Here is a 56,630-nt window from a genome sequence, read left to right as displayed (position 1 = left end):
TGGCGCCGCCGTTTGGCGCGGTCAGCACCACACGGGTCTGCACCTGCTTGACCGGCCGGTCGAAGACCGCGCCGGCGGTCGCGGCCCGCCATTCGGTCCAGCCGCTGACCCGCCAGCCTCGGACCTGCACCTCCACCGTCGCACCTGCGGGAACGTCCGCGGTGAGTTCGGCGCGGACGCGGGTGGCCGGGCGGGCGAGGGTGCGCGGGGCGGTCAGCAGCATGCCCTCGGCGACCGCGCTGTGCGGGCTTCGCGGGCTGCGTCCGGTGGATCGTGCCTCGCGCAGCCGCAGACCGGCGGGGGTACGCCGGACGTTGACGTCGTCGCGGTCAACGACCGAGAGGTCGGTGTTCCACCGTTCGCCATCGGGCGCGACCGCGGTGTGGGTGACCACGCCGCCGACGCTCGGGGTGGCGGACGAGAATCCGCTGGTGAGGGGCACGAGGGCGGCCGTGAGTGCGAGGGCGAGGGCGGCGGTGAGGGTCGTGGAGCGGATACGACAATGAGGTCGTCTCATGGGCAATCTCCTCAGATCCCCCCTGACCCTGCCATGTCTGGAGATCATGAGGAACCGAGGTACAAATAGCGATACATGTGAATCTCGTTCGACTGAGGGAGGATGGCAGGGTGCCCGAGGGTGACACCGTCTGGAACACCGCGCGCGTGCTGCACCGCGCGCTGGCTGGCGCGCGTCTCACCGGCAGTGACTTCCGGGTGCCGCAGCTGGCCACCACCGACCTCACCGGCTGGACGGTGCGCGAGTCCGCCAGCCGGGGCAAGCACCTGCTGCTCCGTCTCGCCGCCCCGGACGAGGCGCAGTGGACGCTGCACTCACATCTGCGGATGGACGGCGCGTGGCGGGCGTACGCGCCGGGGGAACGGTGGAGCGGCCGCCCGGCGCACCTGATCCGGGTGGTGCTGCGCAGCCCCGGCGCGGTCGCGGTCGGCTACCACCTGCACGAACTGGCGCTGGTGCCGACGGTCGAGGAGGAGCGCCTGGTCGGCCACCTCGGCCCCGACCTGCTCGGCCCGGACTGGGATGCGGCCGAGGCGGTCCGCCGGCTCACCGCCCACCCTGAGCAGACCATCGGCGAGGCGCTGCTCGACCAGCGGAACCTGGCCGGGGTCGGCAACCTCTACAAGTGCGAGGTGCTCTTCCTGCGGGGCGTGTCACCGTGGACACCTGTCGGCGCGGTGCCCGACCTGCCCGGCATGGCGGCTCTCGCGCAGCGGCTGCTGGCCGCCAACCGGGGCCGCTGGACACAGAGCACCACGGGCTCGCTGCACAGGGGGCAGACCAGCTACGTGTACGGGCGGCGCGCCCAGCCCTGCCGCCGCTGCGGCACCGCCATCCGCAAGCAGGAGCTGGGCGAGCGGGTGACCTACTGGTGCCCGGTCTGCCAGCCGGAGCACGCGCAGCCCGGGTGACGGGCCTCGTCGATCGAGCTCATCCCAGATACGGACGATTGGGTAATTCCTATCTGGCCGCGAACGTCGCATGCTGCGATTGAGTGCTTACCAATCGTCAATGAAGTGCCGAGGTCCGCCACGTCGGGGTGGCGAGTCTCGTGCCCCGTCCCGGGGAGAGCCATGGCGATGTTTCGCAGACTCCGCTCCACGTTCTTCGACCGGCCCGCCCAGGGCAACGGCGACGCCAACGGCCGGGCGGCGCCCGTCCCGGCAGCCCGTACCCCCGAGGAGACGACCCCGGCGGCGAGCCTGGACCCCGCCGCCGCGCCCCGCTGCTTCGGCCCGGTGCCGAACTTCGCCTACAGCCCACGGCCGGCGCGTGACCCGCGCGGTCACCTGGTGCCGGGCACCGGTCTGCGGAAGTTCGTCGACGCGCTGCCGGTGCCGGGCGAGTTGGGTCGCACCGACCTGGGCAGCTACCTGCCGGTGGCGGTGCCCGACACGATCAGCTATCCGGGCTGCGACTACTACGAGATCGGCCTACAGGAGTACGCCCAGCGGCTGCACCGGGACCTGCCGGCCACCCGGCTGCGCGGCTACCGGCAGCTCAACCTGGGCACCGACGTGTCGGGCCACAACACTGTGGTGCCGCCGGAACGTCCCTGGCACCTCGGCCCGATGATCCGCGCCCGGCGGGGTCGGCCGGTGCGGGTGAAGTTCATCAACCAGCTTCCCACCGGCCGGGCCGGCGAGTTGTTCCTGCCTGTCGACGAGACCGTCGAGGGCGCCGGCATCGGCCCGCTGGACGGCCCCGCTCCCTACCCGCAGAACCGGGCGGTGCTGCACCTGGCCGGGGCGCAGACCGGCTGGACAAGCGCCGGCAACCCCGAGCAGTGGATCACCCCTGCCGGGGAGATCACCCCGTACCCGACAGGGGTCAACCTGGCGCACGTGCCGGACATGCCGCTACCCGGTGCCGGCGCCACGACGCTCTACTACCCGAACGAGCAGAGCGGCCGGCTGCTGTGGTGGCACGACAACACCCTCGGCCTGGCCCGGCTCACCGTCTACGGCGGGCAACTCGCCCTCTATCTGCTCACCGACCCGGCCGAGGACCAACTCGTCGCCGACCGGGTGCTGCCTGCCGACCAACTGCCCCTGGTGATCGAGGACAAGACGTTCGTGCCCGACGACACCCAACTGGCCGCCGAGGACCCGACCTGGGACCGGGAACGCTGGGGAGCCCGGGGCAGCCTCTGGCACCCCCACGTCTACCAGCCTCGGCAGAACCCGTACCGGTCCGGCGGGCGCAACCCCACCGGCCGGTGGGACTACGGCCCCTGGTCGCGCAACCCGGCCCCGGACGGCAGCCGGTCCGACGGTTGGCCTGCCAACGACGGGTCCACGGGCGGGCCACCGCTGGTCGGGCCGGGTCCGGTGCCGAACCCGCACCACGACCCGGTGGGCGCGCCGGCCGAGCCACCGCTGCGCCCCGGGGTGCCGCACCCGTCCGCGGTGCCCGAGACGTACGGCGACACGCCCCTGGTGAACGGCGTCGCCTACCCGTACCTGGAGGTGCGGCCCCGCGCGTACCGGTTCCGGATCCTCAACGCCTGCCTGGACCGCTGCCTCAATCTTCAGCTCTACCGGGCCCGCTCCGACGGCCCGATGTGGACCGACGACGGGAGTCTCGCCGACGCGGAGGCGGGCGAGGTGCCGACGGTGCCTGCCGTGCGGGCGGCGGACCAGCCGGCCGGGTGGCCGACCGACGCACGGGACGGCGGTGTGCCGGACCCGCGCGCCGCCGGGCCGGCGTTCATCCAGATCGGCAACGAGGCCGGGCTGCTGCCCGCCCCTGTGGTGCTGCCCAGCCGGCCGATCAGCTACCGCTACGACCGGCTCGACCCGACAGTGCTCAACGTCGACGGGCACACGCTGCTGCTCGCGCCCGGTGAGCGCGCCGACGTGCTCGTCGACTTCTCCGCCGTGCCACCGGGCAGCACTCTCATCCTCTACAACGACGCCCCGGCACCGCTGCCCGGTTTCGATCCGCGCTACGACCAGCACACCGACGCGCCGGACCGGACCGCCGAGGGCGGCCCGCCGCCCACCGAGCCCGGGTACGGTCCGAACACCCGGACCCTGCTGCAATTCCGGGTGTCCGGAGCACCCGGGGAGCCGTACGACCTGGACCGGCTGCGCGAGCGCCTGCCCGTGGCGTACGCGGCCAGCCAGCGCCCGCCGATCGTGCCGCAGCCGGTGTACGACCGGGCGTTCGGCACCCGGACGGCTGGGGTGACCACAGTGCCGGTGCACGCCGCCACTGTGACGTTCACTCCCGCCGGCGCCGCCGTCCCGGTGACCCTGCCGGTCGAGGTCAAGGCCGCGCAGCACGTCTTCGAGCCCGGGCACGGCCGGCTGGCCGGGCGGCTCGGCGTCGGCCACCCGCTGGCCGGGCCGCTCACGTCGGCGACCCTGCCGCTCGGCGCCAGCGACCCGGTCACCGAGGTGCTGTTCGCCGCCGACCCGGCCCTACCTGTGGGGGCGCCTACCGACGGGACGCAGATCTGGCGGATCAGCGGGAACGTCAGGCAGACCGAGCCGCTGCGCTTCGGCGGCTGTGACGTGCAGGTGGTCAACCGGGTCGGCTGGGACGGCACCCTGCGGCCACCGCACGGCGCGGAGCTGGGCTGGAAGGAGATCGTCCGGGTCAACCCCCGGGAGGACGTGGTGGTGGCGCTGCGCCCGGTCGCTCCGGCCCTGCCGTTCAAGCTGGGCGACAGCGTCCGACTGCTCGACCCGGGCCGCCCGCCCGGGGCGCGGACCGGGTCGACTCCGGTCAGCCCGGCCGACGGGCGACCCGCGGTGGTGGTCAACCAACTTGTCAACATGGGTTGGGAGTACCGCTGGCACAGTCAGCTCGCCGGTCACCGCGACCTCGGCATGAACCGGCCCCTGGTGCTGCGGGTGACGCCGAGGGCGCCGACCGGGCTGACCGCCACACCGGTGCCCGGCTCGGCCACCGCGTTGCCGGCCATCGCGCTGACCTGGACCGGCAACGGCGGCCGCCCGTCCGCGACGAGCCACCTGCTGCAACGGGCCACCGACGTGACATTCGCCGGCGACGTCACCACGATCACCGTCGCGGCCGCCGCCACCCGGTACACCGACGCGACAGTCACCCCGGGGGTGACCTACCACTACCGGATCCGGGCGGAGAACGAGGTCAGCTACTCGTCCTGGTCGAACAGCGTGCCCTCCTCGGTGCAGTTGGCCGCCCCGGGTGGCCTGCTCGCGGCGATCCCGCCGGCCGCGCCGCTGCGGGTGGCGCTGCGCTGGACGAACCGGTCGTTCGCCACAGGCATCGACGTGCAGCGCGCCACTAACCCGACATTCACCAGCGGGCCGGGCACCACGGCGATCGGGGTAGGCGACAACCATCTGGACGCCACGATCGCGCCGGACACCACGTACTACTACCGCGTCCGGACCACGTACCTGGGCGCCGCGTCGGCCTGGTCGACTGTGGCGACGGTGAGCACCCCGCCCGCGCCGGCCACCCCGGTCGGGGTGAGCGCCGCCGCCAGCGCGCCGGGGCCGGACACCGCCACTGTCGTCCTGGGCTGGACGGCCAACACACCGGCAGGCCCGGGGGCCGGGTTCATCGTCCAACGGGCGTTGGACCCGGCGTTCGGCCGGGAGGTCGCCACCTTCACGGTGACCGGTCGCGGCTTCACCAACACCGGGCTGGCCAGGGGCGTGACCTACCACTACCGGGTGCGGTCGTTCAACGTCGTGGGCAGCTCGGCGTACACCGGCCCGATTCCGGTCACCACCCCGCCGTGACCGGGCGGCGTCAGCTCAGAGGGTGGGCGCGCGGAGCGGGCGGTCGACGGCGCGCAGCTCGGCCAGTGCGGAGGCCACACCGTGCAGCAGGTCGGTCGCCTCGGTGAGCCGGTCGGCGGCGGGGTGGGTGGGCTCCGGCCGGGCGTCCTCGGCGAGATAGCCGGCGGCGGCGACCACCAGCCGCTCGTAGGCCGCCACGCCGCTCTCCAGTTGGGCGGTGAGCATGCGGTGCGCCTCGGCGAGCGAGGACCGGGCGTCGGTAGGGGCGAGCCGCAGCGCCCGTTCGACGCTTGCCGTCCGCTCGGCGAGTTCGCGAAGCGACCGGTCGGCGGCGGCGGCCTCCAGGACCGCCGGCTCGGCAAGCCCGCTGAGCCGAGGCGCCATCCCGGCCAGGGTCAGCGAGGCCCTGTCGAGTCGCGCCCACTGTTGCCCGGCGGTGGTGCCGCGCAGGGCGACCCGGTTGCGGACCCGGCGGGCCTCGGCCAGCAGGCCCGAGCCGGCCGGCAGTCGCTCGACGGCGGCCACCAGCCGTGCACGGGACCGGGCGGCGGCCTCGGCCGGATCCAGGGCCGGGGGTGCCGGTTGGGCGGCGAGCGCACGCAGGTCGATCCACCGCCAGGCGGCAAGCGCCACCGCGCTGCCCGCGACGCCGGCCCAGGCCGCGTCCGGCAGACCGAGGCCGGCGTACGGAGTCAGCACCGCGGTGGCACCGCCGAGCCCTCCGGCCACCACGCTCCACCGCCGGGCCGAACGGCGCAGCCGATCCAGCCGACGGAAGTATCGCGTCCGCTCGTCCGCCACCGTGACCTCCTCGGACCGGTCGTTCAGCCGGCGGCTGTCGGGTCGCCGGTGCCCCGCTCGCGGGCCATGCTGGCCCGCAGCTCGTCGAGTCGGGCGGCGGCGCCCGGGTCACCGGCCGGGCTCGCCGAACCGGTCGCCTCGGCCTGGGGTACGGCGGGGCGCTGGCCCGCGCCACCGAGCTGCTCCCCCGCCATGCTGGATCGGATCTGCTCCAGCCGGGCCGAGCCCGCCGAGTCGATTGTCGCCTTCTGGATCTCCAGCATCCGGCCCTCGACCGAGTTGCCGGCCAGCTCGGCGCGGCCCATCGCGTTGGCGTACCGCCGTTCGATGCGGTCCCGCACCTCGTCCAGGGAGGGGGTGTTGGCCGGGGCGGCCAGCGACGACATCGACTCCAGCGAGTGGGCGACCGTCTCCTGCATCTTGGCCTGCTCCAGCTGGCTGAGCAGCTTGGTGCGCTCGGCGAGCTTCTGCTGGAGGATCATCGAGTTGTTCTCCACCGCCCGGCGGGCCTGCGCGGCCGCGCCGAGCGCCTGGTCGTGCAGGGTCTTCAGGTCTTCGGTGGCCTGCTCGGCGGAGACCAACTGGCTGGCGAGGGTCTGCGCGGACTGCTCGAACCGCACCGCCTCGGCCTCGTCGCCCTTGGCGCGGGCCTGGTCGGACAGCACGAGGGCCTGCCGGGCGTTGCCCTGCAACCGCTCGACCTCGGACATCTGCCGGGACAGCTTCATCTCCAGCTGACGCTGGTTGCCGATCACGGCGGCTGCCTGCTGGACCAGTGCCTGGTGCTGCCGCTGGGCATCCTCGATGGCCTGCTGGATCTGCACCTTGGGATCGGCGTGCTCGTCGATCTTGGCGCCGAAGAGCGCCATCAGGTACTTCCAACCCTTGACGAACGGGTTAGCCATCTCCGCGGTATCCCCTCAGTAGCGTCGTTCCGCCACGGTCGGGCCGGATGGACCGACCGACCGCGACCCGGCCGATCTCCATCGTCCCAGTCGGACGCCCGGCAAGGCATCCGTACCGGACGGTCGACGGGCACCGGCGGCTCCTGTCGGCCACCCTACGCGGCCGGCGCCACCTCGCCCATGGTCAAACCGACCGAAGGCTCAGGCGGCGCAGACCACGTCCCGGTCGCGCTCGGTGGGGCGCACCCGCGTGCTGCGCAGCGTGGCTCGCAGCGGCGAGTCCTGCCGGACCGACACGGCGACCTTGCCATCGGAGGTGACCTGGCGTACGGCACGGTTGGCGCCCTTGCCGACGGCCGCCGTCGCGCCGACCGGTGTGGCCTCGGCCGGCTTGTCGGCCATCGGGACCAGCACATCGGGCATCTGCTCGGCGAGCGCCACGGTGTCGCTCACCTCACGGAGCAGCTCGGAAAGGCGGGCACCGAGGGCGTGGCAGATCGCGGCGAGCAGCTCGCTGGACGGCTCCTTGTGCCCGCGTTCAATCTCGGAGAGGTAACCCAGGCTGACGTTGGCGGCGGTGGACACTTCGCGCAATGTGCGCTGTTGCCCCTGCCGGCGCGTCCGCAGTGCGTCACCGATCACTCGGCGTAGCAGGACCATCGCACCTCCCCCTGAGGGATACCTCTCGTCCGGCGTCGGGCGGCCGGTTGCGGCGGACCGCGCCGGCCCCGAGCGTCGGAGCCTTCCCGCAACCGTACCCGGTATGGGCCCGGCCGACATCCCGCCCCGCCTGTCGGTTCGCTCGGAACGCCTCAACGGTGCCCCGCCCCGGCGGTTCCCACACCGTCGCGAGCTGCTTCGTCGGCGGCGTGGATCCGCTCGGCGAGCAGCCGCAACGCCGCGACCACGGCACCGGACCGGACGTGGTCCCGACCGCCGTCCAGGTCGAGCTGGCGGACCTCGCCGCCGTTCGGACCGGCGACCGCGACGTAGACCAGGCCGACCGGCTTGCCGTCCTGCGGCTCCGGACCGGCGACGCCGGTCGTGGCGACCCCCCAGTCCGCGCCGCAGCGCCGCCTTCCGCCTTCCGCGAGCGCGGCCGCCACGTCCGGGTCCACCGGGCCGCGCTCGGCCAGCAACTCGCCCGGTACGCCAGCCAGCGTGGCCTTCATCTCGGTGGCGTAGACGACAAGCCCGCCCCGGTAGATCCCGCTGACACCGGCGATCTCCACGATCGAGGCGGCGAGCAGACCACCGGTGAGCGACTCGACAGTGGCGAGGGTTTCATGCCGCTGCGCCAAACTGTGCACCACGCCCGCCGCGGGACTTCCCGCCGGCTGTTCAGACTCAGAATCCCGCGCCATGAACCCGTCCCTTCCCCACCAGTCCCACCCCAACCCTGCTTCAACGATCGGCGGTGGTCAGCGGCGGTGGCGGAGCCGGAGCGCCTGCGCTATGTAGTCGAAGCCGGTGGCGACTGTCACCAGGACGGCGGCGGCCATGATCCAGGGGCCGACGCCGACGAGGGCGTCCGGCATCGGCCAGAGGTACCAGGCGATGGCCAGGATCTGGAGCGCGGTCTTGACCTTGCCACCCCGGCTGGCGGCGATCACGCCGTGCCGGATCACCCAGAACCGCAGGCCCGTGATGCCCACCTCGCGGACGAGGATCAGCGCCGTCACCCACCAGGGCAGCCTGTCGTACCAGGAGAGCAGCAGCAGGGCCGCGCCGGTGAGCGCCTTGTCGGCGATCGGGTCGGCCACCTTGCCGACCGAGGTGACCAGCCCGAACCGGCGGGCGATCCAGCCGTCCACCAGGTCGGTCGCCGAGGCCACCGCGAAGATCAGGCAGGCGGCCATCTGCCAGCCGGAGTGCGTCATCTCGGACGTGATCACCGACGCGGCGAAGACCGGCACCAGCAGGAGCCGCAGCGCGGTAAGCGCGTTGGCCGCGTTGAGCACGGGAACCTGCGGGACCACACGGGCCGGCGTCGACTCCGTCACCCCGGTCACCGCCTCACCCCGCTCGGATCGCCGTGGCGTCTCCGGCATCGCGCCACCTGGCTCCCCCGCTCCGCTCGGCCCCGCCGTCACCGTGCCGCGCCGGGCGCCGCCGAAATCATCTCATCCGGCACCGCGAGCAGATCCACCCCTTCGGTGCCGGTAACCGTGGCCCGGACCAGGTCACCCGGGCGAAGCGCGGCCAGGTCGACGCCGCCGTCGGCAGGGGCGACAAGTGTGGTGGAACCGTCCACCTCCGGCGCCTGGTGCGCCGCCCGGCCCTCCACCACGCCGTCTTCGATCGAGTCGACGAGCACCTCGACGGTCGAGCCGAGCCGATCCTCGGCCCGCTGCGAGCAGAGCTCGTCGGCGAGCGCGCTGAGCCGGTCGTAACGCCGCTTGATCGTGGCGGCGGACACCTTGCCGGGCAGCCCGGCGGCCTCGGTGCCGTCCTCGTCGCTGTAGTCGAACATGCCGATCGCGTCCAGCCGCGCCTCGGTCAGGAAGCGGACCAGCTCGTCGACGTCGGCCCGCGTCTCGCCGGGGAAGCCGACGATGAAGTTGCTCCGCGCGCCCGCCTCCGGTGCCAGCGCCCGGGCACCTGCCAGCAGCTCCAGGAACCGGTCGGTGGAGCCAAAACGACGCATCCGGCGCAGCACGGGCTCGCTGGAGTGCTGGAACGACAGGTCGAAGTACGGTGCCACACCGGGCGTGCCGGCGATCGCCTCGACCAGCCCAGGCCGCGTCTCGGCCGGCTGGAGGTAGCTCACCCGCACCCGCACGATCCCGGAAACGGCGGCGAGCTGCGGCAGCAGCTTCTCCAGAGCCCGGGGGTCGCCCAGATCCTTGCCGTACGAGGTGGAGTTCTCGCTTACCAGCACCAACTCCCGGACGCCGGTCTTGGCCAGCCACTCCGCCTCGGCGAGCAGTTCGTCGGGCGTACGCGAGACGAACGCCCCACGGAACGCGGGAATGGCGCAGAACGCGCAGCGGCGGTCGCACCCACTCGCCAGCTTCAGCGACGCGACAGGGCCGGTGTCCAGCCGGCGGCGCAGCACCTGACGCAGGTGCGCCGGGGTGTGCTCGTCGGTGTCGACGGCCGTCCGGGTCACGGTGCCGTGCCCGGGCAGCGAGACCCCGCTGTCGCGGCGCTTCACCGGGGTCAGCGGCAGCAGCTCGCGGCGGTCCCGGGGGGTGTGCGAGGTGATCTGCTCACCGGCGACGACGGCGTTCAGCCGAGCGGCGATCTCCGGGTAGTCGTCGAAGCTCAGCACCGCCTGCGCCTCGGGCAGGCTGTCGGCCAACTCCCGGCCGTAACGTTCGGCCATGCAGCCGGCGGCCACCACCTTCGCGCCCGTGCCGGCGGCGGCGAGCAGGGTCTGGATGGAGTCCTGCTTGGCCTTCTCGACGAAGCCGCAGGTGTTGACGACCACAACGTCGGCGCCCTCGCCGTCGGTGGTCACCTGCCAGCCGTCGGCGTGCAGCCGGGCGGCCAACTCCTCCGAGTCGACCTCGTTGCGGGCACAGCCCAGGGTGAGCAGGGCTACACGGCGGCCCTCGGCAGCGGAAGGGGAGGTGGCAGACACCATCCGAGGGTACCGGGCCGACCGGAGAACCCCACGCACGCGGGCCGACCGGCGCCCCCTCTGGCACGCGGCTGCCCGCGTACCGCCGTTCAGCGGGTCGCGGCCCCCACCCGGGTCAGCGCGTCCAGCAGGAAGACCTCGGTGCCGGCCAGGCCCGTGGAGCAGAAGACGGAGACCTGGTCCGCCGAGGTCCGGCCGGGGACCGCGCCAGCCAGGATGCCGCCCAGGTCGCGCAACCGATCGGCGTACGGGGGCTCGGCGGCGAGCATCGGCGGCTGGTAGTCCGCGGCCTGGGCCGGTGAGTCGGTGACAAGCAGGTCGGCGGCGTCCAGCAGGTCGGTGCCGAACTCGCTGCGGTTCCGCTGCTTGAAACCGACAGCGCTGACGTGCGTGCCGGGGCTCAGGTCGACGGCGCGCAGCACCGGGGACACGCTTGTGGTGGCGAGCACCACCACATCCCGCCCACGCACCGCCGCGCCGGGGTCGGCTACCGCGCGGGCCGGCACGCCCAGTTCGGCGCGTACCCGGGCGGCGAAGGCGTCCCGCCGGGCGGCCGAGCGGCTGTGCACCACCACCTCGCGCAGCGGGCGGACGGCGGCGGCGGCCCAGACCTGGGTCCACGCCTGCCGGCCGGAGCCGATCACCCCGAGGGTCGTCGCGTCCGTTCGGGCGAGCGCGTCGACAGCGACGCCACCCAACCCACCGGTACGCCGTGAGCCCAACTCCTCGCCGACAGCGACAGCGCGGACGGCGCCGGTGCTGGCGTCGTGCAGCACCACCAACTGCTCGCCCTGCGGGTGGCCGAACGTGTCGTACGAGCGGAAGCCGTACCACTCGCCGACCAGGTGCCCGGCGGTGAGCACCATCCGCCCTCCGCCGAGCGGGGCGGCGGCCCGGGGTGGGGCGACCAGTCGTCCGTCGTACGCGGCCACAAGTGCGGCGCGCATGGCGTCGACGGTGGTGGTGGCGTCCAGGATGTCGGCGACCTCAGCATCGGCGTAGAGCAGGGGCATGATGGCCATACTGCAAGTTGAAGTGAGGTAGAGGTCAAACGGTCGTGGCGGGAGTCACCGACCAGCCGCCGAGTCCGGTGCTAGCGTCGGCGGTGGTGGCCCCCGTGGCCGCTCCGGACGAGTGGTGGGCGTACCCGGTCAGGCCAAGACGCCCCGCGTGACGTGCAAACCCGACTCGTCCCGGCGCGGCAGCCCCGGGCTCTCCGTGAGGTGAACGATGGCCTGGCTCGTACTGGTGATCTCGGGACTGTTGGAGACGGCCTGGGCGATCGCACTGGACCGCAGCGCCGGTTTCAGCCGACCGGTCCCGACAGTGGTGTTCGGGGTGACACTGGTCCTGAGCATGGGCGGGCTGGCGTACGCGCTGCGGGAGATCCCGGTCGGCACCGGGTACGCGGTCTGGGTCGGCATCGGCGCGGTCGGCACCGCGCTGGTCGGGATGGTGGCGCTCGGCGAGTCGGCGAGCCTGCCCCGGGTTCTCTGCCTGCTGCTTGTGGTCGCCGGCGTGATCGGCCTGAAGATCTACCACTGAAGTGCCGCGCAGGCATGCGTGATCGACTGCCGGAGTGGGTAGTGACCGTTTTGTCACTACAGGCTCTCAACCGGAGGCAGACATGGCCGACATGCCCAGCACCGCCCGCCCGCGCAGCAGCGCCGCCCGGATCGTCACCATCGTGGGCTTCGTCTTCGCGGTGCTCGCCCTCTTACTCAACCCGATCATCTTCGGCGTGCTCGGCGTGATCGCGGGCGTCGTCGGCGCCGTGCTCGGCGACAAGCCGTTGGGCTGGTACGCCGCCGTGGCCAGCGTCGTCGCCGCCGTGATCAGCCTGGTGATCATCGGCGCGCTGATCAACAACTGAGCACCCGACTTCTCGCGGGCCCGCCGGCTGCCGGCGGGCCCGTCGTGTCCACTCCGGTCGATCCGCCGTCAGTCCACGTCGCCGCGCAGGCCGGACAGGACGTCGTCCAGCTCGTCCGGCTTGACCAGCACGTCGCGGGCCTTCGAACCCTCGGACGGCCCGACCACGCCCCGGGTCTCCATCAGGTCCATCAGACGGCCCGCCTTCGCGAAGCCCACCCGCAGCTTGCGCTGGAGCATCGAGGTCGAGCCGAACTGGGAGGTGACCACCAGCTCCACCGCCTGCACCAGCAGGTCGAGGTCGTCGCCGATGTCCTCGTCGATCTTCTTCTTGTTCTCCTGGGCCGGGGCCAGCACGTCCTTGCGGAACTCCGGCTCACGCTGGTCCTTGCAGAACTTCACCACGTCGGCGATCTCGCGCTCGGTGACCCAGGCGCCCTGGATCCGGACCGGCTTCGACGCGCCCATCGGCAGGAAGAGCCCGTCGCCCCGGCCGAGCAGCTTCTCCGCGCCCGGCTGGTCCAGGATGACCCGGGAGTCCGCAAGCGACGAGGTCGCGAACGCCAGCCGGGACGGCACGTTCGCCTTGATCAGACCGGTCACCACGTCGACCGAGGGCCGCTGGGTGGCCAGGACCAGGTGGATGCCGGCCGCCCGGGCCAGCTGGGTGATGCGGACGACCGAATCCTCCACGTCGCGCGGCGCGACCATCATCAGGTCGGCCAGCTCGTCGACGATCACCAGCAGGTACGGGTACGGGCGCATCTCCCGTTCGCTGCCCGGCGGGGCCTTGATCTCGCCGTTGCGGACCTTACGGTTGAAGTCGTCGATGTGCCGGACCCCGTTTGCCGCGAGGTCGTCGTAGCGCATGTCCATCTCGCGGACGACCCAGTCCAGCGAGTCGGCCGCCTTCTTGGCGTTCGTCACGATCGGCGTGACCAGGTGCGGGATGCCCTCGTAGCCGGTCATCTCGACCCGCTTCGGGTCGATCAGCAGCAGCCGCACCTCGTCCGGGGTGGCCCGGGTGAGGATCGACACCAGCAGCGTGTTGAGGCATGACGACTTGCCGGCGCCGGTGGCCCCCGCGATCAGGATGTGCGGCATCTTGGCGAGGTTGGCCACCACGTAGCCGCCCTCGATGTCCTTGCCGAGCGCCACCACCATCGGGTGGTGGTCGCTCGTCGCCGCCCGCGACCGCAGCACGTCACCGAGCGCCACGTTCTCCGGGTCGGTGTTCGGGATCTCCACGCCTACCGCGCTCTTGCCCGGGATGGGGCTGAGGATCCGTACGTCCGGCGACTTCACCGCGTACGCGATGTTGCGGGACAACTGGGTGATCCGCTCCACCTTGACGCCGTGCCCCAGCTCCACCTCGTACCGCGTGACCGTCGGCCCCCGGGTGAAGCCGGTGACCGCCGCGTCCACGTCGAACTGGTCGAACACGCCGGTCAGCGCGGCGATCACCTCGTCGTTGGCCTTGCTGCGGGTCTTCGCGGCGGCACCGGCGCTGAGCATGTTCGCCGGCGGCAGTGTGTAGTCGCCGGCCAGGCCGGTCAGCGCCAACTGTTCGGCCCGGGTCGGCGCGGGCGAGTGCTCCGGTGGCTCGGCCGGCTTGCGGCTGGCCGGCACCTTCGCCGGCGCCTTGCGCGGCAGCACCATCGTCTCCTGGAGGTCGGTGCCCTCCAGGTCGTCGAAGTCGTCCGGGTCCAGCGGCGGGGGCATCCGCTTGGCCGGTCGCTTACGCGCCGGCTTGGCGGCCGGCTCGTCCGCCTCCTCGTCGGTCTCCGGTGCGGCGACCAGAGCACCGGCGAGCAGACCCAACCGCTCGGGAATCTTGTTGATCGGCGTGGCGGTCACCACGAGCAGGCCGAAGAGCAGCAGCAGGATCAGCAGCGGCACCGCCACCCAGGCGGTGACCGCGCGCTCCAGCAGACCACCGACGCCCGCGCCGACCAGACCGCCGGCGAAGTCGCGCTGCACCGGGTCGGTCGGAGCCTGGCCGATCTGAAGCAGCGCGGCGGTCGACACCAGCAGCGAGCCCCAACCGATCAACCCGCGGCCCCGGTGCGCCGGGTCGGCCGGCTGGCGCATCAGCCGCCAGGCCCCGATCATCAGCAGCACCGGCACCACGACGGAGATCGCACCCAGGAACAGCCGGACCGTGTCGGCCAGGCGCGCACCAACGGGGCCCGCTCCGGACAACCAGAGCGCCACGGCGCTGAGCAGAGCCAGCCCGAACAGCAGCAGCCCCGCGCCGTCGCGGCGGTGCTCGGGGTCGAGGTCGCGGGCGGAGGCCGCCTGTCGGCCGGCGGCCCGCATCGCCCAACCGACTCCGTGCGCCACGCCCATCCACAGTGCACCGACGGCGCGACCCACATAGACCGCCGGCCCCGGTCGGGTGGGTGTGACCCGCCGCCGCACCGGAGCCCGGGTCTTCTTCGCCGGTTGACGGGCACGACTGTTGGTGCCACCGCGCGGCGACGCGCCGCGTCGGCGGCTCGCCTGAGGGGTACGGCCCGCCATAGAGTCACGGTAACGGTGGGGCCGGGCAGAACGCCGCTTTTCCGGGTCGTGTCCGCGCGTCGCAACACGAGCCCCGCCGCCGGTCGTGATATCCGCCTCAGAAGGGAAGCCCGATGGCGCCGCCCGGATTCGAGGACGATCCGCTGGCCGGGCACCCCGGCGCGTTGCGCCCGCTGACCGGTGACCTGGTCGCCGCAGTGCTCGCCGCGCGGGGCCGGCCGGTCGGTCGAGCCGTCAATGGCGACCTGGTGGGCCGCTTCGACGACAACCTCATCTGGTTTCTGCGCCTCGGCGCGGACGGCGAGTTGTTGCAGGTCCGCACCATGGTCGCGGCCACCTTCGGCATCGAGCAGGTGCCCTCCCTGTACGCCTTCTGCAACTCGTGGAATCACGACCGGCTCTGGCCCAAGGCGTTCGTGCACGTCGACGACGGCGGTCGGGCCCAGATCTGCGGCGAGGTCATCACCGACCTGGAGCGCGGAGTGACCCCGCACCAGCTCGACCAACTGCTCCACTGCGGCATCACTGCCGGTTGCCAGCTCGCCATGGCGGTCGGCCGGCTGCCCGGCGCGGTGACGGCGTGACCGGGCGGGACGAGACCACCGGCAGCCGCACCGAACGGGCCGGCGTGCCGGCCACCGGTGACCGGGCTGCGGCCCGACGCGTTCCGGCGCTTGTGGCCGCGCTCGTCGACGCCCGGGACCTGCCCGACGGCCCGGCCCGGCTGGTCGCCCTGGAACGGGTCGCCGAGCGGGCCGACGCCGCCGGGGACGTCCGGTCCGCGGTGGACGCCCGGATCGCGCTCATCGAGGCGTACCTGCTGCACGGCGAGCGGTGGCGGCTTGTCGAGCCGGTACGGCGCTGCCTGGCCGCCACCGACCACCGGCCCGGGCTGCTCACCGACGCGGAGACGGCGCTGCTGCTGCGCTACCAGCGGTACGCGGTGGAGGCGCTGCTCGGCACCCCGCGGGTCGGGCTGGACCAGACCCGGGCGCTCCTCGACGACCTGGCGCTGCGGGTGGGAGCGGACGGCCCCGACGCGTCCACAGTCGCCGAGCTGCGCTGCCGGATCGCCGACCACCTCGGCGACGAGCCCACCGCCCGGCACTTCTACAGGGGGTGGGCCGGCACCCGCCCCGGGCCGGCCGGCGGCTGCGCGGGCTGCGCCCTGGCCCGGCGCGCCGAGTTGCTCACCGGCTGGGGTGAGTGGCACGCGGCGCTTGCCGAGCTGCGCCAGCCCACCGACGGCTCGGACGGCTGCACCGACCAGCCCGAGCGGTCGCTTGTCGCCGGGCTGCTGCCCGAGCTCCGGGCCGGCGATCCGATGCGGGCCGCGGCGGCGCACGTGCGGGCGTACCGGAGGCACCGGCGCGAACGCGCCGCGTTCCCGCACCTCGCCACTCACCTACGGTTCTGCGCGCTCGGCGGCCACCTCGAACGCGGCCTGGCCATCCTGGCCGAGCAACTGCCCCGGCTGGACCAACCCACCGACGACCACGCGGCGATGGAGTTCGCCGCCGCCGGAGCGCTGCTCTGCGGGCTGGCCGAGGCCGCCGGCCTCGGTGGACGGACGTTGCACCGCCCGGCGTACGGCGACCGCCCGGCCGCCGAGCTGGACGTGAACGCCCTCGGCGCGCTGCTGCTCGGCAAGGCCGGCGAGCTGGCGGGCAGCTTCGACGCCCGCAACGGCACCGGTCACCACTCCGGACGGATGGCTGCCTGGCTGGCCGAACGCCCGGCCACCACGTCGACGCCACTGCCCGTCGAGAACCACAACGACGAGGACGACACCGACGACGGAATCGACGACACCGGCACCGATCTGCCCGCCGACGAGCCCGAGCGCGACGCGCACCCCGAGCGGGAGCTGATGGCGTTCACCCTCGACATGATCACCGCGGCGCTTGACGAGCGCGGCGACCGCTACCTGGTGGACGAGAACGGCACCGTTGTCGGGCGGTGGGGTGCGGCGATGATCCAGTTCCGCCGGGCCGGCGAACGCGGCGAGGTGCTGCACACCCGGGCGATGGCCGCCCGCCAACTACCGGCCTCGCGGCGCGCCGAGGCGTACGCCTTCTGCAACGCCTGGAACCACGACCGCCTGCTGCCCAAGGCATACGCGCACGACCTCGGCGAGGAGATCGTGCTGGCCGGGGACGTGGCCACCGACCTGACGCACGGGGTGGCCCCGGCGCAGATCCAAGTCCTTGTGGACGCCGCCATCGCCACCGGTGTGGCGTACGCCGAGGCCGTCGCCGCGCTGCCCTGACGCGCGAGTGGGCCCGACGGTTGCGGGCACGGCGTGAGAAACACGCCGACCACGTCCGCCCCGAGCGCGCCGGAACTGGCCCGCACCGGGGCGTCTGGCAGCACGTACGGCCTGGTCGGCGCGGTCCTGCTGGCCCTCGGGTTCAGGCTCGTGGTGCTCCAGCGTCGACTGTTCCGGGGCTGATCCCCATCGCGCGCCCGCACAGGATCCGGGCCGGTCACCGACGCCACGGGGGCGCCGGTGACCGGCCCGGTCAGACGTTCGTCAGACCTCGACGACTGTGGGCACGATCATCGGGCGACGACGGTACTTGTCGTTGACCCACCGCCCCACGGTCCGCCGGACGATCTGCTGAAGCTGGTGCGGGTCGGTGATGCCGTCCGCCGCGGCCCGGTTGAGCGCCTCGGTGACAAGCGGAACCACCGGGTTGAACGCCTCCGGGTCCTCGGAGAAGCCCTTCGCTGACAGCGTCGGGCCGGCGACCACCTTGCCGGTGACCGAGTCGACGACCACTGTCGTGGCGATGAAGCCGCCGTCACCGAGGATCCGCCGTTCGGTGAGCAGCGACTCGCTGACGTCGCCGACGGCGAGCCCGTCGACGTAGACGTACCGGCTCTTCACGTGCCCCACCAGGCTGGCGCGGCCCTCGACCAGGTCGACCACGTCGCCGTCCTCGCAGATCACCACCCGGTCGGCGGCGACCCCGGATTCGATGCCGAGCCGGGCGTGGGCGCGCAGGTGACGCCACTCGCCGTGCACAGGCATCAGGTTGCTGGGGCGAACCACGTTGAGCAGGTAGAGCAGCTCGCCCGCCGGGGCGTGCCCGGAGACGTGCACCTTCGCCACGTCCTTGTGCACGACCACCGCACCGGCCCGGGCCAGCCGGTTGATCACCCGGTAGACCGAGGTTTCGTTACCCGGCACCAGCGACGAGGCCAGCACGACTGTGTCGCCTGGCGCGATGGTGATGTGCCGGTGGTCGCCGCTGGCCATCCGGCCCAGGGCGCTCATCGGCTCACCCTGGGAGCCGGTGGACATCAGCACGATCTGGTCCGGCGGCAGCGTGGTCGCCTCGTCGATGCTGATGACCAGGCCGGCCGGGATGTTGAGCAGGCCCAGGTCCCGGGCGATGCCCATGTTGCGAACCATGGACCGGCCGATCAGCGCGACCTTGCGGCCGTGCTCCGCGGCCGAGTCGAAGACCTGCTGCACGCGGTGCACGTGCGAGGCGAACGACGCCACGATGATCCGGCCCTTGGCCTTCGCGAAGATCGAGTCGAGCACCGGCCCGATCTCCCGCTCCGGGGTGACGAAGCCGGGGATCTCCGCGTTGGTGGAGTCGGACAGCAGCAGGTCGACGCCCTCGGCGCCGAGCCGCGCGAAGCCCGCCAGGTCGGTGATCCGGCCGTCCAGCGGAAGCTGGTCCATCTTGAAGTCGCCGGTGTGCAGCACCAGGCCCGCCGGGGTACGGATGGCCACGGCGAGCGCGTCGGGAATCGAGTGGTTGACCGCGAAGAACTCGCACTCGAACGGGCCGAGCCGCTCCCGGCCGCCCTCCCGCACGGTGAGCGTGTAGGGCTGGATGCGCCGCTCGGCCAGCTTCGCCTCGACAAGTGCGAGGGTGAACTGCGAGCCGACCAGCGGGATGTCGGGCTTGTGGGCGAGCAGGTACGGCACCGCGCCGATGTGGTCCTCGTGACCGTGGGTCAGCACGATCGCCTGGACGTCGGCCAGCCGGTCCAGGATCGGCCCGAAGTCCGGCAGGATCAGGTCCACGCCGGGCTGCTCGACGTCGGGGAAGAGCACCCCGCAGTCGACGATCAGCAGTTTGCCGTCGAACTCGAAGACGGTCATGTTCCGACCGATGGCGCCGAGCCCGCCGAGCGGGATGATCCGCAGGCCCCCTTCCGGCAGCGGCGGGGGCAGTTCCGCCTCGATGTGCGCCTCGGTCACGCGTCCACCTCAATCTGCGACGCCAGCACGCGGCGCCCATCGTGTCGTTCGATCATTCGGGCAGCTCCAGGCCCGCTGCCGCGAAGTCCGCGCGCAGCTGGGCGATCTCGTCGTCGGTGGCGTCCACCAGTGGGGGCCGCACCGGGCCGGCCGGCAGACCCAGCGACGCCAGGCCCGCCTTCACCAGGATGGTGCCCTGGGTACGGAAGATGCCGGTGAACAGCGGCAGCAGCCGCCGGTGCAGGGCAAGCGCGGCAGGCATGTCCCCCGCGTCGTACGCCTCGATCATCTGTGCGGTCAGCGCCCCGGTGAAGTGCGTCGAGGTGCCGACCAGGCCCACGCTGCCGACGGCAAGCGCCGGCAGGGTGAGTGCGTCCTCGCCGCTGTAGAACGCGAGGGCGGTCCGGCTGGTCACCCAGCTGGTGGCGGTCAGGTCGCCCTTGGCGTCCTTGACCGCGACGATCCGGCCGTGCTCGGCGAGCCGGACCAGCGTCTCGGTGTCGATGGGTACGCCGGAGCGGTGCGGGATGTCGTACAGCATCACCGGCAGGCCTGTGGCGTCGGCCACTGCGGTGAAGTGCCGCAGCAGCCCGCTCTGCGGCGGCTTGTTGTAGTACGGCGTGACCACCAGCAGGCCGTGCGCGCCGGCTTTCTCGGCGGCGGCGGCCAGCTCGATGGTGTGCCGGGTGTCGTTGGTGCCGACCCCGGCGACCACTTTGGCGCGGTCGCCGACGGCCTCCACGACGGCCCGGATCAGACGTTCCTTCTCCGCGTCGGTGGTGGTCGGCGACTCGCCGGTGGTGCCGTTGATGACAAGCGCGTCGTTGCCCTGCTCGTCGACAAGGTGCGTCGCCAGCCGGGCGGCGCCGTCGAGGTCGAGCGAGCCGTCGGGGGTGAACGGGCTCACCATGGCCGTGAGCAACCGCCCGAAGGGGCGGGACACCGCACGGGCGACGGTGTCGGGGTGGTCGTGCGTCATACCTTCCAACCTAGCGGACGACCGACCGGGGCCAGCCGGGGAAGGCCTCAGGACGCCTCGTGCGGGCTGGCCGCGACCTCGGTGCCGTCCGGCAACGTGGAGATCACGAAGTCGGCGAAGACGTTCGGGGCGACCCCCTGCAACTGGCGCAGGCACTCCACGGCCAGCTCGCGGATCTCCACGTCGGCGTGCTCGGTGGCCCGCATCGCGACGAAGTGTCGCCACGCCCGGTAGTTGCCGGTGACCACGATCCGGGTCTCGGTGGCGTTGGGCAGCACCGCGCGGGCCGCCTGCCGGGCCTGCTTGCGGCGCAGCGTCGGGTTCGGCTCGTCGGAGAACCGCTTCTCCAGGCCCTCCAACAGCTCGGTGTACGCCCGCACGCTCGCCTCGGCGGCCTCGGTGAACTTCTTGTGCAGCTCCGGGTCGTCGGCGATCACCGCCGGCTCGACCATTGCCGCGTCCCGCTCCGGGACGTAGCGCTGGGACAGCTGGGAGTACGAGAAGTGCCGGTGCCGGATCAGCTCGTGGGTGAAGGAGCGGGACACCCCTGTGAAGTAGAAGGTCACCGAGCCGTGCTCCAGCACACTCAGGTGCCCGACGTCGAGGATGTGCGCGAGGTAGCCGGCGTTGGTGGCGGTCGCCGGGTTCGGCTTCTTCCAGGACTGGTAACACGCCCGACCGGCGAACTCGGCGAGCGCCTGACCGCCCTCCGCGTCCGTCGACCACGGCACGTCGTCCGGGGCCGCGAACTGGGTCCACGCGATCAACTTGACCTGGGGCTGCACCATCTCCGGCATTCCTGGCACTGTAGTGGCGCAGCGCCTCCCGGCCCAACTCAGCCGCGCCCCCTGCAATGTCGATCACTTCTCCGATTGACGTAGGCGGTGGTGGTCGAGGAACGCACGCGGTCGCGGTCGAGGACGACGGGGTTGCGGTCGAGGAAGGCATGCGGCGGCCGCCGAGGATCATGCTGTCGTGGTCGAAGAGCGCACGCGGTCGCGGAGCGTGGCGTCGCGGTCGAGGAGCATGCGGTCGCGGGGCACTGCCCGCCGTGTCCTTTGGAGCTGAATCGTTTGCGACATCAGCCGCCCGCCAGCCGGAGAACGAGCAGGAAGCAGGGAAGCAGAGGCCAGAGCCAGGCGCCGGGCCGACAATTGGGCAACGGCAGGCGGCGGCACGTGGGGGACGGCAGAGCGTGCGTCAAGGCCGTCGGAGCAGCTCCCAGGCGACCGGAACCTTTCGGTTCGCTCCGTGCCGCCGGGGGCGGCGCCAAACAGGTCCGAGCCCACCCGAGCAGTCCCGAACCCGACAGAGCTGTCCCACCCACCAGAGCGGTCCCCTTACTCACCAGAAGGGCCTATACCAGAGCTGCGGCGTGTGACCGCCAGAGCGGCATGTGACCGCCAGAGCGGTTCGAAGCTGCCGGTATGGGCTCGGCCTCCACGGCGTTGAGAGCCGACCGAGACACGGGTGATGTCGTAAACGAGTCAGCTCCAAAGGGCCTGAGCAGCAGGTGCCAGCCGTGCCGCAGGCCACCGCGCCGCAAGCCGCCGGACCGCCCGCGCCGCAAGCCGCCGGACCGCCGCGTCGCAGGCCGCCGCTGACGTGGTCGGCTCAGACGTGGTCGGCTCAGACGTAGAACGAGGTGAACGGCGCCCAGGGCAGGTTGCGCAGCACCGAGAAGGCGAGCCACGCGGCCAGGAAACCACCGATGACCTTGGAGCTGATCCGCAGCTCGGGCAGCCGCCAGCCGAAGGCCTGGTTGCCCGCCCAGGCGACGAAGAGGTACGCCAGGAACGGAACCGCGAAGACGAACAGGAAGTGGTGGCGGGCGGCCGCCGGCACGTCGCCGTGCAGCAGGTACCAGAGTGCGCGGGTGCCGCCGCAGCCCGGACAGTCGAGCCCGGTGGTCAATTTGAGGAGGCAGGTCGGCGCGGCATCCGGATCGGCGTGGGTCGGGTTGCTCAGCAGCGCGTAACCCATCCCGGCGGCGACGCAGCCGACCGCGGCCAACGGCACTGCCCAGCGTGGCGAACGCTCGTAGAGCCGCAACACGAACCGGGTCAGCCGGTCCGGCTCGGGTGCCGGGTAGCCGTAGCCGGGCGGCGGACTCTCCGGCCACCCAGCAGGACCAGCGGCACCATCGGGGCCAAGGCCAGCGGCAGGACCAGCAGCGGCAACGCCAGAGCCGTCGGGGCCAGCGGCAGCGCCGGCAGCGTCAGCCGGCACCGTGTGGACCGCCCCGGGGGCGGGCTGCGGCTTGTCGACCGGTCCGGGAGCGCTCGTCACGCGCTCACGGTACACCGGACACGCCTGCCAACGCGGCGGTGAGCGGGCCGGCCAGGTCACCGGCCACGGGAGGCGCCACCGCGCTCAGCCCCAGCCAGCCGGCGAGCCGGTACAGCTCGGCCGCGAGGGCGACAGCGGTCTCCCCCGGGTCGGCGCCGGCCTCGACCCAGGCGGCCGGCACCAGCAGCACCCCGGCCTTGCGGTCGGCCTTCAGGTCGACCCGGGCGGTGAACCTGTCGCCCTGCAGGAACGGCAGCACGTAGTAGCCGTAGACCCGCTGCGGGGCCGGCACGTAGATCTCGATGCGGTAGGTGAAGCCGAACAGCCGTTCGGTGCGGGCCCGCTCCCAGATCAGCGGGTCGAACGGGCTGACGAGCGTGTTGCCCCGCACCCAGCGAGGCAGTCGGGCGGACGCGTGCAGCCAGGCCGGCTGACGCCAGCCCGCCACGCTTACCGGCACCAGCTCACCGGCCTCGACCAACTCCGCGATGGCCTGGCGGGCACCGGCCAGCGGCAGTCTGAAGTAGTCGCGCAGCTCAGGCTCCGCGGCCACCCCGAGCGACCGCGCGGCGAGGGACACCAGGCTGCGGTACGCCTCGGCGTCGGTAGGCGTGGGCGCGGCCAGCGCGGCCGGCGGGAGCACCCGCTCGGGCAGGTCGTAGCGGCGGGCGAAGGAGGTGCTGCGCTCGGCAGCCGTCACCTCGCCGGCCCAGAACAGGAACTCCAGTGCCCGCTTCACCGCAGACCAGTTCCACCCCCAGTTGCCGGTCTCCCGGGGCGCGTCGTGCTCGATCTCGGCAGCCGTGAGGGGACCACGGGCGGCCACCTCGTCGCGGACCCAGGCGACAAGCTCCGGCTGCTCCTCGGCGATGCGCCGCATGCCTCCCCAGGATTCGCTGTGCGCGCGGGCCATCCGCCAGCGCAGCAGCGGGTGCAGCCCGACCGGGACCAGCGACGCCTCGTGGCCCCAGTATTCGAACAGCTCGCGGGGGCGGCGGTAGGCGGCCTGGTCGAGCAGCGTGGTCGGGTACGGACCGAGCCTGCTGTAGAGCGGCAGGTAGTGCGCGCGTTGCAGCACGTTCACCGAGTCCATCTGGATCAACCCGACCCGGTCGAGGACGCGGCGCAGGTGCCGGCGGGTGGGCACGCCGGCCGGCGCCGGGTCGGCGAAGCCCTGGGCGGCGAGCGCCACCCGCCGGGCCTGTGCGAGCGAGAGTGATTCCGGTGCGGCCATCGTCGGCGACACTAAATCATGGGTACGACGCCGGTGCGGGAAGCTGGACTCCACCGTCACGGGGGCATAGAACGGTGCAATGCTGACCATCCGTCGGGAGGAGCCGGACGACGCCGACGCGGTCGCCCGGGTGCACGTGCACGGCTGGCAGGCGGGTTACGCCGGCCTCATGCCGGACGAGGTGCTGGGACGGCTCAACGTGGCGGCCTGGGCACAGCGCCGCCGTGACGTGGGCACCGCCGATCCGGAGCACCCGTTCACCACGCTGCTCGGCGAGGTGGACGGCCTGGTCGTCGGCTTCACCACGTTCGGGCCGTACCGCCGCAACCAGGACCGGGACGACCTGGACCCGGCCGTCGGCGAGGTGCTGGCGCTCTACGTCGAGCCGGCGTTCTGGGGCGACGGGACGGCCGCCGCGCTGTTCGCCGCAGCCCGGGCCGGGCTCGGCGAGCGGGGCTGGACGGGTTACCGGCTGTGGGTGCTGGCCGACAACGTACGAGCACGCCGGTTCTACGAGCGGGCCGGACTGTTACCGGACGGTGAGCAGGCGACCTATCAGGTGCCGCTCGCCGGTGGGCGCGGGCCGGTCGGGCTTGTCGAGCTGCGGTACGCCGGACGCGTCGACTGCTGACCCGGGCGGGGTCAGCCACCGGCGGATCGGCAGGAAGGCCAGCAGCGCGAGGCTGATCCATACGTACGCGTTGCTGCCCAGGAAACCGTCGACACCTGTGAAGTCCTTCTCCCAGAACCACACGGTGCGGCTGATCAGCAGCGCGTACCCGATGGTCGCGGCAGCAAGCAGGACCCGCCTGCGGCGGCCGGCGGGCGCGGCCATCGCGTTGTCGACGAGCAGGATCAGCGCGGGCAGCAGCCAGACCAGGTGGTGCACCCAGGTGACGGGGCTGACCAGGCACATCACCGCGCCGGTAAGCGCCAGCCCGGTCGCCTCGTCACCCGCCGCGACGGCGGCCCGGGAACGCCAGGCCCAGAGCGCCAGGGTGGCGAGCACCAGCAGCAGCCACAGCAGGGTGCTCGGGTGCTGCGGGTCGAGTCGGGCCACCACCCCGCGCAGCGACTGGTTGGAGACGAAGGCGAGTTCGCCCACCCGGCCGGTGTTCCACAGCGCTTCGGTCCAGAACTCCCTCGACGCGTTCGGAAAGAGCGCCCCGGCCAGCAGTGTGACACCGGCCGCGGTGCCGCTGGCGGTCAGCGCCGCGCGCCACCGCCCGGTGACCAGCAGGTAGACGATGAAGATGCCCGGGGTCAGTTTGATCGCCGTGGCCAGGCCGATGCCCACACCCGCCCACCGGGTCGGCAGCAGCCGCAGCAGGTCCACCGCCACCAGAAAGAGCAGCAGTGTGTTGACCTGGCCGAAGTTGACCGTCTCCCGCATCGGTTCGAAGGCTGCGGCCAGGCAGAGCGCCACGGCCAGGGCGAACCAGCGGGTCCAGCCGGCCCGCCGGGCGATCGGGTCGACAAGCCACCAGATCAGCACGGTGGTGGTGGCCACGCTGGCCAGCACGCTCACCACGATCGCGGCGTTCCACGGCAGGTACGCCATCGGCAGCATGACAAGCGCGGCGAACGGCGGATAGGTGAAGCCGTACTGGGTGCCGGGGTTGAGGTAGTCGTAGATCTCCCCGCCGTCGTGCACCCACCAGTTCAACGCCCCGTAGTAGACCTTGAGGTCGAAGAAGCCGTGCCGGACGGCCGCGACGGCGAGGAACGCGGTGACCGCCGCGGCGAGCACCACCACGCCCACGACCTGCGCGGTCGTCCTGTTGGCACCCTGCGCCACCGTCGCCTCCCTGGCCCTGCGTAGGCTTCCGTCCCATGGCTCTCGGGTACGTCCGCCCGGCGCGTCCCGAAGACGCCGGCGAAATCGCACGCATCCAACTCGCGACCTGGCGGGTCGCGTACCGTCGGATCCTTCCTCGGCACGTCCTCGACAACTTGGACGAGGCGTTCCTCGCCCGGCGGTGGAGCGCCGCGGTGCTGGAGCCGCCGTCGGCCGCGCATCGGGTGCTGGTCGCCGTCGAACAAGCCGAGCAATCGTATCTGGTGGGGTTCGCCGCCTCCGGTCCGGCCGACGCCGAGGCGCTGGCTCCGGGTGAGCCGGCCGAGGCGCTCGGCCCGGACGTGGCGGCGGTGACCGACCTGCTTGTCGAGCCGCGCTGGGGTCGGCGTGGACACGGCAGCCGGCTGCTCTCCGCGGCTGTCGACCTGTGGCGCGAGGACGGCCTGAGCCGGGCGGTGGCCTGGGCGTTCGAGGGTGACGAGGCGACCCGGAAGTTCCTGACAAGCACCGGCTGGGAGGCCGACGGCGCGGCCCGCGCGCTGGACGTCGAGGACATGCTGGTGCCGCAGGTACGCCTGCACGTGGGCGTCCCGACCGAGAAGGTGCCGGCCGACGACTGACCCGGCGCGCCTGGCGGGGCTACCTCCTGATGTCGGACCGTTCGCCTACGGTCGAGGTCAGGGGGCAGCGACCGCGCCCCCGGCGAGGAGGGCATCGTGTTCACAGACACCAGAGCGATCAGCGGCTTCTCGGTGGATGACGTCGACGAGGCCCAACGGTTCTACGGCGACACTCTCGGCCTGCGCGTCACCCGTGACGACGCGATGGGCGGGGTGTTGACCCTGCACATCGCCGGGGACCGGCCCATCCTGGTCTACCCGAAGCGTGACCACACGCCGGCGACCTACACGGTGCTCAACTTCCCCGTCGACGATGTGGACCGGGCGGTCGACGAGCTGACCGCACGCGGGGTGCGCTTCGCCCGCTACGAAGGAATGCCGCAGGACGACAAGGGGATCATGCGCGGGCACGGGCCGACGATCGCCTGGTTCACCGACCCGGCCGGCAACGTCCTCTCCGTCCTGGAGCAGTAACCCAAGCCGCGAGGCGCGGTCAGTCGAGCAGGGAGTCCAGGCCGACGGTGAGACCCGGGTGGTTGCGCACCGCGCGGACGGCCAGCAGCACACCGGGCATGAACGACACCCGGTCGTACGAGTCGTGCCGGATCGTCAGCGTCTCCCCTGTGGTGCCGAAGAGCACCTCCTGGTGGGCGACGAGGCCTGTGGCGCGGACGGCGTGCACGCGTACCCCGTCGATGTCGGCGCCCCGCGCGCCCGGCACCTCGTCGCTCGTGGCGTCGGGCACGGGGCCGAGGCCGGCCTCGGCGCGGGCCTTCGCGATCTGCCGGGCGGTGTGCGTGGCGGTGCCGCTCGGCGCGTCCAGCTTGCGCGGGTGGTGCTGCTCGATGATCTCGACGGACTCGAAGTAACGGGCGGCCCGCGCCGCGAACTGCATCATCAGCACCGCGCCGATGCCGAAGTTGGGCGCGATCACGGCGTTGACGCCGGGCTTGCCGGCCAGCCAGCCGCGCACCTGCTCCAGCCGCTGCTCGGTGAAGCCGGTGGTGCCGACCACCGCGTGGACGCCCTGCTCGACGCACCACCGCAGGTTGTCCATGACGACGTCAGGCGTGGTGAAGTCGACGACCACCTCGGCACCGGCTGCGGAGACCGCAGAGAGGTCGTCACCCTGGTCGACAGCTGCCACCAGCTCAAGATCGTCGGCGGTGTCGACCGCCTTGCAGACCTCGATGCCCATCCGCCCCCGGGCACCGAGCACACCGACCCGCAGCGGCTCGCCCGGGTTTCTCTCCTGCGTGTCCGTCACGGGCCACAACCTACCAATCGGGACGTGAGCGTCCCGCCGGACGGGGTCCACACCCACCATCCGGGAGACCGCCGCAGTGATCGACGCCGACGCGGCGGCGACGGCGGTCAGGCGGAGAAGTCGCTCTTGCCAAACGGCCCGACCACGGCCAGCGACATCGGCCGGCTCAGCAGTTCCGCGGCGAGCGCGTTGACGTCCGCCACGGTCACCTCGTCGACCCGGCGGAGCAGCTCGTCCACGGGCATCAGGTCGCCGTAGAGCAGCTCACCCTTGGCCAGGCGGCTCATCCGGGAACCGGTGTCCTCCAGGCCGAGCACGAACGAGCCCTTGCTCATCCCCTTGCCCCGGGCCACCTCGGCCTCGGTCAACCCGTCGGCGGCGACCCGGGCCAGCTCGGCGCGGGTCAGGGCCAGCACCTCGTCCACCTTGCCCGGCGCGCAGCCGGCGTAGACGGCGAACAGGCCACTGTCGGCGTACTGGCTGGCGTAGGAGTAGACCGAGTACGCCAGGCCGCGCTGCTCGCGGATCTCCTGGAACAGGCGGCTGGACATGCCGCCGCCGAGCACGTTGTTGAGCACACCGAGGGCGAAGCGCCGGTCGTCGATGCGGTCGATGCCGGGGCAGCCGAGGATGACGTGCGCCTGCTCGGTCTCCTTCGGCTCGACAAGCGTGGTGGCCGGCTTGGTGCGTACCGGCGGGGTGGCCGCGCGGTGCGGCGCGGGGACCGCCGGATCGCTGTCCAGCGGAGTCCCGCGTACCGCCTGGCGGACCATCTTGACCACAGTGGCGTGGTCGAGGTTGCCGGCAGCGGCGATGACGATCTGCGGAGCCGTGTAGCGATTCCGGTAGAAGCTCTGGATCTGCCGACGGGTCATCGGCGTGACGGTCGCCTCGGTGCCGGAGATCAGCCGGCCCAGCGGGTGGTCGCCGTAGACGGCTCGGGCAAAGAGGTCGTGCACCTCGTCACCGGGCTCGTCGTCGTGCATGGCGATCTCCTCAAGGATCACGCCACGCTCGGTCTCCACGTCTGCCGGCTCCAGCAGCGAGTCGGCGACCAGATCGCACATCACGTCGATCGCCAGCGGCAGGTCCTCGTCCAGCACGCGGGCGTAGTAGCAGGTGTATTCCTTCGTGGTGAAGGCGTTGGTCTCGCCACCCACCGCCTCGATCTGCGACGAGATCTCCAGCGCGGTGCGCTTGTGGGTGCCCTTGAAGAGCAGGTGCTCCAGGAAGTGCGCGGCACCGGCCTGGGGACGGGTCTCGTCCCGCGAGCCCACCGCCACCCAGACGCCGAAGGAGACGCTGCGCATCGTGGGAATCGCCTCGGTGAGCACACGAAGGCCGCTGGGCAGCACGGTACGACGTACCGTGCCGCCCAGCGGGTCGTCGCTGAGCGTCCGGGTCACCGCCCGGGCGGTGCCGCCGGAGCGGCCCGCCTCGGCGGCCCGGGCACGACTCGGCTGGCTGGCCTGCCGAGACGGGGCCACCCCCCGTCGATCCGGTGGAAACGGCGCACTGAAGGCCCGACTCACGTGTTGCTCCCGGTTCGACGAGGGGTGGGTGATGCTATGTGCGGAGGTCAGCTGTGCCGGGTCCGGCGGCGCGGACGCTCGCCGCCCTCGCCACCCTCGCCGCCGCCGCCGTTACCGCCGCCCTCGCCACGGTCACCGCGCTCCGGGCCACGCCCGCCCCGGTCGCCGCCGCGCTCGCGGTCGCCCCGGTCACGCGGGCCACGGTCGCCCCGGTCACGGCTGGCCGGCCGGTCGCCACCGGCGGCCTCGCCAGCGGCCGGCGCCTCGGCGCCCTCCGGGCGAACCTTGTCCAGGTAGATCTTGCCGCGGGCGTCGATGTCCGCGATCTCGACCTCGACCCGGTCGCCGACGTTGAGGAAGTCCTCGACGCGCTCGACCCGCTTGCCGTCGCCCACCTTGGAGATGTGCAGCAGGCCGTCACGGCCCGGCAGCAGCGAGATGAACGCACCGAACGCGGCGGTCTTGACCACCGTGCCGAGGAAGCGCTCGCCCTGCTTCGGAAGCGTCGGGTTGGCGATCCCGTTGATCCGGTCGACGGCCGCCTGGGCCGACGGGCCGTTGGTGGCGCCGACGTAGATCGTGCCGTCGTCCTCGATGGAGATCTCGGCGCCGGTCTCGTCCTGGATCGCGTTGATGGTCTGCCCCTTCGGGCCGATCACCATGCCGATCTTGTCGACCGGGATCTTGACGGTGGTGACCCGCGGCGCGTAGTCGGACATCTCGGCCGGAGCCTCGATCGCCGCCTTCATCACGCCGAGGATGACCTGCCGGGCCTCGTTGGCCTGCTGAAGCGCGGCGGCCAGCACGTCCGACGGGATGCCGTTGAGCTTGGTGTCGAGCTGGAGCGCGGTGACGAACTCCGGCGTGCCGGCGACCTTGAAGTCCATGTCACCGAACGCGTCCTCGGCACCGAGGATGTCGGTAAGCGTCACGTACTGGGTCTTGCCGTCCACCTCATCGGAGATGAGCCCCATCGCGATGCCGGCGACCGGCGCCTTCAGCGGCACACCCGCGGAGAGCAGGCCCAGCGTCGACGCGCAGACCGAGCCCATCGAGGTGGAGCCGTTGGAGCCGAGCGCCTCGGAGACCTGCCGGATGGCGTACGGGAACTCCTCGCGCGACGGCAGCACAGGGATCAGTGCCCGCTCGGCGAGCGCGCCGTGGCCGATCTCGCGCCGCTTCGGCGAGCCGACCCGGCCGGTCTCACCGGTCGAGTACGGCGGGAAGTTGTAGTTGTGCATGTAGCGCTTGCGGTTCTCGGGGGACAGCGTGTCCACCATCTGCTCCATGCGGAGCATGTTCAGCGTGGTGACGCCCAGGATCTGGGTCTCGCCCCGCTCGAACAGCGCCGAACCGTGCACCCGGGGGAGCACGCCGACCTCGGCGGTAAGCGCCCGGATGTCGCGCGGGCCACGCCCGTCCATGCGGACCTGCTCGCGCAGCACGCGGTTGCGCACCTCGGACTTGGTGAGCGACCGGAAGGCAGCGCTGAGCTCCTTCTCCCGACCCTCGAACCGAGCGCCAAGCTCCTCGGCGACCCGGGCCTTGACCCGGTCCAGGGCCTCCTCGCGGTCCGCCTTGCCGGCGATGGTGATGGCCTCGGCCACGTCACCGCGGGCCAGCTCGGCCACGGCGGCGTACACGTCGTCCTGGTAGTCCAGGAAGACCGGGAATTCGGTGACCGGCTTGGCGGCGACCTCGGCCAGCTCGCTCTGCGCGCGGCACAGCTCACGGATCGCCGGCTTCGCGGCCTCCAGGCCGCTCGCGACGACCTCTTCGGTCGGGGCGGTGGCGCCGGCCGAGATCAGGGCGACGGCGTTCGGCGTGGCCTCCGCCTCGACCATCATGATCGCGACATCGCCGTCTTCGAGCGTGCGACCGGCCACGACCATGTCGAAGGTGGCGCGAGCCAGCTCCTCCAGGGTCGGGAAGGCAACCCACTGGCCGTCGATGTGCGCGACCCGGGTGGCACCGATCGGGCCGGAGAACGGCAGGCCGGAGAGCTTCGTCGACATCGAGGCGGCGTTGATCGCCACGACGTCGTACGGGTGCTGCGGGTCGAGCGCGAGGATGGTCTCGACGACCTGGACCTCGTTGCGCAGGCCCTTGACGAACGACGGGCGCAGCGGCCGGTCGATCAGCCGGCAGGTGAGGATCGCGTCCTCGCTGGGCCGGCCCTCACGGCGGAAGAACGAGCCGGGGATGCGACCCGCGGCGTACATCCGCTCCTCGACGTCGACGGTCAGCGGGAAGAAGTCGAACTGCTCCTTCGGGTGCTTACCGGCGGTCGTGGCGGAGAGAACCACCGTCTCGCCCAGCTGGGCGATGACGGAGCCGGCGGCCTGGCGAGCCAGCCGGCCGGTGGAGAAGGTGATCTCACGGGTGCCGAAGGACCCGTTGTCGATCACGGCGGTGCGAGATTCGGTGCCGAGTTTGGTCTCGGTCATGTGCTGTAGTGCTCCTTCGCGTCGTGGGCCCCACGACACGGGGAAACTGCTCAGCCGGCCGGTCTTCGATCGAAGCGCCCGGGTGGCCGGCATGATGCCGGGATTCCCGGGGGCCACTACCGGAGACCGGTACGCTGACCGGCTCCCTGTCGGGTGGTCGCGCGGCCCGTGTTTGTTCAGATGGGACGCGGTACGGGGGAGCGGCCGGTCGGCCACTCCCCCGTCACGTCACCGGCGCAGGCCGAGCCGCTCGATGAGCGACCGGTAGCGGGCAATGTCCTTCTTCTGGACGTAGTTGAGCAGCCGACGGCGACGGCCGACCAGCAGCAGCAGCCCACGGCGGCTGTGGTGGTCGTGCTTGTGCACCTTCAGGTGCTCGGTCAGCTCGGCGATCCGCTTGGTGAGGACCGCGACCTGGACCTCCGGCGAACCGGTGTCGCCCTCGGCGGTCGCGTACTCCGCGCGGATGCTGGCCTTTGCTTCCTGGTCGAGCGCCATGTTCTCCCTGTTTCGATGGGTTGATCAAGTGGGTGTCCGTCGTCCAGGTGGACCGAGAACGGACCGGTACCTCGCACCCGCGGCGTCGAGCAGGCACGCGAGGCCCCACGCCGGTCACCCGACGTCGGGGCAAGACTACCAGCAACCAGCCGAAGCGCCCGGTGAAGGGCTCGGCGGGAGCGGCGCGATCCTCGGCGACGATCAGCTCAGAGCGCGCCGAGTGCGTGCGACGTCCTCTTCGATCTGGGCGATCAACGGCTCGACCGAGTCGTACCGGACCTGACCGCGCAGGTGTGCCACGAAGTCCAGCGCCAGCCGCTCCCCGTAGAGGTCGCCGTCGAAGTCCAGCACGTACCCCTCCACCCGCCGCTCCCGGCCGGAGAAGGTCGGGTTGGTGCCCACCGACACCGCAGCCATCAGCGGCTCGTGCTGCCCTCGGCGGATCATCCGGGCGGCGTACACCCCGTCGGCGGGCACCGCCGCGTACCTGTGGCAGAGCAGGTTCGCCGTGGGGAAGCCCAGCACCCGGCCGCGCTGGTCGCCGCGGACCACCACGCCCTCGACCCGGTGCGGGCGGCCCAGCGCCGCCGCCGCGGCACCCACGTCACCCGCGTCGACGCAGGAGCGGATGTACGTGGAGGAGAAGACCGTGCCGTCCTGGGCGACGAGCGGGCCGCCCTCCACCCCGAAACCGAAGGTCTGCCCCAGCCGCTCCAGCAGCGCCACGTCGCCTGCGGCCCGGTGCCCGAAGCGGAAGTTGCTGCCCACCACCACGAGCGCCGCGTGCAGGTGCTCGACGAGGATGTCGTGCACGAACTGCTCGGCCGGCAGCCGGGAGAACTCCGCGGTGAACGGCACCACGCAGAGGACGTCCACGCCGAGCGCCTCGATCAACTCTGCCTTGCGGGCCTGCTCGGTGAGCACCGCCGGGTGGGAGCCGGGCCGGACCACCTCGGCCGGGTGCGGGTCGAACGTGACCACCACCGACTGCACACCCAACTCCCGGGCCCGCGCCACGGCGTGGCCGATGGTCGCCTGGTGCCCCTTGTGCACGCCGTCGAAGACACCGATGGTGACGACCGAGCGCCCCCACCCACCGGGCGCCGCGTCGTACCCCCGCCACCGCTGCATGCCGCTCCTCCCTGCAAGGAAGGGCACCTTCTTAACGCCTGGTGTGTAGGAAGGGCCCCTTGTTAACAACTGGCCAGCGTCACGCCGGGGCGAGCACGATCTCCGCGCGGGCCCGCCCGTCCCGCTCGCTGACGATAGCGATCAGGCCGCCGGCCGGGCCGAAGACGGCGTACGGACCGATGAGGCCGGCCGGGTCCAGCGGCCCACCGTGGGCGAGCACCCGCGCCTCGTCGGGGGTCGCCTCCCGGCGCGGGAAGAACCGCTCGGCCGCCGCGTCCAGCGGCAGGTTCACCACGGCCGGGGCGCGCTGCTCCAGCTCGTCGAGGGTCGCCGCCTCCGCGAGGGTGAAGCCACCGACGGCGGTGCGGCGCAGCGCGGTGAGATGCCCACCGACGGAGAGCGCCAGGCCCGCGTCCCGGGCGATGGCCCGGATGTACGTCCCCGACGAGCAGGTGACATCCACGTCCACGTCAACGACGTCCGGCGTGGTGCGGCGGATCGCCAGGACCTCCAGTCGGGAGATGGTGACCCGCCGGGCCGGCAGTTCGACGTTCTCCCCGTCGCGGACCCGCTTGTACGCCCGCTGCCCGTCGATCTTGATGGCGCTGACGGCGCTCGGCACCTGGTCGACCTCGCCGCTCAGCGCGCCAAGCGCGGCGCGGATCGCGTCGTCGGTGACGTGGCCGGCGGCTGTGGTGGCGATCACGTCGCCCTCGGCGTCGTCGGTGACTGTGGCCTGGCCGAGCCGGATGGTGCCGGTGTAGCTCTTGCCGGCGCCGATCACGTAGGTCAGCAGCCGGGTGGCCCGGCCGACGCCGATGATCAGCACGCCGGTGGCCATCGGGTCGAGGGTGCCGCCGTGCCCGACCCTCCGGGTCTTCGCCAGGCGACGGATCCGCGCCACCACGTCGTGCGACGTCATGCCGCCGGGCTTGTCGACCACGATCAGACCATCGGTGCTCACGTCGGCCAAGCCTGCCAGATGGACGGCACCCGGCGGTGTGTGGGCGGGCCCGGCGTGACCCGAACCTCCGCCCGGCGGGCTGAGCGGCTTGTCGGGACGAGGCGACAATCGGACGGTTTGTCCGGCAGGGGCAGCCGGCCGACTGGGCGGGTGCGAAGATCACCTGCCCGCTGACACCGACCCGAGATCAGGACCACCGATGACCCCCGACCGCCGTCCGGCGCATCAGCACCGCGCCCGGGTCGACCTGCCGCAGTGGATGCGGCAGCCGGCGCCGAAGCGACGGACCCCGGCGCGCTACGTCGACGACCTGCTCGAGAGGTGGCCGGCGCTGCGGACCGCCCGCCGGGTGGTGTGGCACTGGCGCGACCGGACCCGGTGGAGCGAATCGCACCCGAACCTCGTCGCCGTGCTGTCGTTCGTCGTGGCCGCCGTCCTCGGGACCGCGTTGGTGACCGGCGCCTACTACCTGCTCGCGCTGGCCACCAGCGGCGAATACTGACAGAGGAGCCATGCCGCACACACCTGGCGACGAGCCCACGCCGACCGACCCCGTCGACCCTTCGCCACCTGCTGTCGCACAGGTCAACCCGACGCAGCTACCTGACTGGATGCGGTCGTCGCAGACGGAGCACCAACCCGCCGGATGGGATCGCGTCCGCTTCTTCTCGGCCCGGCACAACGGAGCACTACTTGTCGGCCTCGGGCTGGTGCTGGCACTGCTGATGGTCGGCGGCGGCGTGGTGCTGGTCGCCCGGATCGCCGATGGTGGCGGCGAGTCCGCCTCGGCGAGCCCGACGCCTCCGCTGAGCAGGGTCGGCGAGCCACGGGACCTGTTCGCCGGGTCGCCCGCGGCCACCTTCGCGCCAGCCGAGGAGGCCGTGCGGATGCCGGCGGCCACGAGGACGGGGCCGTTCACCGAGACCCAGGTGCGGACCGCGCTGGAGTCGGTGCGCAAGGCGCTTGTCGAGAGCCGGATCGACACGTCGATGTTCATGGGCGACCCGGAGCCGTTCCTCGCGCTGCTCGCCCCGGACTTGCGCGAGCAACTCCGGTCGGACTTCTCCAACAACAGCTTCCTGCGGTACGCGACACGGATGGCATCGCCGTCGGACTGGGAGCCCGGTGCCCGTGCCGACGGCCGAATCAGTTACCGGGCCACCACGGCGAACGGCATCCGGGCGCTTGAGGTCTCCACGGAGTTCGTCTGGGTGTACCCGTTCGACGTGGACCTGCGGGCGCCCGCCGGCGCCGGCGTGGTGGCGCTGCGCGACCGGGTGGTGTGGCAGGTGCCACACCCGGACGACGTGCCGGCCCCCGCCGGAGGTCTCTGGATCACCTCGGCGAACGTCGTGACCTGGAACGCGGACTGTGACGCGCTGCGGGACGGTTGGGTACGCGAGCAGTTCTGGGTGGCCGACGTGCACCGGGACCGGATTCCCGGGGGTGACCCGGGCACATTCTTCGACCTCGACGCGCCCGCGCCGACGACCCTGCGCTGCTGACGGCGGGCCAGCGACCCGGTCAGCGGACCGCGCCGGTGACCGCCCACCTGCCGTTGCGCAGGCGCAGCAGCAGGGCGACCAGGCGGATCACCACGAACAGGGTGAGCCCGGCCCAGATGCCGCCCAGCCCCAGGTCGAGCCCGTAGGCCAGCCAGATGGCCGGCAGGAAACCGCCGAGCGCCGCCACGATGGTGAGGTTGCGCAGGTAGGCGACGTCGCCGGCGCCGATCAGCACGCCGTCGAGGGCGAACACCACCCCGGCCAGCGGCAGCATGACGACGAACCACGGCCAGGCCACCATGGCCTGCTCGCGTACCTGCGGGTCGGCGGTGAACCACGACGGTACGACGCCGGCGCCGGCGGCGACGAGCAGCGCGAACGCGACGCCGCAGATGCCGCCGAGCAGCCCGATGCGGCGGGCCAGCGCCCGCGCGCCCGCGTCGTCGCCGCCGCCGAGTGCGGCGCCCACCAGGGACTGCGCGGCGATGGCAAGCGCGTCGAGCACCAGCGCGGTGAAGAACCAGAGTTGCAGGGCGATCTGGTGCGCGCCGACGGCGGCGGCGCCGAAGCGGGCGGCGACGGCGGTCGCCGAGAGGAAGCTGGCCTGGAATGCCACGCCGCGGATCAGCAGGTCCCGGCTGAGCACCAACTGCTGGCGGATCACTCGGGGCCGGGGGCGTAGCGATACCCGCTCGGAGACCAGTGCCACCGCAAAGAGCACCCCGCAGAGCGTCTGCGCGATGACGTTGGCGATCGCCGATCCGATCAGGCCCAGCCCAACGGGATAGACAAGCAGCGGGCAGAGCACCGCGGAGAGCAGGTTGGGCCCGAGCACGAAATACAGCGGGCGGCGAGTGTCCTGCACGCCGCGCAGCCAGCCGTTGCCGGCGGCGGCGAGCAACAGGCCGGGGGCGCCCAGGGCCGCGATCCGCAGCCAGTGCGCGGCGGCGTCGGCAACCTCACCACCACCGCCGGCGAGGGTACGCGCGAGTGCGCCGCCGCCGAACTGCATGCCGACCGCGATCAGCAGCCCGACGCCGAGCGCCAGCCAGGACGACTGGACGCCCTCGGCCACGGCCGCCCCTCGGTCGCCGGCGCCGAAGCGGCGGGCCGAACGGCCTGTGGTGCCGTAGGCGACCACGGTGCCGACCCAGGCGGTGAGCGTCATCACTGTGCCGCCGACGGCGAGCGCGGCGAGTGGCACCCGGCCGAGGTGCCCGACGACTGCCGTGTCGACGAGCACGTAGAGCGGCTCGGCGGCGAGCACGACGAGGGCCGGTAGGGCGAGTGCGGCGATCCGGCGCGGCGAGGCTGTTCCGTTGGGGGCCGTCGCGACGCCGGTGGAGGCTTGTTGGCTCATCGGCGCCGATCCTGGCACGACCCCTGTAAGGAGCGCAAGAGCAATGGACGCTTACGGATCTCTCACTTGATGGGAACAACGAGGCGGGCCAAGCTGTCGGGGCCGACTGTCTGGGGACCCCACTTGCGCCGGTCACTACCCTGATCGGGACTCCCACGCACGTGGTTCACATTTTTAGACACCGATAGGGCTTACATTGAGCAACGGTTACCCCCCGTACGAAGGGCAGCAACCAGACCCCAACGTCACACCCTGGAGCGGGCCGCCAGCCCCGCAACAGGGCGGTGGCTACCCCCCCTACGAGCAGCCACCGGCGGCGCCGCAGTACGGCGCCCCGGCGCCGCAGTATGGAGCCCCGGCGCCGCCATATGGGCCCTCGGCGCCCCAGTACGGCGTCCCTGTTCCGCCGCCGAAGAAGTCGAACAAGGGCCTGATCATCGGGCTGGTCGCCGGCGCGGTGGTCCTCGTACTCGCCATCTGCGGCGCCGGAATCGGCCTCGTGATCGCCTATGGCGACGACGAGGAGCCCGGGACGACTGTCGCATCCGGCAGCCCCGCCCCCGGCACCGACGCCAGTCCGGACGCGGCGGCCTCCCCCACGCCCGCCGAGTCGGGCCCGCCGGCCGACAACAACTCGATGACGGCCCGCTACTCCAGCGACCTGTCGAACGTCTGCGAGGGCAGCCAGATCCTGAACGCGGCCCCCTACAGCGGACCGTCCGGCGCCAAGGCGTACACGTTCTCGAACAACCCTGACCGGCCGACGTTCTGGTCGTCGAAGTACGTCGCCTCGAGCAAGCCCTACTACGCCAAGAGCGACGAGTACGAGAAGGTCTCGGTCGTCGGCTGCCTGAAGTTCGAGGAAGGCAGCCAGGGCACGCCCAGGAAGTGTCAGTACAAGGACAGCGCCCAGAAGCAGGTCACCGTCGACTACATCTCGTCGCGCTACACCCTGACCTTCTACGCGGCCAAGACCGCCGAGAAGATCGGCGACGGCGGCACCGTGACCGCCCCGGCGAGCCGGTGCCCGAGCGTCATCTCGTACGACAAGAGCACCATGAAGGCATACGCGGCGCCGGACTCCGGAACCATCGAGGCCGCCCTGGACAAGTTCCTGTCCTGAGCGACTTCTGCGGGGCGGCCGGGGAGGACGGGACACCGGCCGCCCCGGCCGTCTTTTCGGCTGGTCGTCGAGCGGATCAGAGCTGTCGAGCAGCTCAGAGCTTCTGGGCCGAGGGTGCGGTCACCTCGGCGGAGCTGCTGGGGATGGCGCCGATCATGGGCGGCCACCGGGGTTGGGACATCACGCAGGACAGGCGGTGACGACGTCGACGTGTCACGTCGACGTCGTCACCGCCTGTCGCATCGGGTCACTGACGGGTGTCCATAGAGGTCTGGAGTGCGCGGCGAGCCTGCTCGCGGGCGTCGTCGGTGGTCTCCGGCTTGGGCTTGTTCGGCATGGTGGCGCTCCTTCCAGGGTGCGAGCCGCGACAACGGCGGCCCTCACGGGCGGTCGTACTGCGCCCCCACGACGGTCCGGGGTTACCGGAGCAGCCGGCTGGCAGCGTGAGCCCGGGTCGGTCCGACCCTGGAGGGAGGCAGCGCGAGGTGTGGCACCACAGCCCATGACCTGCACCGCAGCGCGCTGCCGGTCGCCTCCCAAGTTATCGTTCAGGTCCACATGCTGCTTACGGTTCCCACCATATGGGCACCCGCCGACCCGGCTCAACGGGCCAGGAAGTGCCACCCTAGCCACCACCAGAACCCGAACAGACCGATACGGCCCACCGGCACCGGGCCGACCTCATAGCGCATCACATATGCGCAGACCTCGCCCAGAGTGGGGATCCGGGAACCCTCCCGCCGAGCCAGCCACTCGACCACGGCGAAGAGCACCAGCGAGGTGAGGAAACCGCCGATCGCCAACGCCCGCATCATCGCCGCACCAGCCCCCAGAACGCGGCCAGCCAGGCGAACCAGGCCGCCGACCGGGTCAGATTGTCCTCCAGCAGCGGATCGGCCAGCCGGGAGAACGTGGGAAAGTCGTCACCGACGGCAAGCACGAAGGTGGCGCCCTCGAAGACGCCGAAGATCACCACCGGCAACGCCCACCAGGCCGCTCCCGCACCCAGCCGGCGCGGCGCCGGCCGGCGCGGCACACGGTTGCTCAGACCGAGCCAGATCAGCACCCCGCCGGTGCCGAGCGTGTAAAGATTGGCCTCGGTCGAGAACGACGCGAACCGCCCACCGACGAGCGACAGGCAGACGAGAACCGGGACGGAGACGGCAGGCCGGTCCCAGACTCGGGGGGCCTCCATGGTGAGGTCGTGCGGCTGGTCCATCCCGCAATTCTTCCCGGTCATACGGAGTGTCGAAAGACCAACACCCCCCGGAACTGACCCTGATCTTCGCAGTCAGGCGGCGGTGTCGATCAACGCCGCGCCCAGTTCGCCACGGATCGCCTCGACCACCTGCTCGACGGTGCCCCGACCGGTGAACCCGGCCGCGAGGCGGTGCCCTCCCCCACCCAGCGCGACCGCCACCCGGCTGACGTCGACAGCGCCCTTGCTGCGCATCGACACGGCCCAGTCGCCGGTCGAGGTCTCCTTCAGCACGCAGCTCACGTCCGACTCAGCGGTGCAGCGCACCGAGTCGATGAGCGCCTCCAGCACGTACGGCCGCTGCTCGTGGCGGGCCAGGTCGTCCAGGGTGGCGAAGGTCCACACCAGCCCACGCCCATCGGCCGCCGCCGGCTCCAACCGAGCCCTGCCGAGCACCTCGCCGAAGAGCCGGACCGCCCCGAAGGGCCGGGTGTCGAAGACCCGCCGGGAGATATCCCCGGGTGAGATGCCGGTGGCCAGCAGGCGGGCGGCCAACTGGTGCACCGCCGGGGTCGTCGCCTCGAACCGGAACGAGCCGGTGTCGGTTGTCAGCGCCACGTACAGGCACTCGGCGACGGCCCGGTCCAGCGGCACGCCGAGCCGGGTCAACAACTGCTCGGCGACCACGGACGTCGCCGCGGCCTTCGCGTCGACCAGGTTGACGGTGCCGAAGCCGGGGTTGGAGGCGTGATGGTCGAGCACAAGCGACGAGCCCGCCGCCGTCAGGCGACCGGCCAACTCGCCGAGGCGCGACTCGCTCGCCGCGTCGAAGCAAATCACCAGATCCGGATCAGGGTCCGCTGCACTCGCCGGGACCAGCAGATCCTGGCCGGGCAGACCCCGCAGCGGCTCGGGCACCTCCGGCGGCCCGGGAAAGGTCGCCTGCAACAGGTGTACGCCGAACCGGCGCAGACCCAGACCGAAGCCGAGCATGCTGCCCAGCGCGTCGCCGTCCGGGTTGATGTGACAGATCAGCAGCACCCGGCCGGTCGGCGGGAGGCCACGGATCAGCGCCTCGGCCGCAGCCCAGTCCGCCTCGGCGGGGCCGGCGCCGATCGCGGTGGCGAGTTGGGTGCCGGCGGCGCCGGTCACCGCGCTTCCCCACCCCGAGGGGTGTCCGGGACCTCGTCGGCCTCGTCGGCCTCGTTGTCGTCGTCCTCGTCGTCGACCCGGTACGGCTGCGGCTCGCCCGCGTACTTCGCCTGGGCGGCGAGGCGCTGCACCTCGGCGTCGGCGTTGCGGGCCGCCGCGAGCAGGTCGTCGATGTGCTTGACCTGGTCCTGCACGTCGTCCAGGACGAAGGTGAGCGTCGGCGAGTGCCGCAGCCCCAGCGCCTTGCCGACCGTGCTGCGCAGCAGCCCCTTGGCGCTCTCCAGCGCCGCCGCGGTGTCCGCCTGGGCCACCGCGTCACCGAGCACCGTGTAGAAGACCGTCGCCTCGCGCAGGTCAGCGGTGATCCGGGCGTCGGTGATCGTGATCATGCCGAGCCGCGGGTCCTTGATCTGGCTCCGCACCACCGACGCGACCAGCTCACGCACCCGTTCAGCGTGCCGGCGTACCTTGGCCGGATCAGACATCTCGCCACCTCCACGGCGTCCTGCTCCCGGACGGCACGGCGGCCTGGAGCCGCCGGCCGACCGGCCAACATCTCGAACATTACCTTCGTGGCCCGCACCGGTCGCCCGGCACCGTCGGCACCCTTGTCAGTCGTCGTCCACGCCGTACAGCCGGCGTCGGACCGACAGCAGGTCGATCTCGGGGCGAGCGGCCACCAGATGCTCGCAGGAGTCGAGCACCTCGCGGACGTGCGCCGCCTCGGCGGCCACCACGGCCACCGCTATCTGCGCCCGACCGTGCAGGTCGAGCGCACCCACCTCGGCGGCCGAAACCTCGAAGCGGCGCAGTGCCGCCACGATCGGCCGTACATATGATCTCTTGGCTTTGAGCGACCGGGAGTCGCCCGGCAGCAGCAGGTCGAAGACCGCGGTTCCGGTGAACATCGCCCCGGACGATACCCGTAATCCACCCCGCATGATCAAGGGGTTTACGCCTGTCAGGCGTAAACCCCTTGATCAGCGTGTCACTGCCGGATCAGGCGCGAGCCTTCTCCCGCATCTCGAAGGTCTCGATGACGTCGCCGACCTGGACGTTGTTGTAACCACCCAGGGTCAGACCACACTCGAAGCCCTCGCGGACCTCGGTGGCGTCGTCCTTGAACCGCTTGAGCGAGGTGATCGTGAGGTTGTCCGCCACGACCGCCCCGTCCCGAAGCAGCCGAGCCTTCGCGTTGCGTCGGATGATGCCCGACCGGACGATACAACCGGAGATGTTGCCGATCTTGGACGAGCGGAAGACGTCGCGGATCTCCGCGCTGCCCAGCTCGACCTCCTCGTACTCCGGCTTGAGCAGGCCCTTGAGCGCTGCCTCGATCTCCTCGATGGCCTGGTAGATGACGGTGTAGTACCGGATCTCCACGCCCTCGCGGTCGGCCATCTCACGGACCTTGTTGGAGGCCCGCACGTTGAAGCCGATGATCGTGACCGGCTCGGACGAGGCACTCGCGAGCATGACGTTGCTCTCGGTGATCGCGCCCACGCCTCGGTCGAGGACCTTGAGCTGGACCTCCTCGGGGATGTCCAGGTTGAACAGCGCGTCCTCCAAGGCCTCCACCGAACCGGAGACATCGCCCTTGAGGATGAGGTTGAGCGAGGTCTTCTCGCCCTCCTTGAGCTGCTCCATGAGCGTCTCAAGGGTGGCCCGACCACGGGAGTTGGCGAAGGACGCCGCCCGCCGCCGTGCCTGCCGCTGCTCGGCGATCTGCCGCACCGTGCGGTCGTCCGCCGCAGCGAGGAACGTGTCACCCGCGCCGGGCGGCGCGGTCAGACCCAACACCATGACCGGACGCGCCGGCCCAGCCTCGGTGAGCTGGTTGCCGTTCTCGTCGAGCATGGCCCGGACCCGGCCGTGCGCCCCACCGGCGACGATCGAGTCGCCTGCCCGCAGGGTGCCCTTCTGCACCAGCACCGTCGCCACCGCACCGCGGCCCTTGTCCAGGTGCGCCTCGATGGCCACACCCTGCGCCGGCCCGTCGATCGGAGCGGTCAGCTCCAACGACGCGTCGGCGGTCAGCAGGACAGCCTCGAGCAGCTCCTCGATGCCGATGCCCGGCTTGGCTGCCACGTTGACGAACATGGTCTCGCCGCCGTACTCCTCGGCGACCAGGCCGTACTCGGTCAGCTGCTGGCGAACCTTGTCCGGGTTGGCATCCGGCTTGTCGACCTTGTTGACCGCGACCACGATCGGCACGTCGGCCGCCTTGGCGTGGTTCAACGCCTCGATCGTCTGCGGCATCACACCGTCGTCGGCCGCGACGACCAGGATCACAATGTCCGTGACCTGGGCACCACGAGCACGCATGGCGGTGAACGCCTCGTGACCCGGGGTGTCGATGAAGGTGACCGCCCGGTCCTCGCCCTCGTGCGGGACGTGGACCTGGTACGCACCGATGTGCTGGGTGATGCCACCCGCCTCACCGGCCACGACGTTCGCCTTACGGATCGCGTCGAGCAGCTTGGTCTTACCGTGGTCGACGTGACCCATGACGGTCACCACCGGCGCACGGCTGACCAGACGCTCCTCGGCCACCTCCGCGTCGAGGTCGATGTTGAACTGCGCGAGCAGCTCGCGGTCCTCGTCCTCCGGGCTGACGATCTGGATGTCGAAGCCCAGGTGCTCACCCAGCAGGTGCAGGGTGTCGTCAGAACAGGACTGGGTCGCGGTGACCATCTCGCCCAGGTTGAACATCTCCTGGACCAGCGAACCCGGGTTGGCGTTGATCTTGTCGGCGAAGTCGGACAGCGAGGCGCCACGGGAGAGCCTGACGACCTGACCCTGACCCCGGGGAGCACCCGAGCTCATGGTCGGAGCCGACAGGTTGTCGAACTCCTGTCTGCGCTGCTTCTTGGACTTGCGACCGCGCGTCGGCCGACCACCCGGACGCCCGAAGGCACCCGCGGCGCCGCCGCCACGGCCACGACCACCCGCACCCGGGCGACCGCCACCACCGGAGGGAGCACCCGGACGGAAACCGCCACCGGGAGCACCGCCACCGCCGCCGGGACCGCCACGGTAGCCACCGCCACCGCCGGCACCCGCACCGCCACCGGGGCCGCCGCGGTAACCACCGCCGCCACCACCGGCACCGCCGCCGGGACCACCACGGAAGCCACCGCCACCGCCACCGGGACGACCCGCGCCGCCACCGGGGCGACCAGCGCCACCGGGGCCGGGGCGACCGGCAGCCGGACGCTGACTCGGCATGGACGCCGGGCTGGGCCGCGGCGGCATGGAGTTCGGGCTCGGCCGCGGCGGCATGCCCGCCGGGCTGTTCGGCCGAGGGCCACCCGCACCGGCGGCCGGGGGCCGCTGCTGCTGGCCACCCTGGATGCCGAACGGGTTGTTACCGGCACCGCGCGCCGGCGGACGACCGCCCGGCCGGGCACCCGGACCGGGAGCCGGGGTGCTCGGACGAGCAGCCGGCGAACCGGGACGGGGCGGCATCGCCGCGGGACCCGGCCGAGGACCGGGCCGGTTGCCGTCGGCCGGAGGCTCCCGGCGGACGTTGTCCCGCTGCTGCTGACGGGCGGCCTGCGCGGCCTTGACCGCGGCCTCCTGCTCAGCCTTCAACGCGGCGGCACGCGCCTCCGCGGCCGCCACCTCGATGTCGTGGGCACTCGCCGGCTTGGCGACCGGAGCCGCCGACTGCGGCGCACCGGGCACCGGACCCTTGGGCTTCGGACCGGGTGCCGGCGCGGCCGGCCGCCGAGGCGGCATCGGCTTGGCCGAGACCCGGGGCGCGCCCGGGGTCGGGGACGGCGTGGGACTCGGGGTCGATGCCGGCGCCGACGCAGGCGCCGACGAGGCGGCCGGCGCCGGGGCACCGGCGGACGCGACGAATGCGTTACGCAGCCGACGGGCGACGGGCGCCTCGACGGTGCTGGACGCGGACTTCACGAACTCGCCCATTTCCTTCAACTTGGCGAGAACGGTCTTACTCTCGACCCCGAGCTCTTTTGCAAGCTCGTGAACGCGGGCCTTGCCTGCCACTGCACTCCTCACTCCGAGGTCGTGCGGGCAGCACCCGCAGCGACCTCACTCGTGCACTTGAAGCCTGGTCATTTCAGGGACTTCATCGTGTGCTCATGTCGGTCGTCCTACCCTGCTAGCGACCCTCGCCCGATCGGGATGACCGGACGTAGTGGTTGGCGCATCGACGTGCTCTGCCAGCACACCGTGGTCGAGGACCTCGGTGATGCGCAGCGCTCGCCCGAAGGCGCGGCGCCGCACCGCCAGCGCGAAGCAGGCCGGATCCGGGTGCATGTTCGCTCCCCGACCCGGCAGCCTGCGGAGCGGATCAGGCCGGAGGCTGTAACCAGCCTCGTCTCCGATCGCGACAACCCGCAGCAATTCGCTGGCCGGCGCACGTTTCCGGCAACCCACACAGGTGCGCTCCGGTTGCGCGCGTCGTACCACTGGAGGAAGTCTACCCCTAGCTGCCCGAGATCGCGCCGCCCGGCTCCGGTACCTGATCAGCTCCGCCACGCGCGGCCGGCGCGGCCTGCTCCGCGTCGGAGCGGATGTCGATCCGCCAACCGGTCAAACGGGCAGCAAGGCGGGCGTTCTGCCCCTCCCGGCCGATGGCGAGGGAGAGTTGGAAATCCGGAACGGTCACCCGGGCGGCCCTGTTGGCCAGATCCACCACCTCGACCCGCAGCGCCTTGGCCGGCGACAAGGCGTTGCCGACGAAGGTGGCCGGGTCGTCCGACCAGTCGATGATGTCGATCTTCTCGCCGTGCAGCTCACTCATCACGGCACGCACCCGCTGACCCATCGGGCCGATGCAGGCGCCCTTGGGGTTCACACCGGCGGTGGTGGAGCGTACGGCGATCTTCGTACGGTGACCTGCCTCACGGGCGATCGCGCCGATCTCCACAGTCCCGTCGGCGATCTCCGGGACCTCCAACGCGAACAGCTTCTTGACAAGCGCCGGATGCGACCGGGACAGGGTGATCTGCGGCCCGCGCATGCCCTTGGCCACGTGCACCACCACGCAGCGGATCCGCTCGCCGTGCGCGTACCGCTCGCCGGGCACCTGCTCGGACTGCGGCAGCACGCCCTCCAACTTGCCCAGGTCGACGCTGACGATGCCCTTCTCGATCCGGGTCTCGTGCGCCTGCACCACACCGGTGACGAGGTCACCCTCGCGGCCCACGTACTCGCCGAAGTGCACCTCGTCGGTGGCCTCCCGCAGTCGCTGGAGGATCACCTGCTTCGCGGTCATGGCGGCGATCCGCCCGAAGTCGTGCGGGGTGTCGTCCCACTCCCGCACCAGGCTGCCGTCGGCGTCCATCTCCTGCGCGTACACCAGGGCGGCGCCCGACTTACGGTCGATCTCCACCCGGGCATGCGGCTCGGCGCCGTCGGTGTGCCGGTAGGCGGTAAGCAACGCGGTCTCGATCGCCGCGAGAATCGTGTCGAACGGGATCTCCCGCTCGCGCTCGAGTGCGCGCAGCGCCGCGAGGTCGATGTTCACCTCTCCTCGTCCTCCACATCATCTTCGTCGTCGATGTCGTCTGAATCGTCGATCTCGTCCGAGTCGTCCACGTCGTCGATCTCGTCGTCGTCCGGCTCGCCCAACTCGGCGAGGCGGGTGAACTCGACCTGCACCCGGCCCGGCCCCAACTGGGCGTACGCCCAGGAGTCCCGGCCGGCGTCGGTCTCCAGCTGCACGGTCTCGTCGTCGGCCCCGACCACCCGGCCGGTCAGCTGGCGGTCCCCGGAGGGCTGCTCACCGCGCTGGCCGGGCAGCGCGGCCGCGCCCCGGACGGTGACCTTGACGAGCCGGCCCACGTTGCGCCGCCAGTGCCGGGGCAGTGTGAGCGGCCGGTCCACACCCGGCGAGCTGACCTCAAGCTGATATTCCCCGGCGAGGATGTCGCCGCTGGCCTCCTCGGCCGCGTCCAGGGCGGCCGAGATCGCGCGGGAGACGACGGCTACGGCGTCCAGGTCGATCCCGCCGTCGGTGTCCACGATCACCCGCACCACGTGCCGGCGACCGGCCCGGGAGACCGACAGGTCCTCCAGGTCGTAGCCCGCGTCGTTGACCACCGGCTCAATCACGGCCCGCAGCCGGGTGCGTCGCGCGGCGAGATCACCGCCGCCGCGCGGGCCGGCGGTGTCGCGCGGGCCACGGGAGCCCGCGGTGTCGCGGGGTCGACCCGTCGACCTGGTGGCACGGCCACGCTGTGTCATCTCCGCACCCTTTCACTGGTCGACTGGGACGCTTGTCCCGCCATGCCGGCACGCCACCGGAGCGGACGCACCGGCGGCTGCGCAGAGCGTAACGCGCCCGCCGGTCGCCGGGCCGGGCGGCGCACCGACGCCGGTGACCCCCGGAGCGGCGCGGATGGTGTTGACTTGCCCGGTGGGGAACGGCAGAGCGACGCAGCGCGACCATTCATCCGGACATTCCCGGCGAAACCTCCTGCGCGCAGGAGCACTTGTGGCATTCGGCGCCGGCACGGCCCCGCTGGCCGGCTGTGATCTTTTCGATCGCGACGACGAGCCGACGCCGGCACCGGACCCGCTGCGACCGATCGTCGACGAGTCACTCGGCCTGGCCGCGGCGTACCGGGAGAGCGCCGTGACCCACCCGGACCTCGCCGGCCGCCTCGACCCGATCGCCGAGACGCACACCGCGCACGCCACCGAGCTCGCCCGGGTCATCGGCGTCCCGCTCCCCTCCGCGCCCGCCGTCGCACCGAGCACCACCCCGGCGACCGACGCGGCCGGCACGCTTGCCGCCCTCCGCGCGCTGGAGAAGACCGCCCAGCAGTCCGCCACCGCCGCCTGCGCGTCCGCCCCAGCGGAACGCGCCGCGCTGCTCGGCTCCATCGCCGCCGCGCGGGCAACGCACCAGGAGGCACTGAAGTGAAGCAGCCGACCGCCGCGGAGGCACTCGCCACCGCTCTCTCCGCCGAGTACGCGGCCATCTACGCCTACGGGCGCATCGGCGTCCGGCTCACCGGGGCGGCCCGCGACGCCGCACGCCAGGCCGAGGCCGCGCACCGACGCCGGCGCGACGCGCTCGTGGTGCAGCTCAGCACCACCGGCGGCACCGTGCCGCCGGACCGGGCCGGGTACGCGCTGCCGTTCGCCGTCACCGACCGGGCGAGCGCGCTGCGACTGGCCGTCGACGTGGAGGAGCGGACCGCGGCGCACTGGCGGGCCGCGCTGGCCTCCACCACCGGCGCCGACCGCGACCAGGCGCTGGCCGCCCTCGTCGAGTACGCCGTACGCGCCACACGGTGGCGCAAGACCGCCGGTGTCACCCCGCAGACTGTCGCTTTTCCCGGTCGCCCGAGCTGAGCCGGATCCGCTCCGGTTGCGGTATGGGATACCAGGTATGCATACTCCGTTGCCATGTCCATCCGTCACGGGCTGCTCGCCCTCCTCGAACGCGGCCAGATGTACGGCTACCAGCTGCGCGCCGCATTCGAGGAGTCGACGGGCTCGACGTGGCCGCTGAACATCGGGCAGGTCTACACCACGCTGTCCCGGCTGGAACGGGACGGTCTGGTGCGCCCGCTGCCGGAGAGCGAGGCCGGGCAGCGCCCGTACGAGATCACCGACGCCGGCCGGGCTGACCTGGCGCTGTGGTTCGCCACCCCGATCAGCCGTACCGACCGCCCCCGCGACGAGCTGGCGATCAAGCTGGCGCTGGCGCTCACCACCCCCGGGGTGGACGTCCGCTCGGTGGTGCAGGCCCAGCGCAGCGCGACGATGCGCGCCCTGCAGGAGTTGACCCGGTTGAAGTACGGCAGCGACCGGCCGGAGGACCTGCCCTGGCGGTTGGTGCTGGACTCGATGGTGTTCCAGGCCGAGGCGGAGGTGCGCTGGTTGGACCACTGCGAGAGCAGCCTTGTCCGCCACCGGCCGAGCGTCCCGCCGGCCGCGCCGCCGGGGCCGGGCGCCAGCGGGGTGTCCGACCCCGCGTGGTGGGCCGACGAGGGGGCGCGACGGTGAGCGACCCGGACGACGCGGTGCTGGAGCTACGCGCCGTCCACCGCACCCACGGGACCGGCCCGGCTGCGGTGCACGCGCTGCGCGGGGTCAGCATTGTCGTCCGGCCGGGTGAGCTGGTCGCCGTGATGGGCCCGTCCGGCTCCGGCAAGTCGACGCTGCTGGCCCTCGCCGGTGGCCTGGACCGCCCGACCCGCGGTGACGTACGGGTCGAGGGGCAGCGGCTCGGGGCGCTGGACCCCCGAGGGCTGGCCCAGCTGCGCCGCCGCCGCATCGGCTACATCTTCCAGCAGCTCAATCTGTTGGGCAGCCTGAGCGCGCTGGAGAACGTCGCGCTCCCGCTGGAGCTCGACGGCGTCGGCGGACGGAAGGCCCGCACGGCGGCCCTGGCGGCGCTTGCCGAGGTGGGCCTGCCGGCGCTCGCCGACCGCTTCCCCGACCAGCTCTCCGGCGGCCAACAGCAGCGGGTGGCCATCGCCCGCGCGTTGGTCGGCGAGCGGCGGCTGGTGCTCGCCGACGAACCGACAGGGGCGCTGGACTCGCAGACCGGCGAGGCGGTGCTGCACCTGCTGCGCCGCCGGGTCGACGCGGGCGCCGCCGGCATCCTCGTCACCCACGAGGCACGGCACGCCGGCTGGGCGGACCGTGTGGTGTTCCTGCGCGACGGGGTGCTTGTCGACACGACGGCCCCGCTGGGCAGCGTCGAGCAACTGCTGTCCGGCAGCGACCGTTGACCCTCCGCCGGTTGCCACGGGCACCCGACCCGGACGCCGGCACCGACGCCGACGCGCCGGGGTCACCTCCCGCTCCCCCGGGACGGCGGCGCTTCGCCGAGCTGACCGGTTCGTGGCGGGCGGCGCTGCGGATCGCCCGGCGGGAGTCGCGCCGGGCCCGCCGACGTACCGCCCTGGTGCTCGCGATGATCGCTCTGCCGGTGCTGGTGCTGTCCTTCCTCGCGGTGAGCTACGACATGGCCGAGCTGACCCCGCAGGAACGGATCGACAGGCGCCTCGGTGTCGCCGACGCGGAACTGCGATGGTTCGCCGACACCCCTATCGACCAGGACGAAGGGGGTGAGAGCTGGTATCCCCGCAACGGCGACCCGGCGCCGTTCACCCATCAGGCCACCGCCGCCGAGGTGGCGGCGTTGCTCGGCCCGGACAGCCGGTTCACCGAACTGCGCGGCCAGATCCCCCTGAGCGTGCAGGGCCCGGAGGGCGACGAGACCATCCAGGGGCGGGTGCTCGACCTCACCGACCCGCTGGCCCGAGGGCTTGTGCGGTTCCGGTCCGGGCGGGCACCGCAACAGCCCGGCGAGGTGGCGGTGAGCCCGGCCGCGCTGCGCCGACTCGACCTACGCCTCGGTTCGGCAATGGCCACCGCCGACGGGACGAGGGCGTACACAGTGGTGGGGGTGGTCGAGTTCCCCGACGACCTCGGCGCGGTGGTGGCGCTGCACCCGTCGGCCGTCCCCCGGACCGATCCGCAGGCCGTCAGCAGTTGGCTGGTGGACGTGCCCGGCACCGCCGACGCCGCGCTGGTGGCCCGGCTCAACGACCGCGGTGTGGCGGTCGCGACGCACGACCCGCACGGCACGGGGACACCGACCCGCAGATGGTTCGGATCCGTCGGGCAGAGGGACGCCAACGACCTGAGCACCGGGGTGCTCATCGCCGGCCTCGGGTTGCTGGAGGTGGTGCTGCTGGTCGGGCCGGCCTTCGCTGTCGGCGTCCGCCGCCGCCGCCGCGACCTGGCGCTTGTCGCGGTGGCCGGTGGGGACGCCGCCCAACTGCGGCGGGTCGTGCTCGCCGACGGCGTGGTGCTGGGTGTGCTGGGCGCCGCCGTCGGGCTGCTGCTCGGGGTCAGCGCGGCGTTCGCCGGTCGTCCACTCATGGAGCAGTACGTCTTCGGCGCCCGATTCGGCGGGTACCGCTGCTGGCCGGCGGCGCTGATGGTGCTCGGCGCGGTAGCGGTGCTGGCAGGTGTCCTCGCCGCGCTCGCGCCCGCCTGGACGGCCGCCCGGCAGGATGTCAGCGCCGGGCTCGCCGGACGGCGTACCCCGCCCTCGTCCCAGACCAGGTGGCTGGTTTTGGGGCTGACGCTTGCCGGCGGCGGGGCGGCGCTCGCCGCGTACGGCGCCACTCGGACGTCGACGGCGGTGATCCTCACCGGCCTGATCCTCGGGGAGCTCGGCCTGGTGTGCTGCACGCCCACGCTTATCGGCGCGCTGGCACGGCTCGGCCGACTGCTACCGCTCGCACCTCGGATCGCCCTGCGCGACGCCAGCCGCAACCGGGCCGCCGCCGCGCCGGCCATCTGCGCCGTGATGGCCGCCGTGGCGGGCAGCGTCGCACTCGGCGGATACCTGGCCAGCGACCACGTCCGGGAAGCGAGCACCTACCAGCCGCTGTTGCCGACGGGCCACGTGCTGGTCAACGCGACAAGCTCGGCCCGGCAGCCCACACTGGCCCAGGTCACCGCCGCTGCCCGGGAGCATCTGGGCACCGACGCGGTCGCCCCGTTGCAGGGGATAGCCTGCGCCACGACGGGCAACGGCCACTGCGACGTCATCCCGCAGCTCCCGCCGGAGCAGATCTGCCCCTGGCAGCCCGGAGACAACCTCTCTGCTGCGCACCGCCGGCAGGCACGGGCCGACCCGCGCTGCCAGCTCGACGAGGAACTCTTCTACGGCTCCTCGATACAGCCAGTTGTCGACGACGGGACGGCACTACCGCTTCTCACCGGCGCGGACGCGGCGTCGACTGCCACCGCCGCGAACGTGCTGCGGGCCGGCGGCGTCGTGGTGACCGACAGCCGCTACCTGCACGACGGCCGGGTGACGGTACGACTGAACCAGGTGGACGCCGAGGTGGAGCTGCCACCCGTCACCACCGACCTCCCCGGGTACGCGCTGCCCGCGTCCGTCGGCGTGTCCCGCCTGCTGCTGTCCACGTCCTCGGCCCGCAGCCTCGGCCTGGGACTGTCCCCTGTCGGTTGGGTGATCGGCACCACCACGCCGCCGGACGAGGACCAGCGGGAACGGTTCGCCGCGGCTCTGCGGCCCTTCGGGTCGGTCGCGCTGAGCGTCGAGTACGGCGCCGCCCCCAGCGACATCTCACCGCTGCTGCTCCTGCTCGCCGCGGCGGCCGGGCTGATCACAGTGGGGGCCGCCGGAATCGCCACGGCGCTCGCCGCCGCCGAGGGTCGGGCGGAGCTGTCCACCCTCGCGGCGGTCGGCGCGGCACCTGCGGTACGCCGCCTGCTGGCGATCTGCCAGGCCGGGGTCATCGCCGGCCTCGGCTCGGTGCTCGGCATCGTGGCCGGGCTGGGCACCGCCGCGATCGTGCTGTTCTCGGTGAACCGCCAGTACGCGGCGGCCTGGCCGGCACCGGCGCCGTACCCGTACCTGGTGCCGTGGACGGTGCTCGGCGTCCTCGTGCTGGTGCCCCTGGTGGCGATGCTCGGCGCGGGCCTGTTCACCCGCGCCCGGCTGCCGATCGAACGTCGATTGGACTGAGCTGGCGCGGCACCGACCCGGACGAGATTCGACGAACCCGAAACCCGCTGCCGTCCGGGGGTGCCGCCGGGGCGCGGCACCCGGCAGACTGATCCGCGTGTCAGCGCTCGGAACCCTCACCCGTCGGGTCGGCCACCACCGTTGGTTCGGCGCCGCCGCCCGCCTGCTGGTGCCCGCCGACCGCATCGTCGGCCGGCTCACCCGGGGCCGGGTGGTCGCTCTCGGCCTGATCCCGTCCCTCGTCATCACCACCACCGGCCGCCGCTCCGGGAAACCGCGCAGCAACCCGCTGCTCTACGTGCCCGACGGCGACGCGTACGTGGTGATCGGCTCCAACTGGGGGCAGACCCAGCAGCCGAGCTGGGCCTTGAACCTGCTCGCCGAGCCGACCGCCCAGGTGGACGTGCGGGGTCGACGGATCCCCGTGCGGGCCGACCTGGCCACCGGCGCGGAGCGGGACCGGTTGTGGGAACTTCTCGTCACCGAGTGGCCGGCGTACCGCACCTATGTCGAGCGGGCCGGCGACCGCGAGATCCGGGTGTTCCGGCTGGTGCCGATCGGGCCCGACGCGCCGGCAGCCGACTAGCCGCAGGCGTGGGTGGCGGCGGGCGTCACAGCCCACCCTGCACACCGATAAGCGAGCCGATGAGATAGGTGGCCCCGGCCGCCGCGCCACCCAGCAGCAGTTGCCGCAGCCCGCTTGTCCACCAGGGCCGGCGGGTGAAGGTTGCCACGACAGCGCCGGCGGCGAACAGGCCGAGCCCGCCGACCGCGAGCGCCAGCCAGAGTTCGGTGGCGCCGAGCAGGTACGGCAGCAGCGGGATCAACGCGCCCACCGAGAAGAACACGAACGAGGAGAACGCCGCCGCCCACGGGCTCGGCTGGTCGTCGGGGTCGACGCCCAACTCCTCCCGGACGTGCACCCGCAGCGCCTCCTCCGGGTCACGCCGCACCGCCTCCGCGACCTGGGTGGCGAGGTCCCGGGGCAGGCCACGGGCCACCCACGCGTCGGCCAACTCCCGGGCCTCCGCCTCGGGGTGCCGTTCCAGTTCGCGTCGCTCCTTGGCGACCTCGGCGGCGACCTGCTCGTTTGCCGACCGCACGCTCGTGTACTCGCCGAGCCCCATCGAGATCGCGCCGGCGACCAGGCCGGCGGAGCCGGTCAGCACGATGCTGCGCGGCGACACCCCACCGCCGCCGACCCCGGCGATGAGGGCGATGTTGGTGACCAGCCCGTCCATCGCGCCGAAGACGGCAGGCCGCAGCCAGCCGCCGGACACGTCCGCGTGGTGGGCCTCGCGTAGCGCGGCGGGGGTGTCGGTCACGGCAGGGTCAGGATCTCGTGGCCGCTGTCGGTCACCACGAGCGTGTGCTCGAACTGGGCCGTCCACTTGCGGTCCTTGGTGACCACCGTCCACCCGTCGTCCCACATGTCGTACTGATAGGTGCCCAGCGTGATCATCGGCTCGATGGTGAAGGTCATCCCCGGCTCCATGATGTCCGTGGGGCGAGGACTGTCGTAGTGCGGCACGTAGAGCCCACTGTGGAAGGACTCGCCGATGCCGTGGCCTGTGAAGTCACGGACGACGCCGTAGCCGAACCGCTTGGCGTACGACTCGATGACCCGACCCACCACGTTGATCTGCCGACCGGGGGCGACCGCGCGGATGCCGCGCATCATCGCCTCGTGGGTCCGCTCGACAAGCAGCCGGGCCTCCTCGCTGACCTCCCCGACGCAGAAGGTGGCATCGGTGTCGCCGTGCACCCCACCGATGTACGCGGTCACGTCGACGTTGATGATGTCGCCGTCCTGGAGGACCGTGGAGTCCGGGATGCCGTGGCAGATGACCTCGTTGATGCTTGTGCAACAGGACTTGGGGAAGCCCCGGTAGCCGAGTGTCGACGGGTACGCGTCGTGGTCACAGAGGAACTCGTGCACCACCCGGTCGATCTCGTCGGTGGTCACACCGGGCTTGCAGGCCTCCCCGGCGAGCTGCGTCGCCTGGGCGGCGAGCCGGCTGGCGACCCGCATCTTCTCGATGGTCTCCGGTGTCTGCACATGCGAGCCGCGCCACTCCTGCGGGTGCTTCTTACCCACGTACTCCGGGCGGGGAATGTGGGCGGGCACCGATCGCCACGGGGAGAGTGTGCCGGGGGTCAGCGGCGGACGGACGGTCATGCCACAAGCCTATCGCCGGACCCGCCGGTGACCGGCGCCACGGCGGGCCCGTCCCGGTTGTTGCCCTGTCAGGTCGGCTGTGCCATGGTGTCTGCGTGGATCAAGGGGGAGCACCGCCCGTCTTCTCCGCCAGCGCGGAGATCGACGGCGACCACCTCCACGTGGTGGTGACCGGCGAGGTCGACATGGCGACCGCCGACACCATGCTCCAGACCGCGCTGCGCGAGCCCGCCCAGCGGATCACGCTCGACCTGCGCGCCGTCACCTTCTTCGACTCGGCCGCCATCCACGCGCTGGTCCGGCTCGCCCAGCAGTTCGCCGGCACGCTGTCCGTGTTGCCGTCCCGGCAGGTCCGCCGCGTGCTGGAGATCTCCGGCCTGGGCGACCAGGGCTGGCTCGAACCAGCCTGACCCGCCCCGCCGTCAGGCCCGCAACTGTCGGCGCAGCGTCACCTCGGTGCCGTCATCGGTACGCCGCACCGTCAGGTCACCCAGGGCGCTGATCAGGGACAGCCCGCGCCCCCGGAACCCGGAGCCGGTCGACTCACGCCACTGCCCGCTGTCCCGCACCGTGGCGACGACCGTCCGGTCCTCGATCGCCACCTCCACGCTGATCACCGGCTCGGCGGGGTGGACGGGGTGCTCGATGGCATTGGCGGCGGCCTCCGACACCGCAACGGTCAGGTCGAACAGGTCGGTCTCGTCGACGTCGTGCGCGACAAGGAAGTCCTCCAGGCGCTTGCGCAGCACACTCAACCGGGTCGGGTCCGCCGGCAGCCGCAACGCGAACCGGTTCAGCTCGGCCGCCTCCAGGGCGAGCACCGCCACGTCGTCGCGGCGCGGCCGACCGGCGACCCGGTCGACCACCGTGTCGATCAGGTCCACCACGTGCTCGCCCGGGGTGGCCGCGTCGACGCGCAGTTGGGCCAGCGCGGCGTCGATGCCGACCTGCCGGTCCTCGATCAACCCGTCGGTGTAGAGCAGCAGCCGACCGCCGGCGCTCAGCTCCCCCTCGACCGTCCGGTAGGTCGCGCCCGGAATCGCGCCGACGGGTGGGCCGAGCGCACGGTCGTGCAGGAACGCCACGTCGTCTCCTCGGATCAGCAGGGGGGACGGGTGACCGGCGCTGGCGTACCGCAGCCGGCCGGTGCGCGGATTGAACACCAGGCAGACCACTGTCGCGATGGACCGCCCCTCGGTGGACCCGACCAGCCGGTTGAGCCGGGTCAGCGACTCACCCGGGTCGAAGCCCTCCAGCAGGTACGCCCGCAGCGCGTTGCGCAGCTGCCCCATCGCCGCGGCGGCCTGCACGCCCTTGCCGACGACGTCGCCGATGACAAGTACCAACTCGTCGCTCTCCAGCGCGATCGCGTCGTACCAGTCGCCGCCGACCTCGACGTCGGCGGTGCCCGGCAGGTAGCGACTCGCCACCACCGCGCCCGGCATCTGCGGCAGCGTCCTCGGCAGCAGGCTGTGCTGCAACGTGGTGGCGATGCGGTGCTCGGCCTCGTAGAGCTGGGCGTTCTCCAGCCGCACCCCGACCAGCCGGGCCAGTTGTGTGAGCGCGGCCTCGTCGGCCTGTGACTCGTCGCCGGCCGCCTGCCACACCCGCAACTCGCCTAGTTGCTCACCGATCGTTCCGGTCAGCTCGGCCACGAAGGACGGGTCCGTGGCCGTCGTGCCGCCGGCGTCGGCCTCGAACCGGGCGTCGGCCGAGGTGACCACCACCCGGGCCGCCTCGGCGAGACTGAGCGCGTGCCGTGCGGCGACCTCGAGGACGTCGCCCGTGGAGCGGGCCGTATTCACCGCCACCGCCGCGTCGGCAAGTGCCCGCAGGCGGCGGATGATCTGCCTGCGCAGCTGGCCCAGCTCGACGTTCGCCCGGACCCGGGCGATCAACTCCTGCCCCGAGAACGGCTTGGTCAGATAGTCGTCGGCGCCGACGGAGAGGCCCGCCACCGCCTCCGCGGAACCGGCCCGGGCGGAGAGCAGAACGATCGGCACATCACGGGTACGCGTGTCCCCGCGCAACGCGCCGACCAGACCGAACCCGTCCAGCCGGGGCATCATCACGTCGGTGAGCACCAGGTCGAAACCGCCCTCGCGGGCCAGCTCCAGAGCTTGCAGACCGTCGCTCGCGGTGACGACCTCCCAGGTCGGCGAGAGCAACCGGGTGACGTGCTCCCGCAGGTCGACGTTGTCGTCGACGACCAGGATCCGGCCGGCGGGGGTGCCCGAGGACGGTTGGCTGCCGTACTCCGGGCCCGCGTCGGCGCCGGACCACAGCGCGGTCTCCGCCACGTAGAGCCGGGCCTGCTCGGGCTCGCCGGCCGGCAGGGGGGCGAATCCGACCACCCGGTCGGCGGGCAGGTGCGCCGACCCGAACGGGATGGTGACAGTGAAGGTGCTGCCCTTGTCGACCTGGCTTGTCACCCCGACCGTGCCGCCGTGCATCTCGACCAGCTCGCGGACCAGCGCGAGACCGATCCCGGTGCCCTCGTGGGTGCGGGCGCGGACTCCGGGCACCCGGTGGAACCGCTCGAAGACGTGCGGCAACTCGGCCGGCACCATGCCCACGCCGGTGTCGCTGACGTCGAGTCGGGCCGCGCCGTCGACCGCACCGACCCGCACCCGGATCTCGCCGTCGAAGGTGAACTTCAGGGCGTTCGACACCAGGTTGAGGA

At 72.3% G+C, this 56,630-nt stretch carries 54 protein-coding genes and 1 riboswitch (2 of these 55 only partly in view); of the genes, 20 read left to right on the top strand and 34 right to left on the bottom strand.

Features of this window, described 5'->3' with window-relative positions:
* Positions 1-517, bottom strand: the beginning of a protein-coding gene (locus ACFY2Q_RS14200; protein ID WP_387130155.1) for a hypothetical protein. The gene continues 752 nt to the left of window position 1, outside the view; 517 of the gene's 1,269 nt are visible here — the first part of the coding sequence; its start codon is at positions 515-517; the stop codon falls past the left edge of the window.
* Between the two features lie 110 nt (positions 518-627).
* Here ACFY2Q_RS14200 and ACFY2Q_RS14195 point away from each other — a divergent pair, with 110 nt between their 5' ends.
* On the top strand, positions 628-1,428 hold the full coding sequence (locus ACFY2Q_RS14195) for a DNA-formamidopyrimidine glycosylase family protein (RefSeq protein ID WP_387130154.1): 801 nt from the start codon (positions 628-630) through the stop codon (positions 1,426-1,428).
* 162 nt (positions 1,429-1,590) lie between these two features.
* On the top strand, positions 1,591-5,256 hold the full coding sequence (locus ACFY2Q_RS14190) for a hypothetical protein (protein WP_387130152.1): 3,666 nt from the start codon (positions 1,591-1,593) through the stop codon (positions 5,254-5,256).
* Between the two features lie 15 nt (positions 5,257-5,271).
* On the opposite strand, the gene ACFY2Q_RS14185 is transcribed toward ACFY2Q_RS14190, so the two are convergent.
* From ACFY2Q_RS14185 to ACFY2Q_RS14155, 7 genes are all read right to left on the bottom strand, one after another.
* On the bottom strand, positions 5,272-6,057 hold the full coding sequence (locus ACFY2Q_RS14185; RefSeq protein WP_387130151.1) for a hypothetical protein: 786 nt from the start codon (positions 6,055-6,057) through the stop codon (positions 5,272-5,274).
* A 23-nt stretch (positions 6,058-6,080) separates the two neighbouring features.
* Complete coding sequence (locus tag ACFY2Q_RS14180) at positions 6,081-6,962, bottom strand: PspA/IM30 family protein (RefSeq protein WP_387130149.1); 882 nt, start codon at positions 6,960-6,962, stop codon at positions 6,081-6,083.
* Positions 6,963-7,163: 201 nt separating this feature from the next.
* Positions 7,164-7,622, bottom strand: coding sequence for a helix-turn-helix domain-containing protein (locus ACFY2Q_RS14175; RefSeq protein WP_387130148.1), 459 nt, complete (start codon positions 7,620-7,622; stop codon positions 7,164-7,166).
* 152 nt (positions 7,623-7,774) lie between these two features.
* Positions 7,775-8,326: a CinA family protein gene (locus ACFY2Q_RS14170; RefSeq protein WP_387130147.1), complete on the bottom strand. Its 552-nt coding sequence runs from the start codon at positions 8,324-8,326 to the stop codon at positions 7,775-7,777.
* A 57-nt stretch (positions 8,327-8,383) separates the two neighbouring features.
* Entirely contained in the window at positions 8,384-8,974 is a 591-nt protein-coding gene (pgsA, locus tag ACFY2Q_RS14165) for a CDP-diacylglycerol--glycerol-3-phosphate 3-phosphatidyltransferase (RefSeq protein WP_387130369.1), read from the bottom strand.
* Between the two features lie 77 nt (positions 8,975-9,051).
* Entirely contained in the window at positions 9,052-10,551 is a 1,500-nt protein-coding gene (gene rimO / locus ACFY2Q_RS14160; RefSeq protein ID WP_387130145.1) for a 30S ribosomal protein S12 methylthiotransferase RimO, read from the bottom strand.
* An 86-nt stretch (positions 10,552-10,637) separates the two neighbouring features.
* Positions 10,638-11,561, bottom strand: a complete 924-nt coding sequence (locus ACFY2Q_RS14155; RefSeq protein ID WP_387130366.1) for an ornithine cyclodeaminase family protein — start codon at positions 11,559-11,561, stop codon at positions 10,638-10,640.
* A gap of 91 nt (positions 11,562-11,652) precedes the next feature.
* A riboswitch (guanidine-III (ykkC-III) riboswitch) is annotated at positions 11,653-11,719 on the top strand.
* A gap of 59 nt (positions 11,720-11,778) precedes the next feature.
* On the opposite strand from ACFY2Q_RS14155, the gene ACFY2Q_RS14150 reads away from it, so the two are divergent.
* The gene (locus ACFY2Q_RS14150; RefSeq protein ID WP_387130144.1) at positions 11,779-12,093 is read left to right on the top strand and encodes a DMT family transporter; all 315 of its coding nucleotides are present in this window, start codon (positions 11,779-11,781) and stop codon (positions 12,091-12,093) included.
* Positions 12,094-12,175: 82 nt separating this feature from the next.
* Positions 12,176-12,421 (top strand): hypothetical protein, encoded by a 246-nt coding sequence (locus ACFY2Q_RS14145; RefSeq protein ID WP_387130142.1) that lies wholly within the window; start codon positions 12,176-12,178, stop codon positions 12,419-12,421.
* Positions 12,422-12,489: 68 nt separating this feature from the next.
* Here the strand turns inward: ACFY2Q_RS14145 and ACFY2Q_RS14140 are convergent, their stop codons facing one another.
* Complete coding sequence (locus tag ACFY2Q_RS14140) at positions 12,490-14,943, bottom strand: DNA translocase FtsK (RefSeq protein WP_387130141.1); 2,454 nt, start codon at positions 14,941-14,943, stop codon at positions 12,490-12,492.
* Positions 14,944-15,056: 113 nt separating this feature from the next.
* Here ACFY2Q_RS14140 and ACFY2Q_RS14135 point away from each other — a divergent pair, with 113 nt between their 5' ends.
* Genes ACFY2Q_RS14135 through ACFY2Q_RS14125 form a run of 3 tightly spaced genes read left to right on the top strand, consistent with a single transcriptional unit; the run spans position 15,057 to position 17,395 of the window.
* On the top strand, positions 15,057-15,527 hold the full coding sequence (locus ACFY2Q_RS14135; protein ID WP_387130140.1) for a YbjN domain-containing protein: 471 nt from the start codon (positions 15,057-15,059) through the stop codon (positions 15,525-15,527).
* Positions 15,528-15,571: 44 nt separating this feature from the next.
* A complete protein-coding gene (locus tag ACFY2Q_RS14130) occupies positions 15,572-17,212 on the top strand; it encodes a YbjN domain-containing protein (RefSeq protein WP_387130364.1) in 1,641 nt (546 codons plus the stop codon).
* Positions 17,213-17,245: 33 nt separating this feature from the next.
* Positions 17,246-17,395, top strand: a complete 150-nt coding sequence (locus tag ACFY2Q_RS14125) for an LPXTG cell wall anchor domain-containing protein (protein ID WP_387130139.1) — start codon at positions 17,246-17,248, stop codon at positions 17,393-17,395.
* Positions 17,396-17,476: 81 nt separating this feature from the next.
* Here ACFY2Q_RS14125 and ACFY2Q_RS14120 read toward each other — a convergent pair whose 3' ends face one another.
* From ACFY2Q_RS14120 to ACFY2Q_RS14100, 5 genes are all read right to left on the bottom strand, one after another.
* Entirely contained in the window at positions 17,477-19,165 is a 1,689-nt protein-coding gene (locus tag ACFY2Q_RS14120) for a ribonuclease J (RefSeq protein ID WP_387130137.1), read from the bottom strand.
* A gap of 52 nt (positions 19,166-19,217) precedes the next feature.
* Positions 19,218-20,144 (bottom strand): 4-hydroxy-tetrahydrodipicolinate synthase, encoded by a 927-nt coding sequence (dapA, locus tag ACFY2Q_RS14115; RefSeq protein WP_387130136.1) that lies wholly within the window; start codon positions 20,142-20,144, stop codon positions 19,218-19,220.
* A 47-nt stretch (positions 20,145-20,191) separates the two neighbouring features.
* On the bottom strand, positions 20,192-20,932 hold the full coding sequence (gene thyX / locus ACFY2Q_RS14110) for an FAD-dependent thymidylate synthase (RefSeq protein ID WP_387130362.1): 741 nt from the start codon (positions 20,930-20,932) through the stop codon (positions 20,192-20,194).
* 841 nt (positions 20,933-21,773) lie between these two features.
* The gene (locus ACFY2Q_RS14105; protein WP_387130134.1) at positions 21,774-22,433 is read right to left on the bottom strand and encodes a DUF2752 domain-containing protein; all 660 of its coding nucleotides are present in this window, start codon (positions 22,431-22,433) and stop codon (positions 21,774-21,776) included.
* Positions 22,434-22,437: 4 nt separating this feature from the next.
* The gene (locus ACFY2Q_RS14100) at positions 22,438-23,667 is read right to left on the bottom strand and encodes a winged helix-turn-helix domain-containing protein (protein WP_387130132.1); all 1,230 of its coding nucleotides are present in this window, start codon (positions 23,665-23,667) and stop codon (positions 22,438-22,440) included.
* A 79-nt stretch (positions 23,668-23,746) separates the two neighbouring features.
* Here ACFY2Q_RS14100 and ACFY2Q_RS14095 point away from each other — a divergent pair, with 79 nt between their 5' ends.
* A complete protein-coding gene (locus tag ACFY2Q_RS14095; RefSeq protein ID WP_387130131.1) occupies positions 23,747-24,298 on the top strand; it encodes a GNAT family N-acetyltransferase in 552 nt (183 codons plus the stop codon).
* On the opposite strand, the gene ACFY2Q_RS14090 is transcribed toward ACFY2Q_RS14095, so the two are convergent.
* Positions 24,197-25,465: a glycosyltransferase 87 family protein gene (locus ACFY2Q_RS14090; RefSeq protein ID WP_387130129.1), complete on the bottom strand. Its 1,269-nt coding sequence runs from the start codon at positions 25,463-25,465 to the stop codon at positions 24,197-24,199. The two genes, ACFY2Q_RS14095 and ACFY2Q_RS14090, sit on opposite strands and share 102 nt — an antisense overlap.
* A 35-nt stretch (positions 25,466-25,500) precedes the next feature.
* On the opposite strand from ACFY2Q_RS14090, the gene ACFY2Q_RS14085 reads away from it, so the two are divergent.
* Both ACFY2Q_RS14085 and ACFY2Q_RS14080 read left to right on the top strand, forming a co-directional pair.
* A complete protein-coding gene (locus ACFY2Q_RS14085) occupies positions 25,501-26,085 on the top strand; it encodes a GNAT family N-acetyltransferase (protein WP_387130128.1) in 585 nt (194 codons plus the stop codon).
* A gap of 96 nt (positions 26,086-26,181) precedes the next feature.
* Complete coding sequence (locus ACFY2Q_RS14080) at positions 26,182-26,559, top strand: VOC family protein (protein ID WP_387130126.1); 378 nt, start codon at positions 26,182-26,184, stop codon at positions 26,557-26,559.
* A 19-nt stretch (positions 26,560-26,578) separates the two neighbouring features.
* On the opposite strand, the gene dapB is transcribed toward ACFY2Q_RS14080, so the two are convergent.
* The 6 genes from dapB to truB all read right to left on the bottom strand — a co-directional run bounded on the left by dapB (position 26,579) and on the right by truB (position 33,924).
* Positions 26,579-27,361, bottom strand: a complete 783-nt coding sequence (dapB, locus tag ACFY2Q_RS14075) for a 4-hydroxy-tetrahydrodipicolinate reductase (RefSeq protein WP_387130124.1) — start codon at positions 27,359-27,361, stop codon at positions 26,579-26,581.
* Positions 27,362-27,459: 98 nt separating this feature from the next.
* Entirely contained in the window at positions 27,460-28,884 is a 1,425-nt protein-coding gene (locus tag ACFY2Q_RS14070) for a M16 family metallopeptidase (RefSeq protein ID WP_387130122.1), read from the bottom strand.
* A gap of 47 nt (positions 28,885-28,931) precedes the next feature.
* Positions 28,932-31,331: a polyribonucleotide nucleotidyltransferase gene (locus tag ACFY2Q_RS14065; protein ID WP_387130121.1), complete on the bottom strand. Its 2,400-nt coding sequence runs from the start codon at positions 31,329-31,331 to the stop codon at positions 28,932-28,934.
* Between the two features lie 228 nt (positions 31,332-31,559).
* Complete coding sequence (gene rpsO, locus ACFY2Q_RS14060; RefSeq protein WP_030337594.1) at positions 31,560-31,829, bottom strand: 30S ribosomal protein S15; 270 nt, start codon at positions 31,827-31,829, stop codon at positions 31,560-31,562.
* Positions 31,830-32,030: 201 nt separating this feature from the next.
* Positions 32,031-32,960 (bottom strand): bifunctional riboflavin kinase/FAD synthetase, encoded by a 930-nt coding sequence (locus tag ACFY2Q_RS14055; RefSeq protein ID WP_387130119.1) that lies wholly within the window; start codon positions 32,958-32,960, stop codon positions 32,031-32,033.
* Positions 32,961-33,039: 79 nt separating this feature from the next.
* A complete protein-coding gene (gene truB / locus ACFY2Q_RS14050; protein WP_387130118.1) occupies positions 33,040-33,924 on the bottom strand; it encodes a tRNA pseudouridine(55) synthase TruB in 885 nt (294 codons plus the stop codon).
* 199 nt (positions 33,925-34,123) lie between these two features.
* Here truB and ACFY2Q_RS14045 point away from each other — a divergent pair, with 199 nt between their 5' ends.
* Both ACFY2Q_RS14045 and ACFY2Q_RS14040 read left to right on the top strand, forming a co-directional pair.
* Positions 34,124-34,426: a hypothetical protein gene (locus tag ACFY2Q_RS14045; RefSeq protein WP_387130116.1), complete on the top strand. Its 303-nt coding sequence runs from the start codon at positions 34,124-34,126 to the stop codon at positions 34,424-34,426.
* A 10-nt stretch (positions 34,427-34,436) separates the two neighbouring features.
* Positions 34,437-35,429, top strand: coding sequence for a hypothetical protein (locus tag ACFY2Q_RS14040; RefSeq protein ID WP_387130114.1), 993 nt, complete (start codon positions 34,437-34,439; stop codon positions 35,427-35,429).
* 19 nt (positions 35,430-35,448) lie between these two features.
* On the opposite strand, the gene ACFY2Q_RS14035 is transcribed toward ACFY2Q_RS14040, so the two are convergent.
* A complete protein-coding gene (locus tag ACFY2Q_RS14035) occupies positions 35,449-36,789 on the bottom strand; it encodes an MATE family efflux transporter (RefSeq protein WP_387130112.1) in 1,341 nt (446 codons plus the stop codon).
* A 196-nt stretch (positions 36,790-36,985) separates the two neighbouring features.
* On the opposite strand from ACFY2Q_RS14035, the gene ACFY2Q_RS14030 reads away from it, so the two are divergent.
* Entirely contained in the window at positions 36,986-37,912 is a 927-nt protein-coding gene (locus tag ACFY2Q_RS14030) for a hypothetical protein (RefSeq protein ID WP_387130111.1), read from the top strand.
* A 602-nt stretch (positions 37,913-38,514) separates the two neighbouring features.
* Here the strand turns inward: ACFY2Q_RS14030 and ACFY2Q_RS14025 are convergent.
* The 9 genes from ACFY2Q_RS14025 to rimP form a co-directional block, all read right to left on the bottom strand.
* Complete coding sequence (locus tag ACFY2Q_RS14025) at positions 38,515-38,724, bottom strand: DUF6186 family protein (RefSeq protein WP_387130360.1); 210 nt, start codon at positions 38,722-38,724, stop codon at positions 38,515-38,517.
* Positions 38,724-39,131: a hypothetical protein gene (locus ACFY2Q_RS14020; RefSeq protein WP_387130109.1), complete on the bottom strand. Its 408-nt coding sequence runs from the start codon at positions 39,129-39,131 to the stop codon at positions 38,724-38,726. Before ACFY2Q_RS14020 ends, ACFY2Q_RS14025 begins: the two co-directional genes overlap by 1 nt.
* 72 nt (positions 39,132-39,203) lie before the next feature.
* A complete protein-coding gene (locus ACFY2Q_RS14015; protein ID WP_387130107.1) occupies positions 39,204-40,262 on the bottom strand; it encodes a bifunctional oligoribonuclease/PAP phosphatase NrnA in 1,059 nt (352 codons plus the stop codon).
* Positions 40,259-40,747, bottom strand: a complete 489-nt coding sequence (gene rbfA / locus ACFY2Q_RS14010; RefSeq protein WP_387130105.1) for a 30S ribosome-binding factor RbfA — start codon at positions 40,745-40,747, stop codon at positions 40,259-40,261. The genes ACFY2Q_RS14015 and rbfA overlap by 4 nt, the downstream gene beginning before the upstream one ends.
* Positions 40,748-40,873: 126 nt before the next feature.
* On the bottom strand, positions 40,874-41,170 hold the full coding sequence (locus tag ACFY2Q_RS14005) for a DUF503 domain-containing protein (protein WP_387130103.1): 297 nt from the start codon (positions 41,168-41,170) through the stop codon (positions 40,874-40,876).
* Positions 41,171-41,261: 91 nt separating this feature from the next.
* The gene (gene infB / locus ACFY2Q_RS14000; RefSeq protein ID WP_387130102.1) at positions 41,262-44,276 is read right to left on the bottom strand and encodes a translation initiation factor IF-2; all 3,015 of its coding nucleotides are present in this window, start codon (positions 44,274-44,276) and stop codon (positions 41,262-41,264) included.
* Positions 44,277-44,369: 93 nt separating this feature from the next.
* Complete coding sequence (locus tag ACFY2Q_RS13995) at positions 44,370-44,702, bottom strand: YlxR family protein (protein ID WP_387130100.1); 333 nt, start codon at positions 44,700-44,702, stop codon at positions 44,370-44,372.
* A gap of 16 nt (positions 44,703-44,718) precedes the next feature.
* Positions 44,719-45,762, bottom strand: a complete 1,044-nt coding sequence (nusA, locus tag ACFY2Q_RS13990; protein ID WP_387130099.1) for a transcription termination factor NusA — start codon at positions 45,760-45,762, stop codon at positions 44,719-44,721.
* A complete protein-coding gene (gene rimP / locus ACFY2Q_RS13985; RefSeq protein WP_387130098.1) occupies positions 45,759-46,481 on the bottom strand; it encodes a ribosome maturation factor RimP in 723 nt (240 codons plus the stop codon). Before rimP ends, nusA begins: the two co-directional genes overlap by 4 nt.
* 154 nt (positions 46,482-46,635) lie before the next feature.
* Here rimP and ACFY2Q_RS13980 point away from each other — a divergent pair, with 154 nt between their 5' ends.
* The 6 genes from ACFY2Q_RS13980 (at position 46,636) to ACFY2Q_RS13955 (ending at position 52,354) form a co-directional block, all read left to right on the top strand.
* A complete protein-coding gene (locus tag ACFY2Q_RS13980; RefSeq protein ID WP_387130096.1) occupies positions 46,636-47,163 on the top strand; it encodes a hypothetical protein in 528 nt (175 codons plus the stop codon).
* On the top strand, positions 47,160-47,597 hold the full coding sequence (locus tag ACFY2Q_RS13975; RefSeq protein ID WP_387130095.1) for a ferritin-like domain-containing protein: 438 nt from the start codon (positions 47,160-47,162) through the stop codon (positions 47,595-47,597). The genes ACFY2Q_RS13980 and ACFY2Q_RS13975 overlap by 4 nt, the downstream gene beginning before the upstream one ends.
* A gap of 54 nt (positions 47,598-47,651) precedes the next feature.
* Entirely contained in the window at positions 47,652-48,254 is a 603-nt protein-coding gene (locus ACFY2Q_RS13970) for a PadR family transcriptional regulator (protein ID WP_387130094.1), read from the top strand.
* The gene (locus tag ACFY2Q_RS13965; protein ID WP_387130092.1) at positions 48,251-48,985 is read left to right on the top strand and encodes an ABC transporter ATP-binding protein; all 735 of its coding nucleotides are present in this window, start codon (positions 48,251-48,253) and stop codon (positions 48,983-48,985) included. The genes ACFY2Q_RS13970 and ACFY2Q_RS13965 overlap by 4 nt, the downstream gene beginning before the upstream one ends.
* Positions 48,986-48,996: 11 nt before the next feature.
* Positions 48,997-51,768 (top strand): FtsX-like permease family protein, encoded by a 2,772-nt coding sequence (locus ACFY2Q_RS13960; RefSeq protein WP_387130090.1) that lies wholly within the window; start codon positions 48,997-48,999, stop codon positions 51,766-51,768.
* A 97-nt stretch (positions 51,769-51,865) separates the two neighbouring features.
* The gene (locus tag ACFY2Q_RS13955) at positions 51,866-52,354 is read left to right on the top strand and encodes a nitroreductase family deazaflavin-dependent oxidoreductase (RefSeq protein WP_387130089.1); all 489 of its coding nucleotides are present in this window, start codon (positions 51,866-51,868) and stop codon (positions 52,352-52,354) included.
* 25 nt (positions 52,355-52,379) lie between these two features.
* Here the strand turns inward: ACFY2Q_RS13955 and ACFY2Q_RS13950 are convergent, their stop codons facing one another.
* Together ACFY2Q_RS13950 and map are read right to left on the bottom strand one after the other, a co-directional pair.
* Positions 52,380-53,093, bottom strand: a complete 714-nt coding sequence (locus ACFY2Q_RS13950) for a VIT1/CCC1 transporter family protein (protein ID WP_387130087.1) — start codon at positions 53,091-53,093, stop codon at positions 52,380-52,382.
* Positions 53,090-53,947: a type I methionyl aminopeptidase gene (gene map, locus ACFY2Q_RS13945; protein WP_387130086.1), complete on the bottom strand. Its 858-nt coding sequence runs from the start codon at positions 53,945-53,947 to the stop codon at positions 53,090-53,092. Before map ends, ACFY2Q_RS13950 begins: the two co-directional genes overlap by 4 nt.
* Before the next feature lie 95 nt (positions 53,948-54,042).
* Between map and ACFY2Q_RS13940 the strand changes: the two genes are divergently transcribed.
* On the top strand, positions 54,043-54,357 hold the full coding sequence (locus tag ACFY2Q_RS13940; RefSeq protein ID WP_387130084.1) for an STAS domain-containing protein: 315 nt from the start codon (positions 54,043-54,045) through the stop codon (positions 54,355-54,357).
* Between the two features lie 12 nt (positions 54,358-54,369).
* On the opposite strand, the gene ACFY2Q_RS13935 is transcribed toward ACFY2Q_RS13940, so the two are convergent.
* Positions 54,370-56,630 carry the 3' portion of a SpoIIE family protein phosphatase gene (locus ACFY2Q_RS13935; protein ID WP_387130083.1) on the bottom strand. 1,384 nt of this gene lie beyond the right edge of the window, so the window shows 2,261 of its 3,645 coding nt (coding positions 1,385-3,645); its start codon lies beyond the right edge, outside the window; the stop codon is at positions 54,370-54,372.

This window comes from Micromonospora sp. NPDC000316 (assembly GCF_042898885.1).
GTDB lineage: Bacteria > Actinomycetota > Actinomycetes > Mycobacteriales > Micromonosporaceae > Micromonospora.
Note: the sequence above shows the minus strand (reverse complement) of the source record. Positions and strands in the feature narration are given on the sequence as shown.

Coding starts and splice junctions, on each gene's coding strand:
- ACFY2Q_RS14190 (WP_387130152.1), top strand. CDS start 1,591: ATGGCGATGTTTCGCAGACTCCGCTCCACGTTCTTCGACCGGCCCGCC.
- ACFY2Q_RS14180 (WP_387130149.1), bottom strand. CDS start 6,962: ATGGCTAACCCGTTCGTCAAGGGTTGGAAGTACCTGATGGCGCTCTTC.
- ACFY2Q_RS14175 (WP_387130148.1), bottom strand. CDS start 7,622: ATGGTCCTGCTACGCCGAGTGATCGGTGACGCACTGCGGACGCGCCGG.
- ACFY2Q_RS14170 (WP_387130147.1), bottom strand. CDS start 8,326: ATGGCGCGGGATTCTGAGTCTGAACAGCCGGCGGGAAGTCCCGCGGCG.
- rimO (WP_387130145.1), bottom strand. CDS start 10,551: ATGGTGTCTGCCACCTCCCCTTCCGCTGCCGAGGGCCGCCGTGTAGCC.
- ACFY2Q_RS14155 (WP_387130366.1), bottom strand. CDS start 11,561: ATGCCCCTGCTCTACGCCGATGCTGAGGTCGCCGACATCCTGGACGCC.
- ACFY2Q_RS14150 (WP_387130144.1), top strand. CDS start 11,779: ATGGCCTGGCTCGTACTGGTGATCTCGGGACTGTTGGAGACGGCCTGG.
- ACFY2Q_RS14145 (WP_387130142.1), top strand. CDS start 12,176: ATGGCCGACATGCCCAGCACCGCCCGCCCGCGCAGCAGCGCCGCCCGG.
- ACFY2Q_RS14140 (WP_387130141.1), bottom strand. CDS start 14,943: ATGGCGGGCCGTACCCCTCAGGCGAGCCGCCGACGCGGCGCGTCGCCG.
- ACFY2Q_RS14135 (WP_387130140.1), top strand. CDS start 15,057: ATGGCGCCGCCCGGATTCGAGGACGATCCGCTGGCCGGGCACCCCGGC.
- dapA (WP_387130136.1), bottom strand. CDS start 20,144: ATGACGCACGACCACCCCGACACCGTCGCCCGTGCGGTGTCCCGCCCC.
- thyX (WP_387130362.1), bottom strand. CDS start 20,932: ATGGTGCAGCCCCAGGTCAAGTTGATCGCGTGGACCCAGTTCGCGGCC.
- ACFY2Q_RS14100 (WP_387130132.1), bottom strand. CDS start 23,667: ATGGCCGCACCGGAATCACTCTCGCTCGCACAGGCCCGGCGGGTGGCG.
- ACFY2Q_RS14095 (WP_387130131.1), top strand. CDS start 23,747: ATGCTGACCATCCGTCGGGAGGAGCCGGACGACGCCGACGCGGTCGCC.
- ACFY2Q_RS14085 (WP_387130128.1), top strand. CDS start 25,501: ATGGCTCTCGGGTACGTCCGCCCGGCGCGTCCCGAAGACGCCGGCGAA.
- ACFY2Q_RS14065 (WP_387130121.1), bottom strand. CDS start 31,331: ATGACCGAGACCAAACTCGGCACCGAATCTCGCACCGCCGTGATCGAC.
- rpsO (WP_030337594.1), bottom strand. CDS start 31,829: ATGGCGCTCGACCAGGAAGCAAAGGCCAGCATCCGCGCGGAGTACGCG.
- ACFY2Q_RS14055 (WP_387130119.1), bottom strand. CDS start 32,960: ATGCAGCGGTGGCGGGGGTACGACGCGGCGCCCGGTGGGTGGGGGCGC.
- ACFY2Q_RS14045 (WP_387130116.1), top strand. CDS start 34,124: ATGACCCCCGACCGCCGTCCGGCGCATCAGCACCGCGCCCGGGTCGAC.
- ACFY2Q_RS14040 (WP_387130114.1), top strand. CDS start 34,437: ATGCCGCACACACCTGGCGACGAGCCCACGCCGACCGACCCCGTCGAC.
- ACFY2Q_RS14035 (WP_387130112.1), bottom strand. CDS start 36,789: ATGAGCCAACAAGCCTCCACCGGCGTCGCGACGGCCCCCAACGGAACA.
- ACFY2Q_RS14025 (WP_387130360.1), bottom strand. CDS start 38,724: ATGCGGGCGTTGGCGATCGGCGGTTTCCTCACCTCGCTGGTGCTCTTC.
- ACFY2Q_RS14020 (WP_387130109.1), bottom strand. CDS start 39,131: ATGGACCAGCCGCACGACCTCACCATGGAGGCCCCCCGAGTCTGGGAC.
- rbfA (WP_387130105.1), bottom strand. CDS start 40,747: ATGTCTGATCCGGCCAAGGTACGCCGGCACGCTGAACGGGTGCGTGAG.
- ACFY2Q_RS14005 (WP_387130103.1), bottom strand. CDS start 41,170: ATGTTCACCGGAACCGCGGTCTTCGACCTGCTGCTGCCGGGCGACTCC.
- rimP (WP_387130098.1), bottom strand. CDS start 46,481: ATGACACAGCGTGGCCGTGCCACCAGGTCGACGGGTCGACCCCGCGAC.
- ACFY2Q_RS13980 (WP_387130096.1), top strand. CDS start 46,636: ATGGTGTTGACTTGCCCGGTGGGGAACGGCAGAGCGACGCAGCGCGAC.
- ACFY2Q_RS13970 (WP_387130094.1), top strand. CDS start 47,652: ATGTCCATCCGTCACGGGCTGCTCGCCCTCCTCGAACGCGGCCAGATG.
- map (WP_387130086.1), bottom strand. CDS start 53,947: ATGACCGTCCGTCCGCCGCTGACCCCCGGCACACTCTCCCCGTGGCGA.